Here is a 56,466-nt window from a genome sequence, read left to right as displayed (position 1 = left end):
TGTCCGGTCGCTACCACCTGCCGGTCTTCGAGGTGGACGAGCGCTACACCAGCGTCGAAGCTGAAGGCCAAGGCGCGCACGATGTCGATGCCGCTGCCGCCGCCCTGATCCTGGAACAGTTTTTTAGAGAACACCCATGAGTGAACTGCTGCTCGATGCCGAGGCCTTGTACCTCGAACTCAAACGCGGTGTGCAGCGCCTGCTGACACCGGAGACCGCCCTGGTGGGCATCTGGAGTGGCGGCGCCTGGCTGGCCGAGCGGCTGGCGGCGGACCTGAACGTCGCGGCCGGCACCATCTCCAGTGCGCTGCACCGCGACGACTTCGGCTCGCGGGGCCTGGCCAAGGCCGACCACACGACGCTGCCCTTCGACGTCAACGGCCGCGACATCCTGCTCATCGACGACGTGCTCTACACCGGCCGCACGACGCGCGCCGTCATCAACGAGCTGTTCGACTTCGGTCGCCCGGCCAGCGTGCAACTCGCGGTGCTGGTGGACCGTGGCGGTCGCCAGTTGCCCATCGAGCCGGCGTTCTCGGCGGCGCGCGTGACGCTGGCCGCAGACCAGCATCTGCGCCTGGCTCGCACCGACGATGGCCGATTCGCATTCGAGGTGAAGTGATGCTCAGCAAACGCAACCCTCAACTCAACAAGCACGGCGAGCTGATCCACCTGCTGTCCATCGAAGGACTGCCGCGCGCGGTCATCGATCAGATCCTGGACACGGCCGGCAGCTTCCTGTCCGTCAACGACCGCGAGGTCAAGAAGGTGCCGCTGCTGCGCGGCAAGTCGGTGTTCAACCTGTTCTTCGAGAACAGCACGCGCACGCGCACCACCTTCGAGATCGCCGCCAAGCGCCTCTCGGCCGACGTCATCAACCTCGACATCGCACGCAGCTCCACCGCCAAGGGCGAGACGCTGCTGGACACGGTGGCCAACCTCAGCGCCATGCACGCCGACATGTTCGTCGTGCGCCACAGCGAGAGCGGCGCGCCGCACCTCATCGCCCAGCACTGCGCGCCGCATGTGCACGTGGTGAACGCCGGCGACGGCCGCCACGCGCACCCGACGCAGGGGCTGCTGGACATGTACACGATCCGGCACTTCAAGGGCGACTTCCGCAACCTGACGGTGGCCATCGTCGGCGACATCGTGCACTCGCGCGTGGCCCGCTCCGACATCCACGCGCTGAACATCCTGGGCGTGCCGGAGATCCGCGCCGTCGGACCTAAGACGCTGGTGCCTGGCGACCTGCGCGACATGGGCGTGCGCGTCTGCCACGACATGGCCGAGGGCGTGAAGGGCGCCGACGTGGTCATCATGCTGCGCCTGCAGAACGAGCGCATGAACGGCGGCATGCTGCCCAGCAGCGGCGAGTTCTTCAAGCACTTCGGCCTGACGCCGGACAAGCTGGCGCTGGCCAAGCCCGACGCCATCGTCATGCACCCGGGGCCCATCAACCGCGGCGTGGAAATCGCGTCCGAAGTGGCCGACGGCAAGAGCAGCGTGATCCTGCCCCAAGTGACATTCGGCATCGCTGTCCGAATGGCTGTCATGGCCATCCTCGCCGGGAACGAAGCATGAAGATCCTGATCAAAGGCGGCCGGCTGATCGACCCGGCATCCAACCTCGACCGCGTCTGCGACCTCGCCATCGCCAACGGCCGCATCGTGCACCTGGGTGACGTGGCCGACTTCGGCGCCGACCGCACCGTGGACGCCACCAGCCTCATCGTCGCGCCCGGCCTCGTGGACCTGTGCGCCCGCCTGCGCGAGCCCGGCCACGAGCATGAAGGCCTGCTGGAAAGCGAACTCGCGGCGGCCGCGGCCGGCGGCGTGACCAGCCTGGTCTGCCCGCCCGACACCGACCCGGTGCTGGACGAGCCCGGCCTAGTCGAGATGCTGAAGTTCCGCGCCCGCAAGCTGAGCCGCTGCCGGCTGTTCCCGCTGGGCGCGCTGACGCGCCAGCTCCAAGGCGCTGCGCTGACCGAGATGGCCGAGCTGACCGAGGCGGGCTGCATCGGCTTCTCGCAGGCCGAGGTGCCCATCAAGGACACGCTGGTGCTGAGCCGCGCGCTGCAGTACGCGGCCACCTATGGCTACACGGTGTGGTTGCGCCCGCTGGACGCCTACCTGGGCGGCGGCGTGGCCGCCAGCGGCGCGGTCGCGACGCGGCTGGGCCTGTCCGGCGTGCCGGTCAGCGCCGAGACGGTGGCCTTGCACACCATCTTCGAGCTGGTGCGCGCCACCGGCGCCCGCGTGCACCTGTGCCGCATCTCCAGCGCCGCGGGTGTGGCGCTGGTGCGCGCGGCCAAGCAGGAGGGCCTGCCGGTCACGGCCGATGTGTCCATCAACTCGCTGCACCTCAGCGACGTGGACATCGGCTACTTCGACTCCGCCATGCGCCTGACGCCGCCGCTGCGCCAGGGCCGCGACCGCGATGCGCTGCGCGCCGGCCTGGCCGACGGCACGCTGGACGCGCTGGTGTCCGACCACATGCCCGTCACCACCGACGAGAAGGCCGTGCCGTTCGCCGAGGCCACGCCGGGGGCGACAGGGCTGGAGCTGCTGCTCAGCTTGAGCCTGCGCTGGGCGCAGGACTCTGGCCTGCCGCTGCAGCGCGCGCTGGCCGTTGTCACCGCCGAGCCGGTGCGCGTGCTGGGCAGCGCGCTCGGTTCGCTGGCCGCCAGCGCCGGCCGCCTGGTCGAAGGTGGCGTCGCCGATGTCTGCGTGTTCGACGCCGGCGCCAGCTGGGCCGTCACGCCTGAGAAGCTCGCCAGCCAGGGCAAGCACACGCCGTTCGCGTTCGCGTCCAGCGGCTTCGAGCTGCCGGCGCGCGTGCGGACCACGCTGGTCGCGGGCCACATCGCCTACGAAGCCCCGGCCGCATGAGAGCCCTCTGGCGTCTGGCGCGCCTGACGCCCCACGTGCTGCACGGCCTGTGGATCGTGCGCACGCGCTTCGAGCGCATGACGGCCGAGCAGCGCCATGAACGCATCCAGTGGTGGTCGGCCAAGACGCTGCGCATCCTCGGCATCACGCTGACGGTGTCGGGCCAGGCCCGGTCCGGCGGCCATCTGCTGGTCGCCAACCATGTCTCCTGGCTGGACATCGCCGCCGTGCACGCCGTGTTGCCGCAGGCCCGCTTCGTGTCCAAGGCCGACGTGAAACACTGGCCGGTGGTCGGCGCGCTCGTCGTGGGCGCGGGCACGCTGTTCATCGAGCGCACCAGCAAGCGTGACGCGCTGCGTGTCGTGCACCAGACGGCCGAGGCGCTGACGAACGGCGACTGCGTGGCCGTCTTCCCGGAAGGCACGACCGGCGCCGGCCCCGAGCTGCTGCCCTTCCACGCCAACCTGCTGCAGGCCGCCATTGCCACCGAGGCGCCGGTGCTGCCCGTCGTCTTGCGCTGGCACGAGCCGGGTCAGCGCTTCAGCGCGGCGGCGCAATTCATAGGCAGCACGACCTTGGTGCAGAGCCTGTGGCGCATCGCGTCGGCACGAGGGCTGGGGCTGGATCTGCAGCTGCTGCCGGGCGTGGCCACGCACGGCCAGGACCGGCGCGCGCTCGGCGAGACGCTGCGCGGCGTCATCGGCACGCGGCTGGGCTGACGATTCACGCCCGGGCCTCCTGCAGTTTGGGGATGCGCCGCGCCTGAGCCTGCCGTTCACTGCGGGTCGACACGACCTCGGTGACGCGGATGCTCGCCAACTACCTCAATTTCGACCTGCGCCTGTTCGACCACGAACACCTGCCCGATGGCAGCGAACGGCTGCGCGTGCAGGTGGCGAACTCGCCCGTGGGCGAGCTGGGCGAAGCCGAGCCGGTGACGCTGCCGCCGGGCCTGCGCGCGCGGCTCGGGTCGCTGGAACGCCGCGAGCTGGACTGGCCGGCCATGGTGGCCTTTGGCCGCGACATTGGCGCGGCGCTGCTGCCGCCGGCGGCGCGCGGCTGCTTCCAGATGTCCATGGCCCGGCTGGCGCCCAGCCAGGGCCTGCGGCTGCGGCTGCGTTGCGAGTCTGTCGAGCTGGACGCCCTGCCATGGGAGATGGCCCACGTGCCCTTCGGCGCCGGTGCCGGCGCGGGCGCTTCCGACCGGCGCGACTTCCTGGTGCTGAACACGCGGCTGTCCGTCGTGCGCCGCGAGGTCTGCATGCAGTTGCTGAACCCGGCGCAGCGCGAGGGCCCGTCCCGCCGCCTGGTGGCGCTGATGTGCGAGCCGGCCGACCGGCGCGACCCGGCGCGGCCACTGGAGGTGGAGCGCGAGCTGGGCCAGCTGCGCGAGGCGCTGCATGAGGTCGAAGGCATCGAGCTGGCCCATTGCGGGCCCGGCACGCGCCAGGCGCTGGCCGACCTGCTGACGGCCGGCGCGGACGTCTTCCACTTCGCCGGCCATGGCGAGTTCCGCATCGACGCGCAGGGCGGCGGCCAGGCCTGCCTGCTGCTGCAGCATGCCGACGGCACGACCGACCGCTGGCCCACCGCCGAGATGGCGCTGCGCCTGGCCAACAAGGGCATACAGCTGGCCGTGCTGGGCGCCTGCCGCTCGGCCCAGCGCGACGGCCGCAGCGCCTGGGCCGGCATTGCGCCGTCGCTGGCGCGCGCCGGCATCCCGGCCGTCATCGGCATGCAGTACACGGTGTATGACGCCAGCGCGCTGGCCTTCTCGCGCCGGCTCTACTACAACTGGTCGCGCGGCGCCTCGCTGGACCAGGCCGTCGCCGAGGCCCGCATCGAGATCTGCGACGTGCAGGGCGACACCGGCCGCGACTTCGCCACGCCGGTGCTCTACCTGCGCGAGGACGGCCTGAAGGTGCGTGCCGAGGCGGTGCCGCCGCCGCTGGTGGCCGAGCGCGCGGTTGCTGCCGCGGCCACGCCGGACGGCCTGTCGCCGGTCGTCGCGCTGCTGGCCGAGCTGTACGACTACAAGCGCGTGCACGACGCGCTGCACTCGGTGCGCACGCGCGAGTTCAACCTCATCCTGCTGCGCCGCGCCGAGTTCCCCGGCGGCAGCACGGTGCGCGAGTTCACCAGCCTGGTCCGGGAGCTGCGCAAGCGGCTGCAAGACCTCAAGCGCGTTGCCGACGACCGCCGCTGCGACGAGGCGCTGATGGCCGCCATCGTCGAGGAGTTCGACGCCACGCTGGCGACGCTGGACGAGGCCGTCAATCAGCGCAGTGCCGACACGCTGGAGGACGCCATCGCGGCCTTCGAGAGCCTGCTGTCGACGCAGCCGGTGCGGGTGGACACGTGGATGAGTTCGCTGGCGCAGCGGCTGGAGATCGAGCGCATGGTGCAGTACCTGCGCGAGCTGCCGCTGAGCCGCCAGCTGACCGCCGCGGCCATCGACGAGCTGCACCAGCTGGGCGACCAGCTGCGCCGGCACGCGATGCTGCACAGCCAGTGCCAGGCGCTGGACAACTGCCTGGCGGTGGTGCGCAAGACGCCCGAGGCCGACCGCTTCCGCGAGCTGCGCCGCCAGCAGCGGCCGCTGACGGTGCAGCTGGGCAAGCTGCTGCCGCTGTGGAGCATTGCCGACGTGGACAAGCTGCGCGAGTCGGGTGAGCGCCTGGCGCAGTCGGTCGCGGCGCAGGACGAGGCCGGCGCGCGCGACGCTTTCGACGCGCTGTGCGACGACTTCGACTACGGCTTCTACACGGTGGATGCCGACTTCAAGCAGCTGTGCAACCGCATGATCGTGCAGGCCGAGGCGCAGCTGCCGGGCCGCCACGGGTGAGGCCATGAGCGACGAACGCCCCTACCAGACGCTGGCGGAGTTCCAGCAGGCCCACGAGGTGCTGCTGGAATGCTTCGACGCCGGGGAGGTGGCGCCGGCCAGCGCGGCGGACGACGAGGCGAAGGAACGCGGTTGCCTGATCGCCATGATGGAGCCGCTGCGCGAGTTCATGCGCCGCGCTACCGCAGGCGGCGCCTACCTGTACGAAAGCCGCGAGCGCCGCGCGGCGCAGGGCCTGCTCGACTACTGGGCCAGCCTTTGCTACAGCGCCAACCTGGACATGCCGCGCCCGCAGCTGGCCTCACACGACGCGGCGCTGATGCCGCAGCTGGACGAGACCGACTGCCCCTACGTCGGCCTGGAGGCCTTTGGCGAACGCAACGCGGCCAATTTCTTCGGCCGGGGCGAGCGCGTGCAGGCGCTGGTCCAGCGCCTGCAGACCGAGCGCCTGCTCGTCGTCACCGGCGCTTCGGGCAGCGGCAAGAGCTCGCTGGTGCTGGCCGGCCTGCTGCCCGCCTTGCGCAGCGGCGCGCTGGACGGCAGCGCCGGCTGGCGCTACCCGGCCGCGCTGGTGCCGGGTGCCATGCCGCTGCACAGCCTGGTCACCGCGCTGCTGCCCGAGGGCGGCAGCGACGCCGAGGTGCAGGCCTGGCTGACCCGCCTGCGTGAGCAGCCGGCCGCGCTGCGCGAGCTGGTGGGCGACACGCCGACGGTGCTGGTCGTGGACCAGTTCGAGGAGGTCATGACGCTGCGCAGCGCCGACCACGCGGCCGACTTCAATGCCTTCGTCGCCGCGCTGCAGTCCCTGGTCGATGGCGATGCACCGCCGCATCGCCTGGTGCTGACGATGCGCAACGACGTCGACACCCAGCTGGCGCGCGAATACCCCGACCTCAACCGCCGCTACGGCGCCGCGGCCTTCCCGCTGGTCTCCATGGACTCCGGCCAGCTGCGCGAGGCCATCGAGGGGCCGGCCCAGCGCGTGGGCCTGAAGTTCCAGGACGGCGTCGTGGACGAGCTGATCCGCAGCGTCGTCGGCGAGGACGCCGGCCTGCCGCTGCTGCAGTTCAGCCTGATGGCGCTGTGGGACCGCCGCCGTGGCAACCTGATTCCGCTGGACGCGCTGCATGCGGTGGGCAGCCCGCGCCGCGCGATGACGGTGGCCGCCGAGGCGCTGTATGCCGAGCTGAGCCCGGAGCAGCAGCAGACCACGGCCAACCTGTTCCTGGCGCTGTCGCGCCAGGGCGAGGGCGTCACCGTGTTCCGCAACCGCGTCAGCCGGCGTCGGCTGCACGAGGTGGGCGAGGCCAACGTGATCGACCGCGTCGTGCAGCGCTTCGAGCAGGCGCGGCTGCTGCGCGTCACGCGGCGCGAGCAGGCGGGCGACGACCTGGTGGAAGTGGCGCACGAGGCGCTGCTGCGCAACTGGGACCTGCTGCAAGCGCTGTTCAGCGAGCGTCGCGACGAACGCGAGCGACGCGCCTTCCTGCGCAAGCAGGCGCTGAAATGGCGCGAGGCGGGGTTCGACGCGGCCTTCCTGCTCGGCGGGCTGGCGCTGCGCCAGGCGGTCGACGAGATCTCCCAGGCCGGCATGAGCGAGGTGGAGCGCAACTACCTGGCCAAGAGCGTCGAGAACGAGCAGGCGCTGGAGCACCAGCGGGTTGAGGAGGCCGAGCGCCGCGTGAACCTGGCCGAGCAGGAGGCGCGCGCGGCGCAGCAGGTCAGCCGGTCGCGGCTGGCGCTGCTGGGGGCGGTCACCGCGGCGGCGCTGCTGCTGGTGGCGGCCGCCGGGCTGGCGTTGCTCGGGTCGGAGCGCGCCAAGCGCAAGGCCCAGGACGAGGCCCAGAAGCTGATCGCCGGCGCGGAGACCACGCAACGCGCGCTGATCAGCGAGGCCAACGAGCGCGTCCGCAAGGCGCAGTTCGACGCCGACCGCATCACCACCGAGGCCCAGGCCGATGCCGCCGCGGCAGCGGCGGCAGCGTCGGCCGCCCAGGCCGAACAGGCGCGCGCGACCACCCAGCTGCAGCGCTCGGAGTCGGTGCGGCTGATGGCCGAAGCCGAGGGCAGCGTCGACAACGATGCCGAGCTGGCGGTGTTCTACGCCAGCGAGGCCGTGCGGCGTGACCCCAAGCTGGTGCCGCGCGTGGCGCCGCTGGTCATCGAGGCCTTGCGCTATCGCCGCGCCGAACAGCGGCTGCGGCCGGAGCAGCCCGGCGCCGACAGCGTGCTGGCGCTGAACCCGCGCGGCGACCGGTTGCTGGTGGCGACCGAGCACCAGCTGTCCGAATGGGACCTCGACGCCGGCGGCCAGCCGCAGCGCAACCGCTCGTGGCCGCTGGCGGCCGGCAGCGTCCAACAGGTCCTCTACGTGGGCGATGGCGGTGACGTCGCGATCGCCGGCGGCGATGCCGTCTGGCTGTGGCGGCGCGAGGCCGCGCTGCGCGCGCTGGAACCCAAGTTTGCCGCGGCGCGCCTGACCGTCAGCGACGACGGGCGCTGGCTGGCCGCCGTGTCGCGCGATGGTCGCTCGCTGCAGGTCTGGAGCCTGGCGGACCGCAAGCCGCGGCTGGCCTACCAGCAGGACGGGCAGCCGCGCATGTCGGCCGCCATGTTCGACGCGACCCAGGCGCTGGTCGTCGCGCTGGTGCCCACGGCCGAGAAGCCGCAGCTGCAGGCGCTGCGTTTTGCGCCGGCCGCCGACGGCTTCGACCCGGTGCCCAAGACGCTGCTGGGCGGGACCTGCAACGGCTCGGAGGTGGTCTACGCCGCCGGCGGCATGCGCATGAGCGTGCTGACGTTGTCCAACCTGTGCGTGCAGGACGCGGCCACGCTGGCGGGGGGCGGTGACGTGGAAGCGCTGCGCCAGACGGCGGCCGTCGACGACGTGGTGGTGAGCCCGCGCGGGCGCTACGTCGTCAAGCTGCAGCGGGCCACCAACGAGGCCATCGTCGAGGAGCTGAACAGCGGCCGCACGCTGCGCCTGCAGGCGGCCTTCGACCTGTCGGAGAAGCCCAACTACGAGAACGTCATCTCCATCAGCGACACCGGCGAGCGGCTGGCCATCAAGGGGCAGGACGGCTCGGTGCGCGTCTACGGCCTGGGCGCGACGACGCGCGAACTGGCCGGCCGCAACGGCGTGCTGTGGGTCAGCGACGACGACCGCTGGTTCATCACCCGCGGCGCGGTGGCCTCGTCCAAGGGCTATGAGCTGCGCGAGACGACCAGTGGGCGGGTCGTGCGGCAGTTTGCGTCGCCGGTGTCGCAGGAGCTGCGCGCCTTCTCCATCAGCCGCGATGGGCGCTGGCTGCAGGCGCAGTCACGCTGCGACCGGCGCGGTGGTGCCGCGGTGCGAGCCCGGCCGGAGCCGGACGCCGATGCGGACACGCTGGGCACGCAGGTGCTGGTGTACGACCTGCGCCAAGGCCAGGCGGCACCGGCGGCTTCGCCCTGCGTGGGCCGCATGACCAGCGTCGATGGCTTGTACCTGCTCCATGAAGACGGTGGCCAGGCGGTCTACGCGGCCGCCGCGCAGCGCGTGGTGCTGCGGCTGGCAGACCCACCCGAGAAGGCCGAGCCGGTGCGGCCCGGCATGCGGGCGCCGGGCATCGGCATCGTGCTGGGCGAGGGCGGGCGCTTCATGGCGCGCCGGGTGGCCGACGGCCAGGCCACCGTGGAGGTCTATCGCGTGGTGGGCGATGCGGCCCAGCTTGAACGCAGCTGGCAGTTCCCGGCGCCGCGCGGTTGGGCGGTCAGCTTGCTGGGCCGTGGCCGCGCGCTGCTGGTCACGCCGGCGACGGGGGCGGCCGGCGAACTCTGGGATCTGCGCGCCGCCGACGCGCCCCGCGTGTCGGTGCCGGCCGGCACCGTGGCGGTGGGGGCGGCCGGCAGCGTGCTGGCCGTGCGAGCCTCGGCGCGCACGGCCTGGGAGCTGCGCGACGTCACGACCGGCAGCCCGCGCGGCAGCCTGCCGGGCTGGATGCGCATCGATGCCAGCAACAGCTACGCCTATGGCTTCAACGAAGGGCGCTGGCAGGTGCGCCGGCTGGATGCGCCGGACCGCGTGCTGCTGGAAGGCGAGGGCCAGCCGGACCGCTGGGAATTCGACCGGCAGGGGCAGTCGTTGGCGCTGAGCTTCTCCGACAGCGACCGGCTGCGCGTCTACCGGCTGGCCGACGGCGCGCTGCGGCTGGAAAGCCGCTTCTACGACCTGCGCACGGCCAAGCTGACCGGCGGTGGCGGCTATCTGCTGACCGACGACGGCCGGCTGGTACCGGCCGATGGCGCGGCGCTGCTGGAATCGGCCCGCCTGGCGGTTGCCGCACGCTTTGGCAATGCGGAGCGCTGCCAGCTGCTGATGGACGAGGCGGCCTGCCGCCAGGCCAAGGCGCGCGGGCGCGCCCTCAGCCCCGCTTCCACTTCGCCGTGATCTTCACGGAGCCGTTGGCCTCGCCCTTGGTCAGGCAGGGGATGCCGGCCTCGCCCTTGAAGCCCAGGTTCAGCTCGATGCTCCATTCCTCGGGCTGAGCCTGCTCCAGCGCCTCGCGCACGGGCTTGGTGATGCTGCCCAGCAGCCCGCGCAGGTCGCCGCCGATGTCGCGCACGCGGTCCGCCACGGCGCCGCGCTCGACCAGGCCGGGGCGGCCGCCCGGCGCGCCCGGCGCTGCCGGCAGCACCTCGTCGTCGACCTCCACCCACAGCGTCACGCCATCGATGATTACGGCACGAGAGGACATGGCTTTCTCCCTGACTGAACGGTGCGCGCAGTGTGCGACGCCGGCGGGCGAGCGTCCAGCGGGTCAGGGGTTCAGCCAGGCCAGCCCGGCCGAGGTGTCGCCGTGTGGCCGATATTCGAGGCCGATGGCACCTGGCCAGCGGCGTTCGTTCAGCAGATCGAACTCGGCTGCGTACTCGTCGGCCACCGGCTCATGTCTGCCGTCGACACCGGCGACCTGCACATGGCCCAGCCGGCCCAGGTCCAGCGCCCGCGTCAGGTGGCTCAGCGATTCGCCTTCAGCGACGCGGCAGTGGTACAGGTCCAGCTGCAGTTGCACGCGCGGGCTGTCCAGCGCGGCCAGCAGGGCCAGCGCCTGCGCCTGGCGGTGCAGGAAGTAGCCCGGCATGTCGCGGCGGTTGATGGGCTCCACGACCAGCGGCAGCGTCGTCTGCTCGGCCGCCCAGCGCAGATTGGCCAGCCAGGTGTCGCGGGCGGCGGGCGAGTCCTCGGCCAGCCCCGACAACAGGTGCAGCCGCGCCGCGCCCAGGCGCGCGGCCAGGTCCAGCCCGCGCAGCGTGGTGTCGCGGAACTCGGCCTCGCGGCCCGGCAGCGCCGCGAAGCCGCGTTCGCCAGCGGCCCAGTCGCCCGCCGGCGCGTTGATCAGCACGACGCGCAGGCCCGTCAGCGTCGCCTGCAACGCGGCGTGGTCGTGCAGGTGCGGCTGCTGCAGTTCGACGGCCGTGAAGCCATCGGCCCGCGCGGCGGCGATGCGGTCCAGGTAGGTGCGCTCCGGGTACAGCCAGTCGAGGTTGGCCGCGAAGCGAGGCGCGATCACCTGGCCTCCGCCACCAGTGCCGGGTTCAGCCGCGGATCGTTGTACATCTTGAACTGGCGATAGACCTTGAAGTAGGCCCGGCCGGCCTGGGCGTCGGCCAGCAGCTCGTCGTAGCAGCTGCCGAGGTCGGTACGCTGTTGCAGCAGGCGCTGCAGCCGCTCGCCGCAGGCCTGGCGGTGCGCGTCGTCGACATCCGTGCGCAAGGTCTGCTCGCGCATCGCGGCGACCTTCAGGCCCAGGATGGAGATGCGGTCCAGCATGGAGCCGGCTGTCTCGCTGTTCAGCCGCGCGCCCGGCGCTACCGTCGAGCGGGGCAGGGCGCTGGCGAGCGTGGCCGGGTCGACCAGGCCCAGCGCGCTCAGCAGGAACTCGTCGATGCGTTCGATGGCGTCGTTGCGGGCCTGGTTGTGGCGGTCGATGGCGCGCTTGTTGGCGACGATCTCGGCGTCCGGCGCCTGCGTGCGGCGGGCCAGGTCTTCCTGCGCCCACAGGCTGCGGTTGTGGAAGTGGTTGACGGCGACCCAGCCGCGCACGTCGTCGGCCTCGACCGGCACGGGCGGGGTAGACAGGGCCGCGTCGTGCGCGGCGATCACTTCGGCCGAGGAGGGCAGGGTCGTCATGGGCAGGCGGACGGTTGGGCTCGGGTCAGAATCCGCGCCACTGTGATTGAGCCGCAAATGATAGAAGCCCGCCCGCCCTCGAAACCGCTGATCGTGCGCCTGCGCAACTTCGTCGGCGACACGGTGCTGAGCCTGCCGGCGCTGCGGCTGCTGGAGCGCCACGGCTACCGGCTGGAGCTGGTGGGCAAGGGCTGGGCGCGCGGGCTGCTGGAGGCCGAGGGCTGGCCGGTGCATGTGCGGCCCGCAGGCCTGCGTGAGCGCATCGCGCAATTGCGTGAGCTGCGGCGCCGCTTTCTTGCCGAGGACCCGGGATTCGACCAGCGCTCGAACGCGCTGCTCTTTCCCTATGCCTTCTCGGCCGCGCTGGATGCGCGCCTGGGCGGGCTGAAGGCCGAAGGCCATGCCGGCGACGGGCGCAGCTGGCTGATGCGGCGCGGCCTGCCGCGACGCGAAGGCCGGCACACGCTGGTCGAGTACTGGGAGCTGGCCTGCGACTTCCTGGGCGTGCAGGAGGCGCCGCCGACCGACATCGGCATGCAGGTCAGCGAGGCGCAGCGCGAGCAGGCGCGGGTGCTGCTGGCGGCGCAAGGCGTCGTGCCCGGGCGCTTCGTGCTGATCTGCCCGTTCGCGAACGGTCGCGTGGAGTTCCTGGACCGCAGCTGGCCGGCCTTCCCGGACTTCGTGCGCCGCCTGCACGCAGCCGGCCGCCAGGTCGTCATCGTGCCGGGCCCGGCCGAGGTGGACGGCGCGAAGCAGCTCTATCCCGATGCGATCCCGCTCAACGGCGTGGGCTTGGGCGTCTACAACGCGCTGCTGCAGCTGGCCGGCATCGTGGTGGCCAACGACACCGGGCCGGCCCACATGGCCGCTGGCGTCGGCGCACGGCTGCTGAGCATCTGGGGCCCCGTGGACCCCGCGCGCTGGGCGCCCTGGGGGGCGACCGTGACGCTGATGCGACGCCCGCCCGGCTGGGCCAGCGTCGACGAGGTCCAGTCAGCCGTGGATCAGGCCTTGCCCTGATTGGCGACGGCAGCGGCCGCCTTGGCCGCGGCTTCGGCGTCGCCGAGGTAGTAGCTCTTGATGGGCTTCAGGTCAGCATCCAGCTCGTAGACCAGCGGAATGCCGTTGGGGATGTTGACGCCCACGATGGCGTCGTCGGCGATGCCGTCCAGGTACTTGACCAGCGCGCGGATGCTGTTGCCGTGCGCGGCGATCAGCACGCGCTCGCCACCCTTGATGGCGGGGGCGACGGTCTCGTTCCAGAACGGCAGCACGCGGGCGACCGTGTCCTTCAGGCATTCGGTCAGCGGGATGTCCTCGGCGTCCAGGCCGCGGTAGCGGCGGTCACCGCGCTCGCTGCGCGCGTCGGTCGCGTCCAGCGCCGGCGGCGGCGTGTCGTAGCTGCGGCGCCAGACCAGCACCTGCTCGTCGCCGTACTGCTTGGCCGTCTCGGCCTTGTTCAGGCCTTGCAGCGCGCCGTAGTGGCGCTCGTTCAGGCGCCAGGCGTGGCGCACCGGCAGCCAGGTGCGGTCCATCTGGTCCAGGCAGTGCCACAGCGTCCAGACGGCGCGCTTGAGCACGGACGTGTAGGCGATGTCGAAGTCGTAGCCGGCTTCCTTCAGCAGGCGTCCGGCGGTCTTGGCCTGTTCCACGCCGGTGGGCGTGAGGTCCACGTCGGTCCAGCCGGTGAAGCGGTTTTCCAGGTTCCAGGTCGATTCGCCGTGGCGGATGAGGACGAGCTTGTACATGGGCTACAGACGCAGAAGAAGGTGGGAAGCAGGGGATTATCCGCGGCCGGCGATAATCGGCGGCTTCGTTGAATCACACGGGATGCTTGTTTGAACTTCCTGATCGAGAACTGGTTTCTGGTCGTCGCCGCCTTGCTCTCCGGCGGCCTGTTGCTGTGGCCCATGCTGGTCTCCGGCGCGCAAGGCGCGGGCGTCAGCCCTGCGGAGGCGGTGCAGTTGGTCAACCGCGAGAAGGGTGTGCTGATCGATGTCAGTGAGCCCGAGGAGTTCGCCAAGGGCCATGTCGTCGGCGCGCGCAACATCCCTTTCGGCCAGATCGAGAGCCACAAGTCGCTGCCCTCCAACAAGGCCCTGCCGCTGGTGGTGGTGTGCCCGACGGGCGCACGCGCCGGCCGCGCCGCGGGCGTGCTGCGCAAGCTGGGCTACGAGAAAGCCCAGCCGCTGGTGGGCGGCCTGAAGGCCTGGCGCGACGCCAACCTGCCGGTGGAAAAGGCCGCGTAAGGAGTTTGGTGATGGCTTCCGTGAAGATGTACACGACCCTGGTCTGCCCGTTCTGTGTGCGCGCCAAGATGCTGCTCAAGCAGCGTGGCGTCGAGCAGATCGAGGAGATCCGCGTGGACCTCAACCCCACCGAGCGCGACGCGATGATGAGCAAGACCGGCCGCCGCACGGTGCCGCAGATCTTCATCGGCGACACCCATGTCGGGGGGTGCGACGACCTGATCGCCCTCGATCAGCGGGGCGGTCTGCTGCCCTTGCTCCAGGCGGCGTGATTTCAAGCCCGGGCAAGCCCCGGGCGGTTTGTCACGGGGCCTCGCCCATAATCCAGCTACCGCCCGCAGCGCGCCGCTTGCGGGCTTTTGTTTGACGCTCCGTTCGAAAGAAGAGTCCCATGGCCGACGAGATCCAAGCTGCCGCCGAAGGCACCCCCGTGTTCCAGATCCAGCGCATGTACCTGAAGGATCTGTCGCTGGAGCAGCCCAACGCGCCGCACATCCTGCTGGAGCAGCAGCAGCCGCAGGTCGACATCAACCTGACGCTGTCGGCCGAGAACGTCACCGACGGCATCTTCGAAGTCTGCGTGACGGCCACCGTCAACACCAAGGTCGGCGACAAGACGCTGTTCCTGGTCGAGGCCAAGCAAGCCGGCATCTTCGAGATCCGCAACGTGCCGCAAGACCAGGTCGAAGGCATCCTGGGCATCGTCTGCCCGCAGATGGTCTACCCCTACCTGCGCGCCATCGTGTCCGACGTCTGCACCCGCGCCGGCTTCCCGCCCGTGCTGCTGACGGAAGTGAACTTCCAGGCCATGTTCGAAGCCCAGCAGGCGCAGCGCGCCGCGCAAGGCGGCCAGGCAGTGAACTGAGCGGTTCGCTGTTGCGACGACGCCCCGCCCAGCGGGGCGTTTTTATTGGTGGACACTTCTGCGCATGATGAAGATCAGCGTTCTTGGCGCCGGTGCCTGGGGCACGGCGCTGGCCATCCAGGCCGCCGATGCCGGCCACGCGGTGAGCCTGTGGGGCCGCGATGCCGTGGCCATTGATCAGATGCGGGCAAGCCGCCGCAACGCAGCCTATCTGCCCGACAGCGAACTGCCCGCCGCGCTGGCGCTGACGGCTGACTGCGACGAGGCCATCGCGCACGCGACCAACGGCCTGACCATCGTCGCGACGCCCATGTCCGGCCTGCGCGAGACGCTGGCCGCGCTGCCGTCGGCGCACCGGGTGCTGTGGCTGTGCAAGGGCTTCGAGGCCGGCAGCGGCCGGCTGGGCCATGAGATCGCGCGTGAGCTGCAGCCCGGCATGCGCGTGGGCGTGCTGTCCGGCCCCAGCTTCGCGCAGGAGGTGGCCGCCGGGCGGCCAACCGCGCTGGTGGCGGCCAGCGAGGACGCCGCGCTTGCGCAGGCGGCCGTCGAGGCCTTCCACGGCGAGCGACTGCGCGTCTACACGTCCAACGACCCGGTGGGCGTCGAGGTCGGCGGCGCAGTGAAGAACGTCATGGCGATCGCGGTCGGCGTCTGTGACGGGCTCTCGGCCGCCGCACCCGACGCGCCGGGCCTGAATGCGCGCGCGGCGCTGATCACCCGCGGCCTGGCCGAGATGCTGCGCCTGGGCGTGGCGTTAGGCGCCAAGGTTGAGACCTTCATGGGCTTGTCGGGCCTGGGCGACCTGGTGCTGACGGCCACCGGCGACCTGTCGCGCAACCGGCGCGTCGGCCTGATGCTGGCCGAGGGCCTGGCGCTGCCGCAGATCCTGGCCCGGCTGGGCCATGTGGCCGAGGGCGTCTACAGCGCGCCGACGGTGCTGGCGCGGGCCCGCGAGGCCGGTGTCGAGATGCCCATCACCGAAGCCATGGTGGACTTGCTGGAAGGCCGTCTGCGCGTGGGCGAAGCGGTCGAGCGCCTGATGGGGCGTGAAGCCCGGCCCGAATAGACGGCTCAGCCGCCGCCAGCGTAGCCGTTCTGCCGCCAGGCCTCGAACACGGCCACGGCCACGCTGTTGCTGAGGTTGAGGCTGCGCTGGCCCTCGCGCATCGGCAGCCGCACGCGCTGATCGAGCGGGAAGCCGTCGCGCAGCGTGGGCGGCAGGCCAGCCGTCTCGCTGCCGAACACGAAGTAATCGCCCGGCTGCCAGGCGACGTCGCTGAACGGCCGGCTGCCGCGTGTCGTGAACGCGAAAAGGCGCGTCGGGTCGGGCGACTCGGCGGCGACGAAGGCGGCCCAGTCGGCATGGCGCTGCACGCGGGCGTACTCGTGATAGTCCAGCCCGGCGCGTTGCAGCAGCCGGTCCTCCATCGAAAAACCCAGCGGCTCGATGAGGTGCAGGCTGCAGCCGGTGTTGGCCGCGAGCCGGATCACGTTGCCCGTGTTGGGTGGAATCTCCGGGTGGACGAGGACGATGTGAAACATGGGGCGGGAGTATCCCCGCGGCGTTCATTCATCGCCCGGTTCAGGGGTGCGTGAGATGACCCAGGCCTGCACGCTCATGACGCCCGCCTGCAGCAGCACATGGGCCAGTTCATAGAGTGTGGCGCCGCTGGTCATCACGTCATCCAGCAGCGCCACGCTGGTGCCGCGCAGCCGCGCCGCGCGCAGCGGCTCGACGGCGAAGACGCCGCGCACGTTGGCCGCGCGCGCCTGCAGCTTCAGGCTGGCCTGGCGCTCGTTGTGGCGCACGCGCAGCAGCAGTTCGGGCTCGCAGCGCAAGCCGCGCCGCCGCGCGAGCGCCTTGGCCAGCTCATGCGACTGGTTGTAGCCGCGCTCGCGCAGCCGCTCGGTGGACAGCGGCACGGGCAGCAGCCAATCGGGCTCCACGACCTCGGCCGCGCTGAGCGCAGAGTTCAGCCGCTCCAGCAGGCTTTCGCGCAGTTCCAGCGCTTGGTGGTATTTGAAGTGCTGCAGCAGGCCGTCCCACGGGAAGTGGTAGTCCAGCGCGGCGACCGTGCGGTCCAGCGGCGGCGGCTCGCGCAGGCAGCGCCCGCACTGCGGCCGCGGCCGGCCCAGCAACGCCAGCGGCAGCCGCGCGGCACAGGTCCAGCAGCGCGGCTGGGGGCGGGCGTACAAGGCCAGGCAGTCGGCGCAGATGGTCTGGTGGCTCCAGGCGCGGCAGACAGCACATTGGCCGGCGCAGCGCATCAGCACCTTCTCGATCAATGCGGGCTTGGCGGCCGCCAACGGGCGCCCGGGCATCGGCTCAATATACTGACCGGCCCATGAGCGAGCCGTCAGCTACCCCTACTTCAAACAAGGGGCCGCGGCCTCAGGACCTGGATGCGGCCGCGCTGCGCCATCAGGCCCGGCGGCTGGCGAAAGCCGGGCAGCCGCCCTGGCTGCATGCCGAGGTCGCGCGCCGCATGGCCGAGCGCCTGCCCTTCATCAAGCTTCAGCCAGCCCGCGTGCTGGACACGTCGGCAGCGCTGGGCGCGAGCGCCGAGCTGCTGCGCCTGGCCTACCCGAACGCCGAGATGCTGTGGCACGAAGCCGACCCGCTGCTGGCCGCGCGCGCCGCCCAGGACCGCGCGCTGAACTGGTGGCGCAAGCTGCGCGGTGCTTCCATGGGCCGGGTCGACCTGTTGCCGGTCCGCCCCGAGGTCGAGCTGCTGTGGTCCAACATGGCCTTGCACGCCAGCGCCGACCTGCCGGCGCTGCTCGCTGCCTGGCAGGTCAGCATCGCCGTGGGCGGCTTCGTCATGTTCTCCTGCCTGGGGCCGGACAGCTTTGTCGAGCTGCGCCCGCTGTACGCGCGCAATGGCTGGGGCCGGCCGGCGCCGGACTGGTGGGACATGCACGACATCGGCGATCTGGTGCTGAAGGCCGGCTTCGCCGATCCGGTCATGGACCAGGAGCGTCTGCGCCTGACCTGGGCCAGCCAGGAAACCCTGCTGGCCGACCTGCGCGCGCTGGGTGGCAATGTCGCCCCGACACGCTTTGCCGGCTTGCGCGGGCGCGGCTGGCAGCGCCGCCTGCTGGCCGAGCTGGACACGCTGCGCGACGCTGAAGGGAGGCTGGTGCTGACGGTGGAACTGGTCTTCGGCCACGCCTTCAAGGCCGCACCGCGGGTGAGCATGGCGGCCGAGACGCGGGTGTCGGTGGACGCGATGCGGGATTCGCTTCGTGCCGGCCGCAAGGTCTAGGGCCGGTTTTCCCTAGGGCGCCCAAGCCCGGACGCAGGGCAGCCCTGGGCTAAAATCCCGCGCCGCATAGAGGTTTGGTAGCAAAACCCGGCCCGACTCTCGGATCTTGCGGCCTCCCGGCAGATTGCAAGAGCCGCTCTTCAAAGAACCAAGTGACAACCATGACGATGATGAACGCACGAGTGCATAGCGCCCGACGCGCTTGGGGCCAGTGGGCCACGGCAGCGGCGGCTCTGGCAGCAGGCCCGGCCCTTGCGGTGAACGACCTCAAGGGCGGCCCCGGCGTCAATCAGCTCAATCTGCACGAGCCGGTCACGCGCATCGCGCACGACCAGATGTGGCTGCACAACTTCGTGATGATCGTCTGCGTCGTCATCTTCGTCGCCGTGTTCGGCGTCATGTTCTATTCGATCTTCAAGCACCGCAAATCCAAGGGCGCGGTGTCGGCCAACTTCCACGAGAGCGTGGCCGTCGAGATCGCCTGGACCATCATTCCCTTCCTGATCGTCATCGGCATGGCGCTGCCGGCCACCAAGGTGGTCGTCGCCATGAAGGACACGACGAACGCCGACGTGACCATCAAGGCCACCGGCTACCAGTGGAAGTGGGGCTACGACTACCTGAAGGGCGAAGGCGAGGGCATCGGCTTCCTTGCGACGCTGGACACCGCTCAGCGCGAGTCGTCTGACTCCGGCAAGCCCGAGCCGGTCGACAACTACCTGCTGAAGGTCGACAACCCGCTGGTCGTGCCCGTGGACAAGAAGATCCGCATCATCACGACGGCCAACGACGTCATCCACGCCTGGATGGTGCCGGCCTTCGGCGTCAAGCAGGATGCCATCCCCGGCTTCGTGCGCGACACCTGGTTCAAGGCCGAGAAGCTCGGCGACTTCTACGGCCAGTGCGCCGAGCTGTGCGGCAAGGAGCACGCCTACATGCCCATCCACGTGAAGGTCGTGTCCGCCGAGGACTACACCAAATGGGTGGATGGCAAGAAGAAGGAAATCGCCGCCAAGGCCGATGACCCGAGCAAGGTCTGGGAGCAGGCCGCCCTGATCGCCCGTGGCGAGAAGGTCTATGCCGCCAACTGCGCGGTCTGCCACAAGGCGGACGGCAGCGGCGCCGGTCCGATCAAGGCGCTGGACAAGTCACCCGTCGTGCTGGCCGAGAGCCATCTGGAGCAGATCCAGGTGCTGCTGAACGGCCGCATGGACAAGGGCATGCCGGCGTGGAAGCAGCTGAGCGACACGGAGATCGCCGCGGTGATCACGTACACGAAGAACAGCTGGTCCAACAAGACGGGCCAGACGGTGCAGCCGGCCGAAGTGCTGACCGCCCGCAAGTAATCCGAACGCCGAATCAGAGGAAATCACATGAGTGCAGTGCTCCCCCCCCACGGCGTTCACGGCGGCCATGACGGCCATGCCCACGACCACCACGACGATCATCACGACCACCATGCACCGAGCGGCTGGCGCCGCTGGGTGTTCGCGACCAACCACAAGGACATCGGCACGCTGTACCTGCTGTTCTCGTTCGCGATGCTGATGGTGGGCGGCATCCTGGCGCTATGCATCCGCGCCGAGCTGTTCCAACCGGGTCTGCAGTTCTTCAACCCCGAGCTCTTCAACCAGTTCACGACCATGCACGGTCTGATCATGGTGTTCGGCGCGATCATGCCGGCCTTCGTCGGCTTCGCGAACTGGATGATCCCGCTGCAGATCGGCGCGGGCGACATGGCCTTCGCGCGGATGAACAACTTCAGCTTCTGGCTGCTGATCCCCGCGGCCATCATGCTGGTGGGCAGCTTCTTCATGCCCGGCGGCGCCCCCGCCGCGGGCTGGACGCTTTACGCGCCGCTGACGCTGCAGATGGGCCCGTCCATGGACGCCGGCATTTTCGCGATGCACATCATGGGCGCCTCGTCCATCATGGGCTCCATCAACATCATCGTCACCATCCTCAACATGCGCGCCCCCGGCATGACGCTGATGAAGATGCCGATGTTCGCGTGGACCTGGCTGATCACGGCCTACCTGCTGATCGCGGTCATGCCCGTGCTGGCCGGCGCCATCACGATGACGCTGACCGACCGCCACTTCGGCACCGCCTTCTTCAACCCCGCAGGCGGCGGCGACCCGGTGATGTACCAGCACATCTTCTGGTTCTTCGGCCACCCCGAGGTCTACATCATGATCTTGCCGGCCTTCGGCATCGTCAGCCAGATCGTGCCGGCCTTCGCCCGCAAGCGCCTGTTCGGCTACGCGTCCATGGTGTACGCGACGGCCTCCATCGCCATCCTGTCCTTCATCGTCTGGGCCCACCACATGTTCGCCACCGGCATGCCGGTGACGGGCCAGCTGTTCTTCATGTACGCGACCATGCTGATCGCGGTGCCCACGGGCGTGAAGATCTTCAACTGGCTGGCGACGATGTGGCGCGGCTCGATGACCTTCGAGACGCCGATGCTGTTCGCCGTCGGCTTCATCTTCGTGTTCACGATGGGCGGCTTCACGGGCCTGATCCTGGCGATGGCGCCGGTGGACATCCAGCTGCAGGACACCTACTACGTCGTGGCCCACTTCCACTACGTGCTGGTGGCCGGCTCGCTGTACGCGCTGTTCGCCGGCGTCTATTACTGGGGCCCGAAGTGGACCGGCGTCATGTACTCCGAGACGCGCGGCAAGATCCACTTCTGGGGCTCGCTGATCGCCTTCAACGTGACCTTCTTCCCGATGCACTTCCTGGGTTTGGCCGGCATGCCACGTCGCTATGCCGACTACCCGATGCAGTTCGCCGACTTCAACGCCATCGCCTCGGTGGGCGCGTTCTGGTTCGGCCTGATGCAGGTCTACTTCTTCCTGTTCATCGTCGTGCCGATGATGCGCGGCAAGGGCGCGAAGGCCCCGCAGAAGCCGTGGGAAGCCGCTGAAGGCCTGGAGTGGGAAGTGCCGTCGCCGGCGCCGTTCCACACCTTCGAGGAGCCGCCCAAGCTGGACGCCTCGGCCACCAAGATCATCGGCTGATGGCCATGACGCCCGAACAGCGCAAGGCCAACCGCCGGCTGGGCTTGATCCTGCTGTCGATTGCGCTGGTTTTCGGCATCGGCTTCGTCACGAAGATGGTGTTGCTCGCCCACTGACATGCGTCTTCTCGCCGTCCTGCATCGCGACAACCGCCAGCTCGTCATGAAGCTGACGGTGGTCGTCGCACTGATGTTCGGCTTCGGCTATGCGCTGGTGCCGCTCTACAAGGCGATCTGCAACGCGCTCGGCATCAACGTGCTGTCGCTGGCGGAGCGCCAGACGGCGCTGGGCGACAAGGGGCTCGCCAACGGTAATGGCCAGGTCGACTACAGCCGCGAGATCACGGTCGAGTTCGACACCAATGCGCGCGGGCCCTGGGACTTCAAGCCGGCGGTGCGCCACCTGACGGTGCACCCGGGCGAGTTGACCCAGGTGATGTACGAGTTCCGCAACTCGCAGGACCGCACGATGGCCGCGCAGGCCATCCCGAGCTATGCGCCCATGCAGGCGAGCGCGCATTTCAACAAGCTGGAATGCTTCTGCTTCAACGAGTACACGTTGAAGCCGGGCGAGAGCAAGCAGTGGCCGGTCGTGTTCGTCATCGATCCCAAGCTGCCCAAGGATGTGAAGACCATCACCCTGTCCTACACCTTCTTCGAGGTGGCGGGCAAGGGGGGTGTGAAGCTGGGCCAGGCTCCGAAGGGAGCCGCGCTGTGAGCAAGCCGGGCCAGGACCTGAAGGACGCCGTGGGCCGCAAGGCCTCGTTGCGCCAGACGATCTCGGCCGTGGCCTGGAGTTTTTTCGGCGTGCGCCGGGGCAGGGATCATGAGCAGGACATGGCCAAGCTCAACCCGGTGCATGTGGTGATTGCGGGCGTGCTTGGCGCGGCCGTGTTCGTATTGATGCTGGTGCTGCTGGTCCGCTGGGTCATCGGCAGTGGCGTGGCCGCGGCCTGACGGCGCGGTCGCAACAAGGTTCAGAACGAGGAGAACAACATGTCGGCAACGACTACCCCGGGCAAGACCCCGTACTACTTCGTCCCGGCGCCCTCGCGGCATCCGGTGCTGGCCGCCACCGGCCTGTTCTTCGTCATCCTGGGCGCCGGCCAATGGGTCAACGGCCACGGCTGGGGCATGTACTCGCTGTTCGGTGGGCTGGCGCTGTGGGCCTTCGTGCTGCAGCAATGGTTCCGCCAGGCCATCGGCGAGAGCGAGGGCGGCCTGTACAGCGATCGCATCGACGTCTCCTTCCGCTGGAGCATGGGCTGGTTCATCTTCTCGGAGGTGATGTTCTTCGCCGCCTTCTTCGGTGCGCTGTACTGGGCCCGCGTGCAATCGGTGCCCGAACTCGGCAGCCTGGAGAACGCGCTGCTGTGGCCCGACTTCAAGGCCATCTGGCCCAGCACGGCCCCAGGCTTCACCGCCGCACCGGGCGGCACCGTCGAGGCCTTCAGCACGATGGGCCCCTGGCCCATCCCGACGATCAACACCGCGCTGCTGCTCACCTCGGGCGTGACGCTGACGATTGCGCACCACGCGCTGATCGCCGGCCAACGCGGCAAGACCATCGCCTGGATGTGGATCACCGTGCTGCTGGGCGCCACCTTCCTGGGCTTCCAGGCCTACGAATACCACCACGCCTACACCGAGCTCAACCTCAAGCTCACGTCCGGCGTGTTCGGCTCCACCTTCTTCCTGCTGACCGGCTTCCACGGCTTCCACGTCTGCGTGGGCGCGCTGATGCTGCTGTTCATCACCATCCGCCTGATGAAGGGCCACTTCACGCCCGAGCGCCACTTCGGCTTCGAGGGCGCAGCCTGGTACTGGCACTTCGTCGACGTCGTCTGGCTGGGCCTGTACGTCGTCGTCTACTGGATGTAAGTCGGCAGGCACCAAAGAACGAAGCGCCGCGAAAGCGGCGCTTTTTTGTTGGCGGCCTTCACTGCCGCACGGGCAACCCGGTCGGCTCTATCCAGCCCATGAACCAGCAGAACAGGATGAAGGCGAACAGCGCCACCGACACACCGACGCGCACCGCCAGCGCGCGTGCCATGTTGGGGCTGCGCCTGTCGCCGCTGCCTTTGCGGAGCATGAAGAAGCCGGCCGCTGCCAGCGCGCCGAGGATGCCGATGAAGGCCAGCAGGATCACGAATTTCATGGTGGTGGATTATCCGCGCGGGGTGCCGGCATGCTGAGCCGCCGCGGCTGGCTGGTGCTGGCACTGGCGCTGCTGGGCGCAGCGCTGACGGCGCGGCTTGGTTTCTGGCAGCTCGACCGCGCCGCGCAGAAGCTTGGCCTGCAGGCGGCCATCGAGGCCGAGGCCCAGCGGCCGGCCCTGGGCAATGCCGAGCTGGGCGACGGGCAGTTGCACCGCCGCGTCACGCTGCGCGGCACCTGGGTGTCCGGGCGCACCGTCTGGCTGGACAACCGCCCGATGGATGGCCGCGTCGGCTTCTTCGTCGTCACGCCGCTGCTGCTGACCGGCCGCGACGAGGCGGTGCTCGTGCAACGCGGCTGGGCACCGCGCAGCCAGGCCGACCGCAACCAGCTCCCGCCGCTGACCACGCCCGCGGGCGAAATCGAGGTCAGCGGCCGCCTCGCTGCTTCGCCTTCGCGGCTTTATGAGCTGGGCGAGGGTTCGGCAGGCGCGATCCGGCAAAATCTCGATGCTGCGGCCTTCGCCGCCGAGTCCGGCCTCAAGCTGCTGCCGCTGACCGTCGTGCAGACCGCCGACAGCGCCGCGGGCGCCGAGGACGGGTTGCTGCGCCACTGGGCGGCGCCGGAACTCGGCCTTCACAAACACTATGGCTACGCCTTTCAATGGTTCGCGCTCTGCGCGCTGATCCTGGTCCTCTATGTCTGGTTCCAACTCATCCGCCCCCGGCTCCGCCGCCAGCAGCCCTGAGCCGTTGAGCTTCGCGGTGCACAGCCTGCCCGACCCGCGGGTGGCGCCGCAGCAGCGCGCGGGCCGCTGGAAGATGCTGCTGGTGCTGGCCATGTGCGCCGCGCCGGTCGTGGCGTCGTATTTCACCTTCTACGTCGTCAAACCCAGCGGCTCGGCCTACGGCGAGCTGATCGCGCCCGCCGTCGACATGCCCGCCGACCTGCCGCTGACCGATCTGCAGGGCCGCCCGGTGGCGCCAGCCTCGCTGCGCGGCCAGTGGCTGCTGACCGTCGTCCACGGCTCCGACTGCCCCGCCTCCTGCGAGCGCCAGCTGTTCGTGCAGCGCCAGTTGCGCGAGATGCTGGGCAAGGAGCGCCCGCGCGTCGACAAGCTCTGGCTCATCCCCGACACCGGCACGCCGCGCGCCGAGGTGCTCGCCGCGGTGAGCCAGAAGGGCGCCGAGGTCACCGTGCTGCGCGTGCCGGCCGAGCGTCTGCAGGCCTGGCTGAAGCCGGCCGAAGGCCAGACGCTGTCCGGGCATTTCTACGTCATCGACCCGATGAACCGCTGGATGGAGCGCGCACCGGCCGAGCCTGAGCCCAAGAAGCTCAAGGCCGACCTCGACAAGCTGCTGCGCGCCAGTGCGAGCTGGGATACCGCAGGACGATGATGGAAAGCCTGCTTCCTCTTGGTCAGGTCGCCGCCATCGGTGGCGCCGTGGCCCTGGGCCCGCTGATCTGGTGGCGCCAGCGCTCGCGCGCGAGCACACGGGCCGGCCGCCTGCGCGCGCTGACGCTGCTGACGCTGTTCCTGACCTTCGACCTGATCGTCTTCGGCGCTTTCACGCGCCTGACGGACTCGGGCCTGGGCTGCCCCGACTGGCCCGGCTGCTACAGCGCCGCCAGCCCGGTCGGTGCACATGAGCACATCGAGGCCGCTCAGGCGGCGATGCCCACCGGCCCGGTCACACACGGCAAGGCCTGGATTGAGATGGTGCACCGCTACCTCGCCAGCGGCGTGGGCCTGCTCATCCTGGTCCTGGCGGCGCTGAGCTGGCGGCTGAAGCGCCAGCACGGCGAAGCGTCGCCGTCGCCCTGGTGGCCGACGCTGTCCCTGGTGTGGGTCTGTGTCGTAGGTGCCTTTGGCCGCCTGACGGTGACGATGAAACTCTTCCCCGCCATCGTGACGCTGCATCTGCTGCTGGCCCTTGGCCTGTTGATGCTGCTGGCCTGGCAGCGCGAGGCCTATGAGCCGCGTCCGCTGGCGGTGCCGTCCGCGCTGCGCCGCGCCGTCCTCGCCGTGCTCGTGCTGACGCTGTGCCAGGTGGCCCTGGGTGGGTGGGTCAGCACGAACTACGCGGTGCTGGCCTGCGACGAGTTCCCCACCTGCCACGGCGGCCAGTGGTGGCCGCATCTGGACTTCGCGCAGGGCTTCCAGTTCTGGCGCGAGCTGGGCCAGCGTGCCGACGGCGGGTTCCTCAGCTTCGAGGCGCTGGCCGCCATCCACATGGCCCATCGCATCGGCGCGGCCATCGTCTTCACGGCCATCCTCGCGCTGGCCTGGGCGCTGCGCCGCCCCGCACCGGCCTGGACCCGCTGGCTGCTCGCCGCCGCCGGCTGGCAGCTCGCATCCGGGCTGTCAAACGTCGTGCTGGACTGGCCCATCGCCGCCGCTCTGGCCCACACCGCAGGCGCCGCCATGCTGCTGGCCCTGCTCACCACCTTGCTCGCGCGCGTCAATCGCGCCCGCCCCTGACCATGGCCTCCACGTCCACCGCCAGTGCCTTCGTGCACAGCCCGCGCTGGCAGCAGTTTTATCAGCTGACCAAGCCCCGCGTCGTCCAGCTCATCGTCTTCTGCGCGGCCATTGGCATGGCGTTGGCCGTGCCCGGCCTGCCCAGCGGCGAGCAGGCCTTGACCATGCTGGCCGCCATCGCCGGCATCTGGCTGGTGGCTGGCGCGGCCGCCGCCTTCAACTGCCTCATCGAGGACGGCATCGACGCGCGCATGAAGCGCACCGCCTGGCGCGCCACGGCCAAGGGCGAGCTCAGCCGCACGCAGACGCTGACCTTCTCGGCGCTGCTGTGCGCGGCGGGCATGGCGCTGCTGGGCTTCTACGTCAACGTGCTGACGATGTGGCTGACCTTCGCCACCTTCATCGGCTACGCGGTCATCTACACCGTCATCCTCAAGCCCATGACGCCGCAGAACATCGTCATCGGCGGCGCGTCGGGCGCGATGCCACCGGTGCTGGGCTGGGCCGCGCTGCGCGGCGACCTCGGCCCCGAGCCCTGGCTGCTGTGTCTCATCATCTTCCTGTGGACGCCGCCGCATTTCTGGGCGCTGGCGCTGTACCGCGCCGAGGACTACGCCCGCGCCGGCCTGCCCATGCTGCCGGTCACGCACGGCAACGACTACACGCGGCTGCAGATCCTGCTCTACACCTGGGTGCTGTTCGCGGCCACGCTGCTGCCCTTCCTGACCGGCATGAGCGGCTGGTTCTACCTGGTCTGCGCCGTCGCACTGGGCCTGGGTTTCTGCGGCTATGCCTTTAGGCTGTGGCGCTCGTATTCGGAGATGCTCGCGCGGCGGACCTTCTGGTTCTCCATCTGGCATCTGTCGCTGCTGTTCGCGGCCCTGTTGATCGACCACTACATCGCATGAGCACTCGTCGCTTTGCCCTGGCCGCGCTTGCTGCGCTGGCCCTCGCCGGCTGCCAGAAGGCCGGGCCCGACAAGCCGGCCTTCAAGGGCATAGAGCTGACCGGTGCCGAGTACGCACGGACGCTGAACCTGACCGACCAGGACGGCCGCGCCCGCTCGCTGGCCGACTTCAAGGGCAAGGTGCTGGTGGTCTTCTTCGGCTACACGCAATGCCCCGACGTCTGCCCGACGACGATGGCCGAGGTGGCCGAGGTCAAGCGGTCGCTGGGCGCCGACGGCGACAAGGTGCAAGGCGTCTTCGTCACCATCGACCCCGAGCGCGACACGGCGGCGTTGCTGAAGCCCTACCTCGCCAGCTTCGACCCCAGCTTCGTGGGCCTGCGTGGCAGCGAGGAGCAGACCAAGGCCGCAGCCAAGGAGTTCAAGGTCTTCTACGCCAAGGTGCCGGGCAAGACACCCGAGACCTACACGATGGACCACACGGCTGCGAGCTTCATCTTCGACACCGAGGGTCGCGTGCGTGTCTACGCCCGCTACGGCTCGGGCGCCCAGCCGCTGGCGGACGACATCAAGCTGCTGCTGGCCGAAGCCAGGAAATGAAAAAGGCCCCGAGAGGGGCCTTTTGCTTGGGGGCGACCGGGGCTCAAGCCGTCTCGGTCAGCGCCTTTTTCATCTTCTTCATCGCCGCGACCTCGATCTGGCGGATGCGCTCGGCCGACACGCCGTACTCGGCGGCCAGCTCGTGCAGCGTCATGCCGCCGGACGAGTCGTCGTTCACCTTCAGCCAGCGCTCCTCGACGATGCGGCGGCTGCGCGGGTCCAGCACGTCCAGCGCGCGGCTGATGCCGTTGCCCGCCAGTTCATCGCGGGTGCGGGCCTCGATGACGCGGGTGGGCTCCTGGCTGTCGTCGGCCAGGTAGGCGATGGGCGCGAAGCTCTCGCCTTCGTCGTCGGTCTGCGGCTCCAGCGCCACGTCGCCGCCCGACATGCGCGTCTCCATCTCCAGCACTTCCTCGCGCTTCACGTTCAGCGTGCTGGCGACATGGGCCAGTTCCGCTTCGGTCAGCGTGTTGCGGTGCGTGGCGGCGTCAGGCTGGCCGGCCTTGAGCTGGTGCTTCATTGAGCGCAGGTTGAAGAACAGCTTGCGCTGGGCCTTGGTCGTCGCGACCTTGACCATGCGCCAGTTCTTCAGGATGTACTCGTGGATTTCGGCCTTGATCCAGTGCATGGCGTAGCTGACCAGGCGCACGCCCTGGTCCGGGTCGAAGCGCTTGACGGCCTTCATCAGGCCGACATTGCCTTCCTGGATCAGGTCGCCCTGGGGCAGGCCATAGCCCATGTACTGGCGCGAGATGGCCACCACCAGGCGCAGGTGCGACAGCACCAAGCGACCGGCGCCTTCCAGGTCACCCTTGTCGCGCAGGCTGCGCGCGGCCGAGCTCTCTTCCTCGGCGGTCAGCAGCGGCAGGCGGTTGACGGCGGAGATGTAGGCGTCCAGATTGCCCAGCGAGGGCACCAGGGCCCAGGGGTCGCGGACGGCAATGGCAGAAGAGGCAGACATCGTCTTGAATCCTTGCTAAACCGCCGCGTGGAATGCGGCGGTGAACAGGATATTAGCACTCTGCTTTGTTGAGTGCTAAGAACGAGGTGTCAGTCGGTGAAATGCAATGTTGCTGCGGCTGAAACAGTTGGTGGCCGCTAACTTGACCATGCCGGCGCCTGGCGTGGCACCGGCCTTCGGCGCGCGTCGACGAACAGGCTGCAGAGGCCTGCTCCCGGCGCAGCCTCAGTCAACCAGGCCGAAATCCGGGCTTTTGATCATCGCCTCGATGTCCAGCAGGATCAGCATGCGGTCGCCCAGCTTGCCCAGGCCGGTGATGAAGCGGGCGTCCAGCGCCGCCGGCACTTCGGGGCGGGGCTTGATCTCGTCGGCGCTCAGTTCCAGCACATCGGACACCGAGTCGACGACGATGCCGACGATGCGGCCGGCCACGTTCAGCACGATAACGACCGTGAAGGCGTTGTACTCGCCGGCCTGGCCCAGGCGCAGCCGCAGGTCCAGGATGGGCACGATGACGCCGCGCAGGTTGACGACGCCCTTGACGAAGCTGGGCGCATTGGCGACGCGGGTGGGCGCCTCGTAGGAGCGGATTTCCTGCACGCGCAGGATGTCCAGGCCGTATTCCTCCTCGGCGATGCGAAAGGTCAGGAACTGGCGGCCGGCGGCACGGCCCAAGGTCTGCACGGCCTGGGCGCCGCTGGTGGGAACGAGATCGGTGGAGCTCATCGGGCGCTGCACGGGGGGAGGAGGAAGGCCCTCATTCTGCCCGCTCCGCCCCGGCAGGCGGTGCCAACAATTCGTCGACCAGGGCGAGCAGCTCACGCACGTCCAGCGGCTTGGTCAGATAGTGCCCGGCGCCGGCCACCTGCGCCGCGGCGATCTGCTCGGGCTGGGCGTTGGCCGACACGACGATGACCGGCGGCGCCGTGATGCCCAGTTCGCGCAGCCGGCTCAGCAGCGTCAGGCCATCGCCGTCGGGCAGTTGCCAGTCCAGCAGCAGCAGGGCCGGCGGACGCGTCTGCAGCGCGCGCAACCCGGCCTCGACGGTGGGCGCGACCTCCAGCTCCAGCCCGGGCCGCTGCTCCAGGATGCCGCGCATGACCTCCGCGTTCAGCAGGTTGTCCTCGACGTAGAGCAGGCGCCGGTGCGGGCCGCTGCGCGGCGTGGCGGGCTCGTCGGCGCCGGCCTCGGCGGCCGTCGGTGTGGCCGCGCCGGCGCTGGGCAGCCTCAGCACGAAGCAGGCGCCGGGGCCCGCCTGGCTTTCGGCGCGCAGGCTGCCGCCCATCATCTCGGCCAGGCGGCGGCTGATGACCAGGCCGATGCCCGTGCCCGGCAGACCGCTGCGCTCGCGACCCAGGCGGTTGAAGGGCTGGAAGAGGGCGGCGCGCTGCTCGTCGGTCAGGCCCAGGCCGGTATCGCGCACGGCCACCTCGACCCAGCCCGGCTCGGGGCTGCTCGCCTCGATGCTGACGCTGCCGGCGGCGCGGTTGTACTTGACGGCATTGCTGAGCAGGTTGGTCAGCACCTGGGTGACCCGGGTCGGGTCGCCGATGACGCGCAGCGCGCCGGGGTCCAGGCGCTGGCTGACGGCCAGGCCGCGTTCGGCCGCCTGTTGCTGCACCAGGGCCAGCGCGCGGGACAGCAGCGGCGGCAGTTCCAGCACGCTCGGCTCCAGGCGCAGCGAGCCCGCCTCGATGCGCGACAGGTCCAGCGTGTCGTTGATCATCTCCAGCAGGTGCCAGCCGGCTTGCGAGATCTGCTGCGCGCGGCTGCGCTGGGCGGGCGGCAGCGGTTCGCTCGCGTCCATCTGCATCAGCTGCGTGAAGCCGAGGATGGCGTTCATCGGCGTGCGCAGCTCATGGCTCATGCGCGACAGGAACTCGTTCTTGGCCTGGTTGGCCGCCTCGGCCGCCTCGCGGGCGCGGTCCAGTTCCTCGATGCGCAGCTGGTCGGTGATGTCCTCGACGACGCCCACCAGCCGGTGCGGCCGGCCGTCGGCGCCGCGCAGCAGGCTGACCAGCACGCGAGCGTGGGCGATGCTGCCGTCCTGGCGCACATAGCGCTTCAGGCGGCGGTAGAACGGGATCTCGCCGCGCATCATGCGGCGCGCCAGGCGGATGTCCTCGCGGCGGTCGTCCTCGTGCGTCACGTCGATGGAGCGCCGGCCGATCAGCGCCTCGGCCGGGTAGCCGACCAGGCTGCAGAACTGCGCGTTGACCTCCTGGAAGCCGCCGTTCAGGTCGGTGAAGGCGATGCCGATGGGTGCGGCGTCGAAGATGCTGTGAAAGCGCTGCTCGCTCTGGGTGAGCGCGCGCTCGCCCTGGGCGCGGTTGGCGATCTCGCGCTCCAGCGCGGCGGTGCGTTCGCTGACCAGCGCCTCGACATGCTGGGTGCGCCCGGACATCAGCAGCAGCAGCGCGCCGACCATGGCCGTGGCCAGCAGGCCTACCAGCGCAAAGGCCCAGCTGCGGCCGGGCGCCTGCACCATGCCGGGCAGGTCGTAGACGCGCACCTCCCAGTGCCGGCCACCGAACTCGAGCGGCAGCTTGACCAGCGGCAGCGTCGCGTCGTCGCCGCGCTGCACCGCCTCGCAGCCGCGCCGCCCGCCCAGCCGCGGGTAGGCGGCGCCCGGCTCCAGGTCGACGAGGCAGGCGCCGAGGTGCTCGGGCCAGTGCGCGGCCAGCCGCGACAGCAGCAGGTCGGGCCGCAGCGTGGCGAAGACGACGCCGTCCAGTGCCTGTTCACTGGGCTCCGCCTGGCCGCGGTACAGCGGCTGGTAGATGACCACGCCGACGGCGACTTCCTTGTCCTGCGACAGCTGGAAGCCCGCCGACGCGACCGGCCGGCCCAACGCGGCCGCCTTCTCGATGGCCGCGCGTGCGCTGGGGATGGTGCGCACGTTGACGCCCAAGGCACCGGCGTTGCGTGACAGCGGCTCGATGAGGCGGATGGCCATCATGTCTTCGTCCGGCGGCACGTTCAGATCGCCGGCGCGCTGGCGGTCGCGCGCCTGGTAGCCGCCGGCGAAGCCATCGGAAGCGGCCGCGGCATTGAAGCGCGCGATGTCGGCGCGCGCGACGCGCAGCGTCAGGCCCAGCGCGATCAGCGGGCTGTCCTCGGTCAGGAAGCCGGACGTGGCATTGGCAAACTCCTCGCGCGTCGGCCGCGGCTTGACCTTGATGAGGCCGTGCACGGCCTCCAGCGCCAGCAGCGGCTCGCGCAGCCGGCCGGCCAGGTCCTGGGCCGCGCTGCTGGCGTCGCGCGTGAAGTCGGCGCGGTTGCGCTGGCGGTCCCATTCCATCGTCACGGCCACGCCCAGCCCCACGAGCAGCGTCGTCAGCAGCATGGGCAGGCCGACGCTGAAGCGCCGCGTGGCCCAGGCCGAGCGCGGGTGGCCGATCAGCGCCAGCGTGATGGGCGTGGCGATCAGCACGCCCATCAGGTCGCCGGTCCACCAGACCGTCCAGACCAGGCCCATCTGCGCCGACGTGATGACGCCCGCAGCCTTCAGCAGCAGCGTGGCGCAGCTCGGGCTGATCAGGCCCGCGAGCGCAGCCGCGCCGAGGTAGCCCGCCACCTCGCGCGGCGAGGCCAGCACCAGCGGATGGCCGCACCAGCGCCGCATCAGCAGCGTGCCGGCGGCGGCCTGCGCGGCGGCGCCGCAGCCGATGCCAAATGCCAGGGGCAGCACGTCGCCACCCATGGCGATCATGGTCGTGGCCTGCACGACGAAGGAGCCCAGCGCCACGGCCGGCAGGTAGCGCAGCCCCAGCACCAGCAGCACCGCCAGGCCCCAGCCAGCGGCCGGGTAGATGGGCGCCACCTGGTAGGGCGGCAGCACCATCAGCAGGCCCAGGCGGCCCAGCAGGTAGTAGACGAGCGTGATGCCCGCCGACAGCAGCAGGTAGCGGCCGGTCGCGCGGGCGCTCGGGGGCGTCATTCCGCCTGGGCCTCCCGCAGTGTCTGCACGACAGGCCGCTGCAGCACGCCGCGCAGGCTCCACCAGCCCGCGCTCCAGGCCAGCAGCGCGCCGCAGACCGCGCTGACCAGGGGCACCCAGGGCTTGATCTGCCAGTCGAACTCGAAGACATAGCGCGCCAGCAGCGCCGCCAGCACCAGCGCCACGGCGCCGGCCAGGAAGCCGGCCAGCGCGCCCACGCCCAGCAACTCGGCGCGCTGCACCTGCGCCAGCAGCGAGGAGGGGGCGCCCAGGGCCCGCATCAAGCCGAACTCGCGCGTGCGCGCCTCGCGTGTGCTGCCGACCGCGGCGAGCAGCACGACCAGGCCGGTCGCCAGTGTGAAGCCGAACAGGAACTGCACCGCCTGGATGACCTGGTCCAGCACGCCCTGCACCTGGTTGAGCTGGGCCGACACGTCGATGACGGTCAGGTTGGGGAACTGCTTGGCCAGCTCGCGGTCCAGCTTGCTGTTCGCTGGCGTGCGGTAGGCGGCGATCTGTGTGGCCGGCAGCTCCGGCAGCTCGGCGGCCTCGAACAGCACGAAGAAGTTGACGCGCATGGACGACCAGTCCACCTTGCGCAGGCTGGTGATGCGGCCCTGCACGGGCTGGCCGGCGATGTCAAAGGCCAGCTGGTCGCCCAGCTTCAGGCCCAGCGTCTGCGCCAGGCCTTCCTCGACGCTCATGCCCATCTCGCCCGCTGGCGCCGCACCCCAGCGGCCGCCGACGATCTGGTTGTGCGCGGGCATGTCGGCCGTGTGGCTGAGGTTGAACTCGCGTTCGGCCAGGCGCTGGGCGCGGTCCTCGGCAAAACGCTTGCCCAGCACGGCCTCGCCGTTGATGGTGGTCAGCCGGCCGCGGATCATGGGTGACCAGTCGAAGCGCGTCACGCCGGCGTCCGTCAGCATCTTGCGGAAGGCTTCGCCCTGGTCGGGCTGGATGTTGATGACGAAGCGGTCCGGCGCGGCCGCCGGCGTGGCGCGGCGCCAGCTGTCGATGAGGTCCGTGCGCAGCAGCACCAGCAGCGCCAGCGCCAGCAGGCCCACGGCCAGGGAGGCCACTTGCATGACGGCGAAACCCGGCCGCGCGGCGACCTGGCGCGTGGCCAGCAGCAGCCAGCGCGGCACGCCGGCGCCGCTGACGTTGGTGGGCACCACGCGGCGCAGCAGCTTGACGGCCGCGAACGCGAGCCCCGCAAACACCAGCACCGCGCCGGCAAAGCCCGCCGCGGCGATGGCGCCCAGCACCATGTCACCCGCCAGCACCACGAGGATGGCCGCGAGGCCCGCGACGCCCGCGCCCAGCACGAGCAGCGAGCCGGCCTTGGGCGCGCCCAGGTCGCGCCGGATCACGCGCAGCGGCGGCACGGCCGCCAGCTGCAGCACCGGCGGCAGGCCGAAGCCCAGCAGCAGCGACAGGCCCAGGCCCAGGCCCAGCAGCGCCGGCCAGATGCTGGGCGCGGGCAGCGTCACGTTGATGAGGCCCGCCAGCAGCGACACGAACACCTGGTGCAGCGCCAGGCCGATCAGCACGCCGGCCAGGCTGGCCGCCAGGCCCGCCATCAGGAACTCCAGCCCGTAGGCCCAGGCGATACGCCGCTGCGGCTGGCCCAGCACGCGCAGCATCGCGCAGGCGTCCAGGTGCCGCGCCGCGAAGTCGCGCGCCGCCAGCGCCACGGCGACGGCAGCCAGCAGTGCCGACAGCATGGCCACCAGGCGCAGGAAGCGAGCGGCGCGGTCCAGCGTCTGGCGCATCTCGGGCCGGCCGGATTCCAGCGACTCCAGCCGCACGCCGCGCAGCTTGTCCTTCTCGACGAGTTGCTCGGCGCCGGCCACGAAGCGCCGCACCGCGTCCGGCGCGGCACCGGCGCCCGGCACCAGCGCCAGGCGGTAGGTGATGCGGCTGGCCGGCTGCACCAGGCGGGTCGCGGCCAGGTCGCCTTCGGACAACATGACGCGCGGCGCGAAGTTCATGAAGCCGGCGCCGCGGTCGGGCTCGGTGTCGATGATGGCGGCCAGCTTGAGCTGGCTGTCGCCCAGCAGCAGCATGTCGCCCAGCTTGAGGCCCAGACCGTCGGCGACGGCGGGATCGACCCAGACCTCGCCCGGCGCCGGCGCGCCCGCGCGGCCGGGCAGGGCGTGGCGCAGCGCAATGCTGCCCCGCAGCGGATAGCCGCTGCCGACGGCCTTCACGGCGACGAGGCGGCTCTCGCCGCCCTGGGCCTCGTTGGCGCGCGCCATGCTCGGGAACGTGGCGCTGCGCACGGCCGTGAGCTTCTGCGCGGCGGCGAGGTCGACGAGGGGCTGAGGCGTGGGCTGATCGCTGGCGACGACGGCGTCGCCGCCCAGCAGCTTGGCCGCGTCGCGGCGCAGGCCCGCGTCGAGCCGGTCGGACAGGAAGGCGACGGCGCACAGCGCCGCGACGGCCAGCGCGACGGCCAGCATCAGCAGGCGCAACTCGCCGGCCCGCCAGTCCCGCAGCAGCTGGCGCCACGCAATCGACAGGGTGGCGGGCGGACGCGATGCGGCAGGGGACGACATGCGCGCGACTTTAGCCGCGCGCAGCCTCAGTGCCGGTCGTCTGTCGCGGCCACTGTGGCAAGTGCCGCTTCGCGCCAGGCGGGCTCGACGGCGGTGGCGCGCTGCAGGCCGCGCTGGGCCGCCGCGCGGGCGCCGGCGCGGTCACCCGCGTCCAGGCGCAAGCGCGCGAGATTGATCCACGCCACGGCGCTGTCATGCTGCTGCGCCACGGCCTCGAAAGCGTCGCGTGCGCCGGCCGCGTCGCCCGCCGCGTTCAGCGTGTTGCCCAGTCCGATGCCCGCCAGCGGGTTGCCGGGCCAGCGCGCAAGCAGCGTGCGGTAGGCCACCGCCGCGCGGGCCGGTGGCGCGACGCGCTCGAAGCCCACGGCGGCGTCCAGCGCGTCGGCCTCGGTGGCGCTGGCCGGCAGCTGCTCCGGCGGCAGCACGGCGATGGCCCAGCGGCCGCCGCGCGCCCAGGTGTATTCGAAGGTGCGCAGCGCCAGCGTCTCGCGCTGCGTCGTACCGCTGCGCAGCACCAGCTCGCGCGCGGCCAGGTCGTAGCCGACGACGACGGCGTAGTGCCAGCGGGGCGCGAAGTCCAGGCCCAGGTTCTGCAGCACGACGACGGCATGGCCCGCCGCGACCTCGCGCAACAGCGCCGCCAGCTCCCGGGGCAGCCGCGTCGCGACTGCGCCCTGGCGGCGGGCGCCACCCAGCATCTCCAACTGCAGGCTGCCGGCGCGCGACGGCAGGAAGACGGCATCGGCCAGCCGGTCGGGGTCGGCAGGCAGGCCGATGTCGGCCAGCACGGTCGCCAGCGCGGCCGGGCCGCAGTGGTCGCGTGTCTGCGGGAAGAAGGGCACCTCGGCGCGTTCGGCCCGCGCCGGCAGATCGGCGGGTGGCTGGGCCAGCAGCGCGGCCGTCTGCGGCGGCGTGAAGAAGGCCGCGCAGCCGCTCAGTGCCAGCGCGGCGAGGGCGCTGGCGAGCCGCGCGATCAACGCACGGAGCGCGTGAACGGGAACACCTTGGTCAGGCCCAGGATGTCGGTCACCAGCAGGATGATGAAGATGGTGAACAGCACACCGAGCACATCGCTGCTGCCGGCGGGCGCCTGGTCGATCTGGGCGAGCATCTGCTGGGCCTCGGCGTCGGTCAGCGCGTCGACGCGCGCGCGCATCTCGTCGGTGGACACGCCACGGGCCTGCAGCATCGCGGCCAGGTCGGCGCGGTCCAGCGTGGCTTGCAGCCGCGCGTGGGCCTCGCTGCGCGGCGCAGCCTGCAAGGCCGCGGCCGCCTGCTCGGTGCTGATCAGCGCGGTGGGCGCCGCCTGCGCCATGCCGCTGAAGACCACGGAAGCAATCAGGAAGGACGTGAGGATGCGCCGTGCGTTGTTCATGTGGGTCTCCAGGGACGTGGCGGTTGTGGAACGGGCCGGCATGCTAGGCCGAGGCATGCGCGCCCCGGTTGCGCCGCTGCCATGTCGCGGCCTTGTCCTACAGCGACGTGTTGCGCGCCGGAACCACGCCATAATCCGGCCGCATTGCGGGCGTCGTTCAATGGTAGGACCTGAGCTTCCCAAGCTCATGACGTGGGTTCGATCCCCATCGCCCGCTCCAGACTCAGACGGCCCGTACCTCAGGTACGGGCCGTTGTTCTTTCAGCTGCGTTCCTTCAGCTGTCAACCCAGCTCACGCGCCCCCGGCCCGCCGCCTTGGCCAGGTACAGCGCCCGGTCAGCCGCCTCCACCAGGCCTTGCGGCTGCGTGCCCGCCGACACGCCCAGGCTGATGGTCACGCAGCCGTCGACGCCCGGGTGCGCCAGCGCCAGCGCGCGCACCGTGTCCTCCATCAACTGCGCGACGCCGATGGCGCCGGCCAAGTCGGTGTCCGGCAGCAGGCAAACGAACTCCTCGCCGCCGTAGCGGGCCAGCAGGTCGGTGGGCCGGCGCAGGCAGGCGCGCAGCGCGGCGGCCACGCGCCGCAGGCAGTCATCGCCGGCCAGGTGGCCCAGCGCGTCGTTGTAGCGCTTGAAGTGGTCGACGTCGGCCAGCACGACGGCCAGCGGCGAGCGCGTGCGCTGGGCGCGGCGCGCCTCGGCGAGGAAGCGTTCGTCGAAGTGGCGGCGGTTGTGCACGCCGGTCAGGCCGTCGATGAAGGCCAGTTCACGCAGCAGGTCGGCCTGGGCCTTCAGCGTCAGCTGGGTGCGCACGCGGGCGCGCACGACGGTGGGGTTGAAGGGTTTGGTGATGAAGTCGGCCGCGCCGGCGTCCAGCCCGCGAGTCTCATCGTCGGGGTGGTCCTGCGAGGTGACGAAGATGACGGCGATGCTGCGCAGCAGCGGGTCGGCCTTCAGCTCGGCGCACAGCTCGTGGCCGTCCATGCCGGGCATCTGCACGTCCAGCAGCACCAGGTCGGGCTGGCGTTCGCGGCACAGCTGCAGCGCGCGCGCGCCGTCGGTGGCCATCAGCACCTGGCAGTCTGCCGCGAAGACGCGGTGCAGCGCCTGGATGTTGACGGGCTGGTCGTCGACGATGAGCAGGCGCGGGCGCCGGCCGGGCGGCGTGTGGCCGGGCAGCAGCGGCGTGCGCTCGGGCAGCGAGATCTGCATCATGGCCGGGGCTCCAGCGTGGCGCGCACGCGCCGGCACAGCGTCAGCGCGGTGCCGAAGTCGAGCGAGGTCATGGCCGCGTCCAGCGCGGTGGTGGTATCTGCATCCGCTTGGGCCCGCAGCCGCGGGCGCAGCGCCTGGTGGACATCCAGCGCGTCGAGGTCGGCGCCGTCGAGCAGCTGGGCCAGCGTGTCCAGGCTTTCGGCGAGGCTGTCGGTAGGCGCCGCGCCATCACGGTCGGCATGCAGCGCGTGCAAGGCCTGGCGGGCCGACAGGTCGGCGGCGAAGCGGTCCAGCGCGGCCAGGTCGGCCTGGCGGCGTTCGAGGAAGCGGTCGCGCCAGTCGTCGTCCGGCGCGGCGGCGTGCTCGCCCTCGGCGGCCAGCGCCGCGAGCTGCTCGGCGCCCAGCATCGCGGCCAGGCCACGAAAGCCGTGCAGGCCGCGCGTGGCGGCGTGGCCGCCTTCGGCCAGTGCCAGTGCCAGTTTGCGGTCCTGCTCGTGCAGCGCGGCCAGCGTGCGCTCGAAGAGTTCGACGCGGCCGGACATGCGCGCCAGCGCCTCGGCCAGTGCGATGCCGGCGCGGCCGGCATCCGCCAGCAGCGCGGGCGGCAGCCCGTTGGGGGCAGTCGCCTTGTCCTGCGCGGGCGCGGCACCGCAGCGGCGGCGCAGCACGGCCACGAGGGTGTCAGGGTCGAAGGGCTTGCCGATGTGCTCGTCCATGCCGGCGTCCAGGCAGGCCTGGCGCTCGGTCTGCATGGCGCCGGCGGTCATCGCGATGACGGGCAGCGTGAGACCCAGCTGGCGGCGCATCAGCCGGGTCGCCGTCGTGCCGTCCATGACGGGCATCTGCACGTCCATCAGCACGGCGTCGAAGCCGGGGCGGCCACGCGTGTTGGCCAGCAGCGTCAGCGCCTGCTGGCCATCACCCGCCAACGTAACGACGGCGCCTTCGAGTTCCAGCAGCTCGCGCGTGACCTGCTGGTTGCCGGGGTTGTCCTCGACGACCAGCAGCTGCAGGCCGGCTAGGCGCTGCGGCGCCGGCTCGGGCAGGGTGTCGTCGGCGCAGCGCGCCTGGATGGCGGCGCCGACGGCCTGGCTCAGCATCGTCGCGGTGACGGGCTTGACGAGGAAGCCGTCCAGCAGCGCCTGCTCGGCGGCGCTGCGCTGGGCCAGGCGTTCGCGGTCGTGGCTGGTGACCATCAGGATCAGCGGCTCGGGCCCCAGCTGCTGACGCAGTCGCACGGCGGTCTGCCAACCGTCCATGCCGGGCATGACCCAGTCCAGCAGCACGACCTCGGGCGGCAGCTCTTCCACCAGCGCCAGTGCCGCCGCACCGCTGGCGGCAAGCCTGACCTGCCAGCCCAGTGACTCGGCCAGCGCGCCCAGTGTGCGGCGCGCCTCGGCGTGGTCGTCGATGACCAGGGCCTGCAGCGTCTGGCGCGGCGCGGGCGCCGGCACGTCAGCCTGCAGCGGGAAGCTGAGCGTGAAGCTGAAGCGGCTGCCCGTGCCGGGCGTGCTGTCGACATGGATGTCACCGCCCATCAGACGCACGAGGCGGCGGCTGATGGCCAGGCCCAGGCCGGTGCCGCCAAAGCGCCGCGCCGTCGAGGCCTCGGCCTGGATGAAGCCGGAGAAGATGCGCTCCTGCTGCTCGGGCGGGATGCCGATGCCGGTGTCGCGCACCGAGAAGACCAGCGTGACGCTGCTGGCGCTTTGCGCCACACGGTGGATGCCCAGCACGACCTCGCCGGCGGCCGTGAATTTGATGGCGTTGCCGGCCAGGTTGACCAGCACCTGCTGCAGGCGCAGCGCGTCGGCCACGATGACGGGCGGCAGGTCGGGGTCGAGGTCGAAAAGCAGCTCCAGGTCGTGCTTGACGACGTTGGCCGCCAGGATGACGGACAGGTCGCGCAGTAGCTCCTCCAGCCGCGTGGGGTGCGGGTCTAGGCCCAGGTGGCCGGCCTCGATCTTGGAGAAGTCGAGGATGTCGTTCAGCAGGCCCAGCAGGCCGCGCGCGGCGCCCTCGCTCTTGACGGCATAGTCGCGCTGGCGGGCGTCCAGCGGCGTCTTCTGCAGCAGGCGCAGCATGCCCAGCACGGCGTTCATCGGCGTGCGGATCTCGTGGCTCATGTTGGCCAGGAAGCGCGTCTTGGCCTGCGACGCGCGCTCGGCGGCCAGGCGGGCCTGGGCCTGCGGTGTCAGGTCCAGGCAGGTCAGCACCAGGCCGCCGTCGGGCAGCGGGGCGGTGCGTGCCTCGATGAGGCGGTCGCCGGTGCGGTAGGTCTCCAGGCGGTTGGCCTGCTGGTCACGGCCCAGTGCCAGCGCGGCCTCCACCGTGGCGCGGGCCGCTTCGCCCTGGCCGTAATCGCCGCGCGCGGCGAAGAAGCTGACGAGATCGTCGAAGCGCAGCGGCGGCTCCTCGAACAGCGAGGCCGGCACGTTGAGCAGGCGTTCGAACTCGGCGTTGTGGACCAGCAGGCGGCGCTCGGCGTCGAAGACGGCCAGGCCGCAGGGCAGGTTGGCCATGACCTCGCGTATCAGCGGGCTTGGCGCAGGCTTGGGCCGGTGCTCGGCACTCGCGCCACTGTGCATGTCCCACGCCGCCATCGCTCCCCCGACCCGCTGGCGCCCCGACCTGGGGTGCCGGACGTCACGAGTCTAGGACCGGCCCGCCGGACAGCCGTGCCGGGGTCGCTGCAAGAAGCGACAGGTTTGCCCTAGGCCGCCGGTTCTGTGGCGCTACTCGCGCACGATGCGGCCGGGCGTCGCCTGGTTGACTGCCTGCGGGTTCTCGCGCAGCAGCCCGATGAGGGCGTCGATGTCAGTGCCCAGCACGGCGCGGTCGCGGCCGTGCTTGAACCCCGCCGCTTCGTCACCGCCCTCGGACAGGAAGTTGTTGACGACGACGCGGTAGTCCCGCGTGCGGTTCAGCGGCTGGCCGTCGATGAGGATCTCGCCCAGTTGGGGCGCGCCGTCGGCGCCCGCGCGCCAGCGGTAGCGCAGCGTGGAGGAGGGCTGCAGCATGCGCGGCGAGGCACCGGCCTTGGGCAACTGGCGCTGCAGGATGTCGAACAGCTGCTGGCCGGTCAGTGTCAGTGCCACGAGTTCGTTGCCGAAGGGCTGGATGGCGAGCAGGTCGCTCATCGTGGTGGGCTTGCCGGCCTCCACGACCAGCTCGGCACGGATGCCGCCCGGGTTCATGAAGGCCAGGTCGGCCGGCGCCTGCTTGCGTGCAAAGGCGAGCTGGCTGTCGGCGATCAGGTTGCCCAGCGCCGCGTCGCCATGCGGCTCCTTGGGAAAGCGTGTCGCACCCCGCGGCAGGGTGGCCACCGGCTTGGTGCGCGCAGCTTCTGTCAGCGCAGCGGCGCGCGCCACGAGGTCGGCCAGCGCGGCGTTGGGCGCGTAGACGGACTGCAGCACGGGATGGTTGACGGCCTGGGCGTCCAGCACGCGGCCGCTGGCGTCGAGCTTGAGGCGGCTTTCGGTGATCCAGCCGCCGTAGCTGCCGGCCTGCACGACGAGGCGGCCGTTGATCTTGCAGGTGTAGGCCTGGTGGGTGTGGCCGCCGATGATGATGGCGTAGGCCGGGTCCAGCCGCTTGGCGATGTCTTGCACGCGGCCGGTCAGCGTCGGGCAGGCGTAGCTGGGGTCGTTGGCGCCCGCGCCCTGGGCCTGCACGCCGCCCTCGTGCATGACGGCGACGAGCACGTTGGCCCCCTCGGCCTTGAGCTGGGGCACCAGCGCGTTCAGCGTGTCGGCCTCGTCGGCGAAGCGTATGCCCTTGATGGCGCGCGCGACGATGACGAGGGGCGTCTCCAGCGTGGCGACGCCTGCGATCGCCACCTTCAAACTGCCGGCCGGCTTGATGACATGGGTGGGCAGCAGCGGCTTGCCGGTGGCGGCGTCCAGCACGTTGGCGCCGAGGTAGGAGAAGCCGGGGCCCTTGTAGCCCGGCCACAGGCAGCCGCCGGCGCCGCATTCGCCGCGCGCCTGGCGCAGCAGCTCGGGCAGCCCGGCATCCAGCTCGTGGTTGCCCAAGGCGCTGGCTGAAATGCCCAGTTCGGACATGGCGGCCAGCGTCGGCTCGTCGCGCAGCAGGTTGGAGATCAGCGGCGAGGCGCCGATCAGGTCGCCGCCGGCGACGACCAGTGCGTCCGGGTGTTTGGCGCGCAGCTCGGTGAGGGCCGTGGCCAGGTGGGCCACGCCACCGGCCGGCTGGGCTTTGACCTCGCCGGTGGCGGGGTCGGGCAGGCGCGGCATCAGCGGCGTCGGCTTGGCGGGCTGGATGTTGCCGTGGAAGTCGTTGATGGACAGCAGCGCCAGCTCGGTCGTCCTGGGGGGCTGCTGGGTGGCGCAACCGGCAAGAACGACGGCGATGAGGGTGGCCAGTGCCGGGGTGCCGGCGAGGCGGAAGGGGGTGTGCAAGGCCATGTTCTCAAGTGCTCGGGCTGGGGCGGCGATCTTAGAAGTGCGTTTGTTGCGGGAGTTTGTAGTGATTTCACGACAGCCCATGACGACGCTTGCGATGTTTACAAAGACGTTTGAATGCACAACATTGGTGCAAAACGGCGCGCCAACTTGCGCTTTACCTGCGGCAGCGCCGGTAAAACGGGCCGATAAACGCTGGCTGTCGCGGCGCCACGACGCACTGTGACAGTGCCTTCCTCCCGGGCGGAATGCCTAAAACGGGCCACTTCTGACTTACCCGTAAAGTTCTGTCACAGAAAGTCATGACAATTCCGCCACCGTTGCGGCCCCGTCCTTTTTGGGCACTGGCGCGCGCAACCACGTGAGCGTCCCGCATGACGTTTTCGTGACCGTTTTCGACACATCAGCCGCGCAGCTGCCGCGCACAACAGGAGTGATTGGGATGAGCAACAGGTTTGGGTCCGCGTTCCCGCTATCGGCGCTGTGCGCCGCCGTGGCCATCGTGGCCGCCGCGCCGGCTATGGCGCAGAACACGACGGCCGCCATTGGCGGCCGGGTGACAACTGCAGCCGGTGCGCCCGTGGCGGGCGCCACGGTGACCATCCTGCACAAGGATTCCGGCTCGGCCAACACCCTGGTGACCGACGGTGAAGGCCGCTACAGCGCGCGCGGCCTGCGCGTCGGCGGCCCGTACTCCGTCACCGCCGTCAAGGGCGCCGACAAGAGCAGCCAGGACGACATCTACCTGCAACTGGCCGAAAGCCTGAACTTCGACATCCGCCTGGGCGGTCAGACGCTGGAAGCGGTCGTTGTGACCGGCAGCGCGACTTCCGCCAACAGCAAGTTCAACAGCTCCAACGCTGGCGCCGGCACCAACCTGGGCCGCCAGGAACTGGATGCCTACGCCTCCATCGCCCGCAACCTGCAGGATTACGCCCGCCAGGACCCGCGCCTGTCGCAGACCGACAAGGAGCGCGGCGAGATCTCGGCCGGCGGCCAGAACTCGCGCTACAACTCGATCACCGTCGACGGCGTCAAGATCAACGACACCTTCGGCCTGGAGTCCAACAACCTCCCGACGATCAAGCAGCCGATCTCCATCGACGCGATCCAGTCGGTGCAGGTCAACATCTCGAACTACGACGTCACGCAGCAGGGCTACACCGGCGCCAACATCAACGCCGTCACCAAGTCGGGCACGAACGAGGTCAAGGGCAGCGTCTACTACGTCTATCGCGACGACGAAATGAGCGGCCGCCGCTTCAACCGTGTCACCGGCCAGCAGTTCGACTTCCTGCCCTACACGGAAAAGACCACCGGCGTGACTCTGGGCGGCCCGATCATCAAGGACAAGCTCTTTTTCTTCGCCAGCTACGAGGAAATGAAGAGCAACCGTGCCCAGCCCGAGTTCGGCCCGGTCGGCAGCCCGCTGACCAATGTGGCGATCTCGCAGGCCACCATCGATGCCGTCGCCAACATCGCCAAGACCAAGTACGGCATGGACATCGGCACGCCCAACGGCCCGGCCCCGGTCACCGTCAAGGACACGCTGCTCAAGGTCGACTGGAACATCAACGAGAACCATCGCGCCAACATCCGCTACACCAAGACGGACCAGGCCGAGACCAACTTCGGCACCTACAGCGCCACCGGCCTGAACCTGACGTCGTGGTGGTGGAACCAGAAGAAGACCATCGAGACCGTCGTCGGTCAGTGGTTCGCAGACTGGACCCCCAACTTTTCGACCGAGCTGAAGCTGTCCAACCGCGATTACCACGCCGAGCCGGTCAACAACAGCAAGCTGCCGGCCATCGGCCTGTCGTTCCAGGGCGCGGCTCCCGCCGGTTCGCCCGCCGGCATCAACACCGGTACGCGCTTCCTGAACTTCGGCACGGAACTCAGCCGCCAGTTCAACATCCTCGACACCAAGACTGTGGACGGCTACTTCGGTGCCAACTGGGTCGTGGGTGACCACGAGATCAAGGCCGGTGCCGACTACAGCAACAACAAGGTCTACAACGCGTTCTTCCAGAACGTCAACGGCAACTACACGTTCGGCTGTATCAACACCACGGCGGCAACCGCTGCTGCTGATCGCTACACAACCCCGGGTCTCACTGGCAACGTGACATGCGCCAACTTGAGCGGCGCCCTCGTGGAAGCCGCCGTGCTGGAGAACTTCACACGCGGTCGCTTCAGCGGCTACCAGGTTCAGACGCCGCTGACCGGCAAGACGCTGGACGATGGCATCGCCAAGTGGTCCATGGCCAACACCGGCCTGTTCCTGCAGGACGCCTGGACGGTCAGCAGCAACCTGACGTTGGGCGCTGGCGTCCGCTATGACCGCACTTCGGTGCCGGATTCCCCTGCGCAGAACACGGCCGTGCTCGCCGCGCCCATTGCCGGCAGCGTCACAGGGAACCTCGTGGATCGGGCCAAGGGGGGCTTCGGCCTGAACAACGCCATCACAGCGGATGGCAAGGACCTGGCTCAGCCACGCGTCTGGTTCAACTACGTGCTGGACGGCAAGGCCAACCAGAAGAAGCAGGTCCGCGGCGGCTTCGGCCTGTTCCAGGGCGCTGCGGCCAACGTTTGGATGTCCAACCCGTTCTCCAACACGGGCCTGGCGACGGGCTTCGTGGGCTGCGGCAATACTGGCTTCTCGGCCTGCCAACTGGGCGTGAACACCAAGGATGGCAGCTTCAATCCGGATCCGAGCAAGCAACCGACCACCGGTTTCGGTGGCTCGGCCGTCAACGTCGACCTGATCGACCCGTCGCTGAGCCAGCCTTCGGTCTGGAAGTTCAACCTGGCATTCGATGCTGAGCTGCCGATGAACTTGGTGGCGGGTGCCGAATGGGTGCACACCAAGGTCAAGGACGGTATCTACTACCAGCATCTGAACCTGGGTGCGCCGACGGCGACCGGCAAGGATGGCCGCGAGCTGTTCTACACGCCGGCCGGCTACAACCCGCTGTGCTGGAGTGCCACGGGCAGCAGCGTGACCAACGGCGTGCCGTGCGCGACGTCGGCCACCAGCTCGGGCTTCCGTAATCGCGCGCTGTCCAACGCCGCCTACAACAACGTGCTGCTCGCCACCGGTACCGACAAGGGCGGTGGTGACTCCATCACCTTCACGCTGGGCAGCAGCAAGCCGGTGATGGGCCTGAACTGGCAGGTGGCCTACACCCGCACGTCGGCCACCGAAGTGAGCCCGCTGACCTCGTCGGTGTCCAACTCCAACTTCAACGCCCGCTCGGTGTTCAACCCGAACGAGAACGTCGATGCGAACTCGGCCTACCTGGTGAAGGATCGCTTCAACGCGTCCCTGAACTGGTCGCAGGCCCTGATCGGCAAGTACAAGACGACGGTCGGCGTGTTCTATGAAGGCCGCAAGGGCAAGCCCTACAGCTGGACCTACCGCAACGACTTGAACGGCGACGGCGTCTCGGGCAACGACTTGATGTACGTGCCGACGGGCTTCGGTTCGGGTGAAGTGGTCTTCCTGGGCGACACCGCCACGAACAAGTCCAACGAGACCCTGTTCTGGAGCATCGTGGACGCCAACAAGGCCCTGCGTGATGCCAAGGGTGGCGTGGTCAAGCGCAACAGCGCGTTCTCGCCCTTTACCAACAGCTTCGACGTGCGCGTGAGCCAGGAAATCCCGGGCTTCTCGGCCAAGCACAAGGGCGTGTTGACGCTGGACATCCTGAACTTCGGCAACCTGCTGAACAACCGTTGGGGCCGCATCAACGAGATCGCCTTCGCCTCGGCCGGTGGTCAGCGTCGCACCTTCGTCAACTACGTCGGCCTCGACGCGAACGGCAAGTACATCTACCAGGTCAACCCGGTGGTGGACGACTACACGCAGCGCCAGGTCAAGGGCGAGTCGCAGTGGGCCGCTCAGATCACGGCTCGCTACGAGTTCTAAAAAGAGCAAAACGCCAGGGCCGCCTCATCGGCCTTGGCAAAGCAAAAGGGCCCCACAAGGGCCCTTTTTTTGTTGCCGTTGATGGCCGGATAGCCCCGACCTCTGCAACCGTCCGAAATCGCCGACGCAATTCAGGACGCGTCGCTGGCCACAGCCTCGCCAGCCGCTAGGACACGGCAGGTTGGCGGCCGACACTGCGACGTCTCAGACCTGCCAGTGCGCCAACGCCGAGCAGCAGCAATGCGGCCGATGCAGGCTCTGGCACCGCCGCGGCGTTGAGGCCGGTGAAGGTGTAGGTGAACTGCTTGCCGGCCGCGCCGTAGTCGGCGTACTGGTCGGTGTCCAGCGTCAGCGAGAAGGAAAATGCACCGGGCGGCAGGCCGGCCTTCGCGTGCAGCGACAGTGCAGCCAGGCCACCACCGCCGGCCAGTTGCACGCCGTCGACAAAGCCCACCAAGTCAAACAGAGCCGGGTTGGTCAGCGTGTAGCCGCGCAAGGTCAGGGACGTCAGGCTGGCCGTCGAGGCCGACTGCGTGGTGGTGTTGAAGACGTTGAACGCAAAGCTGTCCCCCGGCGCCAGGCTGCCCAGATCATGGCTGCCGCCGATGCCGTAGGTGCTGGCCAGAACCGGTGTCACGCCGGCATCCGGGTAGGCCTCGTTGACGACCCGGCAGGCGGAGCCGGCGCCATAGGAGTTGGTGCCGGTCGGACAGGCCGCTGCCATCGCACTCCCGAGGCCTGACGCGAACCTGCCCGGTGGCGCCGCCAGGGGCGCCTTCTGGCCGATGGTATCGACGTAGTAGCCCGGCGCCGCCAGCTTGGGCGCGGTGGCGCCCACGGTATCGACGTAGCTGCCCAGCGGTGCCAGCTTGGCTGCCGCGGCCCCGGTCGTGTCGACATAGCTGCCCAATGGCGCCAGCTTGGCGCTGCTCGCGCCGACCGTGTCGACATAGCGGCCCAGGGGTGCCAGCTTCGCGGCCGCCGCGCCCGTGGTGTCGACATATTTGCCGAGCGGCGCCAGCTTCGCCGCGGACGCGCCGGTCGTGTCGACGTAGCTTCCCAGCGGTGCCAGCTTGGCTGCTGCGGCCCCGAGCGTGTCCACGTAGCTGCCCAGCGGCGCCAGCTTCGCGGCACTGGCGCCGACGGTGTCGACGTAGCGGCCCAGGGGTGCGAGCTTGGCCGCCGATGCGCCCGTCGTGTCAACGTAGCGGCCCAGCGGCGCGAGTTTCGCGGCCGAGGCCCCGACGGTGTCGACGTACCTGCCCAGCGGCGCGAGCTTGGCGGCGGTCGCGGCGGCGGTGTCCACGTAGCTTCCCAGCGGTGCCAGCGTCGCCGAGGTGGCCCCCGTGGTGCTGACATAGCTGCCTACGGGCGCGGCGGTCTGGCTTGTCGCGCCTGACTGGGCGACGAAATAGCCTGCGGTGGCCAGGTTGCAGGGGGCCTTGCCGGTGGAGCTCCAGCTGCCAGCACTGCAGGGCGGCTGCATGGGCGGCGGCGCGGTGTAGGCCACTGCGGTACTTGGCAAGGCGGCAAACGCGACCAGGGCCGGCAACCAGGCGCTCGGCCTGGGTGGCGGCGTCATGGGCAACGGCCGCGTTCTGTCGTCGGTGACGGTCATGCGAGGGCTTTCAGGGGTGGAACTGCATCCAGCCGTGCCTGGCCGAGGGGGACCTCAGGTGCGCGGTGCCGTGCTGGAAGGCATTTCCAAAGCCTGATTGCCGCAGTCTCCCAGGCGCAAGCGACGCCCGCGATCAACGCGAACCCGGCGTCGGGGCGTCGAATGAGGCTTTCGTCCTCTGCCTTGAGGAGGCCGGTTCCTGCGATGTGAGAACCAGCGCGTGAGCGCTGGCTGCGCCGATGGCGGCGACTACTTTTGGATGTCGCCCAGGCAGAGGTACTTCACTTCGACATAGTCCTCGATGCCCTGCCGGCCACCCTCGCGGCCCAGGCCCGATTGCTTGACGCCGCCGAACGGCACCTCCGCCGTCGAGATCAGCCCCGTGTTGACGCCCACCATGCCGTATTCCAGCGCCTCGCCGACGCGGAAGATGCGGCCGATGTCGCGGCTGTAGAAGTAGCTGGCCAGGCCGAACTCGGTCGAGTTGGCCAGCGTGATGGCATCGGCCTCGGTCTGGAACTTGAAGATGGGCGCCACCGGGCCGAAGGTCTCCTCGCGCGAGCACAGCATCTGCGGCGTGGCGTCGGCCAGCAGCGTGGGCTCGAAGAAGTGGCCGCCGGCGGTTGCCAGGCGCTTGCCGCCCGACAACAGTCGCGCGCCCAGCGCGATCGCGTCGGCCACGTGGGTCTCGACCTTCTGCAGCGCCGCCTCGTCGATCAGCGGGCCGACGTTGATGCCGGCCTCGAAGCCGTTGCCGGTCTTCAGCGCGGCGACCTTGGCGGCGAACTTGTCCAGGAAGGCGTCGTAGACGCCGGCCTGCACGTAGATGCGGTTGGCGCAGACGCAGGTCTGGCCGGCGTTGCGGTACTTGCTGGCGATGGCGCCTTCGACGGCCGAGTCCAGGTCGGCATCGTCGAAGACGATGAAGGGCGCATTGCCGCCCAGCTCCAGGCTGAGCTTCTTGATCGACGGCGCGCATTGCTTCATCAGGATGCGGCCGACCTCCGTGGAGCCCGTGAAGGACAGGTGGCGCACGACATCGCTCTCGCACAGCACCTTGCCCACCTCGATGGACTGTTCGGAGTCGGCCGTCAGCACGTTCAGCACGCCCGCCGGCATGCCGGCCTGTTGCGCCAGCTCGGCGGCCGCCAGCGCCGTCAGCGGCGTGGCCTCGGCCGGCTTGATGATGACCGTGCAGCCGGCGGCCAGCGCCGGGGCGACCTTGCGCGTGATCATCGCCAGCGGAAAGTTCCACGGCGTGATGGCCGCGCAGACGCCCACGGCCTGCTTGATGACCAGGTAGCGCTTGGTCGGGTCGGTGGTCGGGATGGTCTCGCCGTAGACGCGCTTGCCTTCCTCGGCAAACCAGTCGAGGAAGCTGGCGCCGTAGATGACCTCGCCGCGCGCCTCGGCCAGCGGCTTGCCTTGCTCGGCGGTCATCAGCCGGGCCAGATCGTCGGCATGCTTGACCAGCAGTTGCTGCCAGCGCACCAGCACGGCGGCGCGCTCCTTGGCCGGCTTGCTGCGCCAGGCGTTCAGCGCGTTGGCGGCGGCGGCGATGGCCGCTTCGGCCTCGGCGCGGCCCAGATTGGGCACCTGCGCCAGCTCGCGGCCGGTGGCCGGGTCGGTCACGGCGAAAGTTGCGGCGCCGCCGACCCATTCGCCGTTGATCAGGGCCTGGGTGCGCAGCAGGCCGGGGTTCTCGAGTGCGTCCAGCGGGGAATTGGCGTCCATCGGGGGTCTCTCCTGTCGTATTGAGAGTCACTCTACCCGGGCCGCGTAAAGCCCCCTCTCTACAATCGACCCTCTTTGTCACCGACCTTTTCTAGGGAAGCCGCTGAATGAAAGCCGCCGAGATCCGCCAGACCTTTCTGAAGTTCTTCGAGTCGAAAGGCCACCAGATCGTCGCGTCCAGCCCCGTCGTGCCGGGTGACGACCCGACGCTGCTGTTCACGAACGCCGGCATGAACCAGTTCAAGGATGTGTTCCTGGGCTTCGACAAGCGCTCGTACTCGCGCGCCACCACCAGCCAGAAATGCATCCGTGCCGGCGGCAAGCACAACGACCTGGACAACGTCGGCTACACCGCGCGCCACCACACCTTCTTCGAGATGCTGGGCAACTTCAGCTTCGGCGACTATTTCAAGAAGGACGCGATCAGCTATGCGTGGGAGCTGCTGACGGTCAACTTCGGCCTGCCCAAGGAAAAGCTCTGGGTCACCGTCTACAGCGAGGACGACGAGGCCTACGAGATCTGGAACAAGCAGGTGGGCGTGCCCGCCGAGCGCATCGTGCGCATCGGCGACAACAAGGGCGCGCGCTACATGTCCGACAACTTCTGGATGATGGGCGACACGGGCCCCTGCGGCCCCTGCACCGAGATCTTCTACGACCACGGCCCCGACGTGGCCGGCGGCCCGCCGGGCTCGGCCGAGCAGGACGGCGACCGCTACATCGAGATCTGGAACAACGTCTTCATGCAGTTCAACCGGACTGAAGACGGCGTGATGCATCCGCTGCCCAAGCCCAGCGTGGACACCGGCATGGGCCTGGAGCGCCTGGCCGCGGTCCTGCAGCATGTGCATTCCAACTACGAGATCGACACCTTCGTGAACCTGCTCGCCGCGGCCAAGAAGGCCGTGGACGAAGCCGGCGGTGGCGACTGCGATGCGACGAGCCCGTCGCTGAAGGTCATTGCCGACCACATCCGCGCCTGCTCGTTCACCATCGTCGACGGCGTCATCCCCGGCAACGCCGGCCGCGGCTATGTGCTGCGCCGCATCGCCCGCCGCGCCATCCGCCACGGCTACAAGCTGGGTGCGCGCACGCCGTTCTTCCACAAGCTGGTCGCAGCGCTCAGCGCCGAGATGGGCGAGGCCTACCCCGAGCTGCGCCAGGCCCAGGCCCGCGTGACCGACGTGCTGAAGCAGGAAGAAGAGCGCTTCTTCCAGACCATCGCCACCGGCATGGAAATCCTCGAAGCCGCGCTGGCCAAGGGCGGCAACGTCGACGGCGACACGGCCTTCAAGCTGCACGACACCTATGGCTTCCCGGTCGACCTGACCGCCGACGTCTGCCGCGAGCGCGGCGTGGCGGTGGACGAGGCGCGCTTCAACGAGCTGCTGGAGGAGCAGAAGAACCGCGCCCGCGCCGCCGGCAAGTTCAAGATGGCGCAAGGCCTGGCCTACAGCGGTGTGGCGACCGAGTTCCACGGCTACGAACACCTGGTCTGCGAGCACAGCAAAGTCACGGCCATCTACGTCGACGGTGCGCAGGTGAACGAAGCCCAGGCCGGCGACGATGCCGTCATCGTGCTGGACCACACGCCCTTCTACGCCGAGAGCGGCGGCCAGGCGGGCGACGCCGGCGAGCTGCGCAACGGCACGACGCGCGTGGTCGTCGCGGACACCATCAAGATCCAGGCCGACGTGTTCGGTCATCACGGCCAGGTCGTCGAAGGCTCGGTCAAGGTCGGCGACCAGTTCGCCGCCCGCGTCGATGCCGAACGCCGCGCCAAGACCGTGCGCAATCACAGCGCCACCCACCTGATGCACAAGGCCTTGCGCGAGGTGCTGGGTGCCCACGTGCAGCAGAAGGGCTCGCTGGTGAACGCCGAGCGCACGCGCTTCGACTTCGCACACAACGCGCCGATGACGGCCGAAGAGATCCGCGAGGTGGAGTCCTTGGTGAACGCCGAGATCCTGGCCAACGCGGGCGCGCAGGCCCAGGTCATGGCGCTGGATGACGCGCAGAAGTCGGGCGCGATGATGCTGTTCGGCGAGAAGTACGGCGACAACGTGCGCGTGCTGTCCATCGGCTCGTCCAAGGAGCTGTGCGGCGGCACGCACGTGAAGGCCACCGGCGACATCGGCCTCTTCAAGATCGTGGCCGAGTCCGGCGTCGCGGCCGGCATCCGCCGCGTCGAGGCCGTCACCGGCGACAACGCGCTGGCCTATCTGCAGTCGCTCGAAACGACCGTGCAGGGCGCGGCGATGACGCTCAAGACGTCGCCGCACGAGCTGGGCGCCCGCCTGCACGCCGTGCTGGACCAGATCAAGTCGCTGGAAAAAGAACTCGCCGCGGCCAAGAGCAAGCTCGCGTCCGCCCAGGGCGACGAGCTGATGGCGCAGGCCGTCGACGTCAAGGGCATCAAGGTGCTGGCCGCCAGGCTCGAAGGCGCCGACGCCAAGACGCTGCGCGAGACCATGGACAAGCTCAAGGACAAGCTGAAGACCGCTGCCATCGTGCTGGCCGCGGTGGATGGCGACAAGGTCCAGATCGCTGCCGGCGTGACGGCCGACAGCACGGCCAAGGTCAAGGCTGGCGAGCTGGTCAACTTCGTCGCGCAGCAGGTCGGCGGCAAGGGCGGCGGCAAGCCCGACATGGCCATGGCGGGCGGCACGCAGCCGGCGGGTGTGCCCGCGGCGCTGAGCAGCGTCGCGGCCTGGGTGGCCGAGCGCGTCTGACGCGGTCCAGCCGCCGATGAAACAAGGCCCGCGACAGCGGGCCTTTTTCTTTAGAAGGTTTCCCAGTCGCCTTCGGCGGCGGCTGGTGCCGGTGCTGGCGCCGGCCGGGGTTGGGCTGCGGGCGCCGGGCTGGCCTTGGCGGCAGCGACTGGCTTGGCAGCCGGCTTCATGGCCGGGGCAGGGCGGGGCGTCACGGCGGCTTTGGGGGCGGGTGCCGGCCTGGGTGCGCTCACCGCCGGGGCAGCCTTCGGTGCGGCCGGCCGCGATGCCGGGGCACGATGCGGCTCGCTGCCCGCCACGCGGAACACGGCCACGGCCTCGACCAGGCGCTGCGCCTGCTCCTTCAGGCTCTCGGCGGCAGCGGCGGACTCTTCCACGAGTGCCGCGTTCTGCTGCGTCATCTGGTCCAGCTGAACGACCGATGTGTTGACGGATGCGATGCCTTCGCTCTGCTCGGTGGCGGCCGAGCTGATCTCGCCAATGATGTCCTGCACGCGCTGCACGCTGGAGACGATCTCGCCCATGGTCGTGCCGGCCGTCTGCACCAGGCGGGCGCCGTTCTCCACGCGCTCCACGCTGTTGCCGATCAGCGCCTTGATCTCCTTGGCGGCTTCCGCGCTGCGGCCCGCCAGGCTGCGCACCTCACCCGCGACCACGGCGAAGCCGCGGCCCTGTTCGCCGGCGCGGGCTGCTTCCACGGCCGCGTTCAGCGCCAGGATGTTGGTCTGGAAGGCGATGCCGTCGATGGTGCCGATGATGTCGGAGATCTTCTTGCTGGCGACGTTGATCTCGTCCATCGTCGTGACGACCTGGCCCACGACCTCGCCGCCGCGCGTCGCCGCAGACACGGCGGACTGCACGAGCTGGTTGGCCGTGCGGGCCGAATCAGCCGTCTGGCGCACGGTGCCAGTCAGCTCGCTCATGGACGACGCGGCGTTCTGCAGGTTGCTGGCCGTCTGTTCGGTGCGCTGGCTGAGGTCCAGGTTGCCGGTCGCAATCTCGGTGCTGGCCGTGCCGATGCTGTCGACCGAATTGCGCACGGTGCCGATGGTGGACGCCAGCCGCTGGCGCATGCGCTCGGTGTCCTGGATCAGCGAGCCGATCTCGTCGTTGCGGCTGCTGCTGACGGACTGGCTCAGGTCGCCCTCGGCGATCGCGCCCACCGCGGTCTGCAGCGAGGCCAGCGGCTGTGCGACCCAGCGGCGCATCATCCACATCAGGCCAAAGCCCAGGCCCAAAGTCGTCAGGGCCAGCGCGCCCCAGAAGAACCACAGTGTCGAGCGTCCCGCTGCTTGCGACTCGCTGCGCGACACCTGGGCGATGACCCAGTAGCCGGTCTTTTCGCTCTTGCGGGCTACGGCGAAGTTGTCGCTGAGGCCATTGCCCAGCACATCGGGCACGTCGTCCAGCACGACGGCGTTCGCGGTCTGCTCGGCCAGCACCTTCTCGAAGCCCGGTGCGACGCTGGACAGCAGCTTGCCCTTGGCCGTCTGGTGGGCGGCCAGCAAGGCCTTGGTCGGGTCCTTGGGCACCGCGACGATGTAGGTGCCGCCGTGCTCGAAGAACTTGGCGCTGGTGGCCATGCGGTCCATGGCCAGCTCAAAGGCGTCGAGGTCGTAGCCCACGAACAGAATGCCGATGACCTTGCCGGCGTCGCTCTTGATGGGCTCGTAGTGCGTCATGTAGGCGCGGCCGAACAGCAGCGCGCGGCCGGTGTAAGCCTTGCCGGTCTTGACGGCTGCATAAGGCGCACCCTGCTTGTCCAGCAGCGTGCCCATGGCGCGCTCGCCCTTCTCATTCTTCAGCGACGTCGTGATGCGCTCGAAGTCCTCGCCCTTGGCCGCAAAGACCGTGGCCACGCCGCCGTTGACGGCCGCGAACTTGTCGACCTGCGTGAAGTTGCCGTTCAGCTTGGGGCCCCAGTCACGCAGCTCGCCGGTGGCCTCGTCCAGCGAGAAGCTGGGGCCGAACTCCTGGCGGAAGGAGCCGAAGCTGCGCTGGGTCTGCTTGGCTGCGACGTCGTCCATGGCCTGCATGGCATCCACCAGGGACGCGGCCTTGTCGCCAACCCAGGTCTGCACCTGCTCGTTGGCCGAGCGCTTCAGCAAGGTGCCGACCACGAGGCTGACGCCGAGCAGCACCGCCGCGACGGCGACGGCGCCCGTCAGGGAAACCTGGCGGGCGATGGAGTTGACGGACTGGCTCATGCGAATCTCCAAGGGCTTGGCGGGCAATGCTCCGCACACCCCGCGTCGTTGCGGGGGCGCGTGAAGAGGTCAGGAAACGGTGTTCAGGCGGCGATGGCCGCTTCCATCAGGCCCATCTCGGCGCTGCTCATCAGCCCCTCGATGTCCATCAGGATCAGCATGCGTTCGCCGACCGAACCAATGCCGGTGATGAAGCTGGTGTCCACCGAGGCCGAGCTGAGCTCAGGCGCCGGCTTGATCGCGTCGCGGCTCAGCTCCAGCACGTCGGAGACCGAGTCGACGACGGCGCCGACCACGCGGTTCTTCACGTTCAGCACGATGACGACGGTGAAGCTGTTGTACTCGGCGCTGGGGCAGCCCAGTTTCAGGCGCAGGTCGACGATGGGGACGATGACGCCGCGCAGGTTGACGACACCCTTGATGAAGTCCGGCGCATTGGCGATGCGGGTGGGCGCCTCGTAGGAACGGATCTCCTGAACCTTCAGGATGTCGATGCCGTATTCCTCGGAACCGAGACGAAACGTCAGGTACTCGCCGCTCTTGGGACCGTGGGACTTGGCGCTGACGGCACCTTGCTGGCGCAGGGCGGGGACGTTGCTGGCTTCCATGCGGACCTCTTCAGTTGTGTGATGGTTTCAGTGGCGCGAACGGCGCACGAGGCTGCCGACGTCCAGGATCAAGGCCACGCGACCGTCACCCATGATGGTGGCGCCGGACACGTCATTGACCTTGCGGTAGTTGGCTTCGAGGTTCTTCACGACGACTTGCTGCTGGCCCAGCAGCTCATCCACCAGCAGCGCGACGCGGCCGCCTTCGGCCTCAACGACCACCATGATGGAGCTGACGTGCTCGAAGTCGAAGCGCGGCACGTCGAACACCTTCTCCAGCTCGATAACCGGCATGTACTCGTCACGCACCTCGACCACGCGGCCGGAGCCGGCGACGGTCTTGATGGTGTCGGACTGCACCTGGAAGGACTCGACCACGCTGGACAGCGGCAGGATGTAGCACTCGTCACCCACGCCCACGCTCATGCCGTCCATGATGGCCAGCGTCAGCGGCAGCCGCACGGACACCTTCATGCCGTAGCCTTCGGCGGAGTCGATCTCGACCGTGCCGCCCAGCGACGTGATGTTCTTCTTGACCACGTCCATGCCGACACCTCGGCCGGACACGTCGGTGACCTGCTCGGCAGTGGAGAAGCCGGGCGCGAAGATCAGGTTCCAGCATTCGGCGTCGGTCATGCTGTCCGGCGCGTCGATGCCCTTCTCGCGGGCCTTCTTGATCAGCTTCTCGCGGTTCAGGCCGCGGCCGTCGTCGCGCACTTCGATGACGATGCTGCCGCCCTGGTGGGAGGCGACCAGCGTGATCGTGCCCTGCTCGGACTTGCCGCGCGCTTCGCGGTCCGCCGGCATCTCGATGCCGTGGTCGCAGCTGTTGCGCACCAGGTGGGTCAGCGGGTCGGTGATCTTCTCGACCAGGCTCTTGTCCAGCTCGGTGGCTTCACCTTGCGTGACCAGCTCGACCTTCTTGCCCAGCTTGGCGGCCAGGTCGCGCAGCATGCGCGGGAAGCGATTGAACACCGTCGACATCGGAATCATCCGGATCGACATGACCGACTCTTGCAGGTCGCGCGTGTTGCGCTCCAGGTCGGCCAGGCCCGAGGTCAGCTGCTGGTACAGCGCGGGGTCCAGCTCGCGGCTGTTCTGGGCCAGCATGGCCTGCGTGATGACGAGCTCGCCGACGAGGTTGATGAGCTGATCGACCTTCTCGATGGAGACGCGCAGCGTGGTCTGGTCCATGCCGCCGCCAGCGGGTTTGGCATCGGCCTTGACGGCCGGCGTGGCCGGGCGGGTTGGCACGATGGCCGCAGTGGGTGCGACCTCGACGGCGGCCGTGGCCGCGCTGGCGGCACCGGCCGGCACGCCGGGCGCGTCGTCGAAGAAGCCGTAGCCGGGGTCGGCGGACGGCGCCTCGGCCGGCGGTGCGCCGGGCGCGCCGTCGTAGAAGCCGAAGCCCGGGCCCAGCGGCGTCAGCTTGACCTGTTCGCGCGCGACGTGGAAGGTGAACAGGTCCAGCAGGTCGTTGTCGGTCGAGCTGGTCAGCACCTTGAAGCGGCGCATGCCGTCGGAACTCTGGCCGGCGTCCAGCGGTTCGATGTTGCCGAGGTCGGTGATTTCCTTGAACAGCTCGACGAGGTTGTCGGCCAGGCTCAAGTCGGTCAGCGGGCCGACCTGCAGTTCCAGCAGGCGCGTGCCGGGCTTGGCGGCGGCAGCGGGGGCTGCGGCGGCCGGAGCTGCGGCGGTTGCGGCC

Annotated in this window: 47 protein-coding genes and 1 tRNA gene (1 of these 48 only partly in view); 27 read left to right on the top strand and 21 right to left on the bottom strand. The window is 69.8% G+C overall.

Going from position 1 to position 56,466, the window contains the following annotated elements; genetic code table 11:
- The 7 genes from ruvX to AC1D29_RS25975 form a co-directional block, all read left to right on the top strand.
- A protein-coding gene (gene ruvX / locus AC1D29_RS26005; RefSeq protein ID WP_477903273.1) for a Holliday junction resolvase RuvX crosses the window boundary here: on the top strand, positions 1–140 show its end. 259 nt of this gene lie to the left of the window's left edge; 140 of the gene's 399 nt are visible here — the last part of the coding sequence; its start codon lies beyond the left edge, outside the window; it ends in the stop codon at positions 138–140.
- Positions 137–622 (top strand): bifunctional pyr operon transcriptional regulator/uracil phosphoribosyltransferase PyrR, encoded by a 486-nt coding sequence (pyrR, locus tag AC1D29_RS26000; RefSeq protein ID WP_477902993.1) that lies wholly within the window; start codon positions 137–139, stop codon positions 620–622. The genes ruvX and pyrR overlap by 4 nt, the downstream gene beginning before the upstream one ends.
- Entirely contained in the window at positions 622–1,584 is a 963-nt protein-coding gene (locus AC1D29_RS25995; RefSeq protein ID WP_477902991.1) for an aspartate carbamoyltransferase catalytic subunit, read from the top strand. Before pyrR ends, AC1D29_RS25995 begins: the two co-directional genes overlap by 1 nt.
- A complete protein-coding gene (locus AC1D29_RS25990) occupies positions 1,581–2,891 on the top strand; it encodes a dihydroorotase (protein WP_477902989.1) in 1,311 nt (436 codons plus the stop codon). The genes AC1D29_RS25995 and AC1D29_RS25990 overlap by 4 nt, the downstream gene beginning before the upstream one ends.
- A complete protein-coding gene (locus tag AC1D29_RS25985) occupies positions 2,888–3,610 on the top strand; it encodes a lysophospholipid acyltransferase family protein (RefSeq protein ID WP_477902987.1) in 723 nt (240 codons plus the stop codon). The genes AC1D29_RS25990 and AC1D29_RS25985 overlap by 4 nt, the downstream gene beginning before the upstream one ends.
- An 89-nt stretch (positions 3,611–3,699) precedes the next feature.
- Positions 3,700–5,736, top strand: a complete 2,037-nt coding sequence (locus tag AC1D29_RS25980) for a CHAT domain-containing protein (protein WP_477902985.1) — start codon at positions 3,700–3,702, stop codon at positions 5,734–5,736.
- Between the two features lie 4 nt (positions 5,737–5,740).
- On the top strand, positions 5,741–10,165 hold the full coding sequence (locus tag AC1D29_RS25975; RefSeq protein ID WP_477902983.1) for an nSTAND1 domain-containing NTPase: 4,425 nt from the start codon (positions 5,741–5,743) through the stop codon (positions 10,163–10,165).
- Here the strand turns inward: AC1D29_RS25975 and AC1D29_RS25970 are convergent.
- The 3 genes from AC1D29_RS25970 to AC1D29_RS25960 all read right to left on the bottom strand — a co-directional run bounded on the left by AC1D29_RS25970 (position 10,140) and on the right by AC1D29_RS25960 (position 11,908).
- A complete protein-coding gene (locus tag AC1D29_RS25970) occupies positions 10,140–10,472 on the bottom strand; it encodes a CU044_2847 family protein (RefSeq protein ID WP_477902981.1) in 333 nt (110 codons plus the stop codon). The two genes, AC1D29_RS25975 and AC1D29_RS25970, sit on opposite strands and share 26 nt — an antisense overlap.
- Positions 10,473–10,535: 63 nt before the next feature.
- A complete protein-coding gene (locus AC1D29_RS25965; protein ID WP_477902979.1) occupies positions 10,536–11,288 on the bottom strand; it encodes a hydroxypyruvate isomerase family protein in 753 nt (250 codons plus the stop codon).
- Positions 11,285–11,908, bottom strand: coding sequence for a DUF4254 domain-containing protein (locus AC1D29_RS25960; protein ID WP_477902976.1), 624 nt, complete (start codon positions 11,906–11,908; stop codon positions 11,285–11,287). Before AC1D29_RS25960 ends, AC1D29_RS25965 begins: the two co-directional genes overlap by 4 nt.
- A gap of 57 nt (positions 11,909–11,965) precedes the next feature.
- On the opposite strand from AC1D29_RS25960, the gene AC1D29_RS25955 reads away from it, so the two are divergent.
- Positions 11,966–12,928 carry a glycosyltransferase family 9 protein gene (locus tag AC1D29_RS25955; protein WP_477902974.1) on the top strand — a complete coding sequence of 321 codons (963 nt, stop codon included), beginning with the start codon at positions 11,966–11,968 and terminating at the stop codon, positions 12,926–12,928.
- On the opposite strand, the gene gpmA is transcribed toward AC1D29_RS25955, so the two are convergent.
- Positions 12,913–13,656 (bottom strand): 2,3-diphosphoglycerate-dependent phosphoglycerate mutase, encoded by a 744-nt coding sequence (gene gpmA, locus AC1D29_RS25950; protein ID WP_477902972.1) that lies wholly within the window; start codon positions 13,654–13,656, stop codon positions 12,913–12,915. The genes AC1D29_RS25955 and gpmA overlap by 16 nt on opposite strands.
- A 90-nt stretch (positions 13,657–13,746) precedes the next feature.
- Between gpmA and AC1D29_RS25945 the strand changes: the two genes are divergently transcribed.
- The 4 genes from AC1D29_RS25945 to AC1D29_RS25930 all read left to right on the top strand — a co-directional run bounded on the left by AC1D29_RS25945 (position 13,747) and on the right by AC1D29_RS25930 (position 16,088).
- Positions 13,747–14,157 (top strand): rhodanese-like domain-containing protein, encoded by a 411-nt coding sequence (locus AC1D29_RS25945; protein WP_477902970.1) that lies wholly within the window; start codon positions 13,747–13,749, stop codon positions 14,155–14,157.
- Between the two features lie 11 nt (positions 14,158–14,168).
- The gene (grxC, locus tag AC1D29_RS25940) at positions 14,169–14,429 is read left to right on the top strand and encodes a glutaredoxin 3 (RefSeq protein ID WP_477902968.1); all 261 of its coding nucleotides are present in this window, start codon (positions 14,169–14,171) and stop codon (positions 14,427–14,429) included.
- Between the two features lie 119 nt (positions 14,430–14,548).
- The gene (gene secB, locus AC1D29_RS25935; protein ID WP_477902966.1) at positions 14,549–15,022 is read left to right on the top strand and encodes a protein-export chaperone SecB; all 474 of its coding nucleotides are present in this window, start codon (positions 14,549–14,551) and stop codon (positions 15,020–15,022) included.
- 67 nt (positions 15,023–15,089) lie between these two features.
- On the top strand, positions 15,090–16,088 hold the full coding sequence (locus AC1D29_RS25930) for an NAD(P)H-dependent glycerol-3-phosphate dehydrogenase (protein WP_477903271.1): 999 nt from the start codon (positions 15,090–15,092) through the stop codon (positions 16,086–16,088).
- 5 nt (positions 16,089–16,093) lie between these two features.
- On the opposite strand, the gene trmL is transcribed toward AC1D29_RS25930, so the two are convergent.
- Together trmL and AC1D29_RS25920 are read right to left on the bottom strand one after the other, a co-directional pair.
- Complete coding sequence (gene trmL / locus AC1D29_RS25925; protein ID WP_477902964.1) at positions 16,094–16,564, bottom strand: tRNA (uridine(34)/cytosine(34)/5-carboxymethylaminomethyluridine(34)-2'-O)-methyltransferase TrmL; 471 nt, start codon at positions 16,562–16,564, stop codon at positions 16,094–16,096.
- Positions 16,565–16,588: 24 nt separating this feature from the next.
- Positions 16,589–17,344, bottom strand: coding sequence for a ComF family protein (locus tag AC1D29_RS25920; RefSeq protein ID WP_477902962.1), 756 nt, complete (start codon positions 17,342–17,344; stop codon positions 16,589–16,591).
- A 23-nt stretch (positions 17,345–17,367) separates the two neighbouring features.
- Here AC1D29_RS25920 and AC1D29_RS25915 point away from each other — a divergent pair, with 23 nt between their 5' ends.
- From AC1D29_RS25915 to AC1D29_RS25885, 7 genes are all read left to right on the top strand, one after another.
- On the top strand, positions 17,368–18,288 hold the full coding sequence (locus tag AC1D29_RS25915; protein ID WP_477902960.1) for a class I SAM-dependent methyltransferase: 921 nt from the start codon (positions 17,368–17,370) through the stop codon (positions 18,286–18,288).
- Positions 18,289–18,458: 170 nt separating this feature from the next.
- Positions 18,459–19,634: a cytochrome c oxidase subunit II gene (gene coxB / locus AC1D29_RS25910; protein WP_477903269.1), complete on the top strand. Its 1,176-nt coding sequence runs from the start codon at positions 18,459–18,461 to the stop codon at positions 19,632–19,634.
- Between the two features lie 27 nt (positions 19,635–19,661).
- Positions 19,662–21,314, top strand: a complete 1,653-nt coding sequence (gene ctaD / locus AC1D29_RS25905; protein ID WP_477902958.1) for a cytochrome c oxidase subunit I — start codon at positions 19,662–19,664, stop codon at positions 21,312–21,314.
- Entirely contained in the window at positions 21,314–21,430 is a 117-nt protein-coding gene (locus AC1D29_RS25900) for a cytochrome oxidase small assembly protein (protein WP_369820572.1), read from the top strand. The genes ctaD and AC1D29_RS25900 overlap by 1 nt, the downstream gene beginning before the upstream one ends.
- A gap of 1 nt (position 21,431) precedes the next feature.
- Positions 21,432–22,031: a cytochrome c oxidase assembly protein gene (locus AC1D29_RS25895; RefSeq protein WP_477902955.1), complete on the top strand. Its 600-nt coding sequence runs from the start codon at positions 21,432–21,434 to the stop codon at positions 22,029–22,031.
- Entirely contained in the window at positions 22,028–22,270 is a 243-nt protein-coding gene (locus AC1D29_RS25890; RefSeq protein WP_477902953.1) for a DUF2970 domain-containing protein, read from the top strand. The genes AC1D29_RS25895 and AC1D29_RS25890 overlap by 4 nt, the downstream gene beginning before the upstream one ends.
- A gap of 39 nt (positions 22,271–22,309) precedes the next feature.
- Positions 22,310–23,194, top strand: a complete 885-nt coding sequence (locus AC1D29_RS25885) for a cytochrome c oxidase subunit 3 (RefSeq protein WP_477902951.1) — start codon at positions 22,310–22,312, stop codon at positions 23,192–23,194.
- Positions 23,195–23,252: 58 nt separating this feature from the next.
- On the opposite strand, the gene AC1D29_RS25880 is transcribed toward AC1D29_RS25885, so the two are convergent.
- Positions 23,253–23,471 carry a DUF2909 domain-containing protein gene (locus AC1D29_RS25880; RefSeq protein WP_477902949.1) on the bottom strand — a complete coding sequence of 73 codons (219 nt, stop codon included), beginning with the start codon at positions 23,469–23,471 and terminating at the stop codon, positions 23,253–23,255.
- Positions 23,472–23,501: 30 nt separating this feature from the next.
- Here AC1D29_RS25880 and AC1D29_RS25875 point away from each other — a divergent pair, with 30 nt between their 5' ends.
- Genes AC1D29_RS25875 through AC1D29_RS25855 form a run of 5 tightly spaced genes read left to right on the top strand, consistent with a single transcriptional unit; the run spans position 23,502 to position 27,459 of the window.
- Positions 23,502–24,218: an SURF1 family protein gene (locus AC1D29_RS25875; RefSeq protein ID WP_477902947.1), complete on the top strand. Its 717-nt coding sequence runs from the start codon at positions 23,502–23,504 to the stop codon at positions 24,216–24,218.
- 4 nt (positions 24,219–24,222) lie between these two features.
- Positions 24,223–24,867 (top strand): SCO family protein, encoded by a 645-nt coding sequence (locus tag AC1D29_RS25870; protein ID WP_477902945.1) that lies wholly within the window; start codon positions 24,223–24,225, stop codon positions 24,865–24,867.
- Complete coding sequence (locus AC1D29_RS25865) at positions 24,867–25,952, top strand: COX15/CtaA family protein (protein WP_477902943.1); 1,086 nt, start codon at positions 24,867–24,869, stop codon at positions 25,950–25,952. Before AC1D29_RS25870 ends, AC1D29_RS25865 begins: the two co-directional genes overlap by 1 nt.
- Positions 25,953–25,954: 2 nt before the next feature.
- Positions 25,955–26,860, top strand: coding sequence for a heme o synthase (gene cyoE, locus AC1D29_RS25860; RefSeq protein WP_477902941.1), 906 nt, complete (start codon positions 25,955–25,957; stop codon positions 26,858–26,860).
- On the top strand, positions 26,857–27,459 hold the full coding sequence (locus AC1D29_RS25855) for an SCO family protein (RefSeq protein WP_477902939.1): 603 nt from the start codon (positions 26,857–26,859) through the stop codon (positions 27,457–27,459). Before cyoE ends, AC1D29_RS25855 begins: the two co-directional genes overlap by 4 nt.
- A gap of 43 nt (positions 27,460–27,502) precedes the next feature.
- Here AC1D29_RS25855 and rpoH read toward each other — a convergent pair whose 3' ends face one another.
- The 6 genes from rpoH to AC1D29_RS25825 form a co-directional block, all read right to left on the bottom strand.
- Positions 27,503–28,420 (bottom strand): RNA polymerase sigma factor RpoH, encoded by a 918-nt coding sequence (gene rpoH, locus AC1D29_RS25850; protein ID WP_477902937.1) that lies wholly within the window; start codon positions 28,418–28,420, stop codon positions 27,503–27,505.
- 225 nt (positions 28,421–28,645) lie between these two features.
- Positions 28,646–29,146 carry a chemotaxis protein CheW gene (locus AC1D29_RS25845; RefSeq protein WP_477902935.1) on the bottom strand — a complete coding sequence of 167 codons (501 nt, stop codon included), beginning with the start codon at positions 29,144–29,146 and terminating at the stop codon, positions 28,646–28,648.
- Positions 29,147–29,177: 31 nt separating this feature from the next.
- The gene (locus AC1D29_RS25840) at positions 29,178–32,360 is read right to left on the bottom strand and encodes a CHASE domain-containing protein (RefSeq protein ID WP_477902933.1); all 3,183 of its coding nucleotides are present in this window, start codon (positions 32,358–32,360) and stop codon (positions 29,178–29,180) included.
- On the bottom strand, positions 32,357–34,918 hold the full coding sequence (locus tag AC1D29_RS25835; protein WP_477902931.1) for an ABC transporter permease: 2,562 nt from the start codon (positions 34,916–34,918) through the stop codon (positions 32,357–32,359). The genes AC1D29_RS25840 and AC1D29_RS25835 overlap by 4 nt, the downstream gene beginning before the upstream one ends.
- 26 nt (positions 34,919–34,944) lie before the next feature.
- Positions 34,945–35,895: a PA2778 family cysteine peptidase gene (locus AC1D29_RS25830; protein WP_477902929.1), complete on the bottom strand. Its 951-nt coding sequence runs from the start codon at positions 35,893–35,895 to the stop codon at positions 34,945–34,947.
- Complete coding sequence (locus AC1D29_RS25825) at positions 35,892–36,293, bottom strand: PA2779 family protein (RefSeq protein WP_477902927.1); 402 nt, start codon at positions 36,291–36,293, stop codon at positions 35,892–35,894. Before AC1D29_RS25825 ends, AC1D29_RS25830 begins: the two co-directional genes overlap by 4 nt.
- A gap of 146 nt (positions 36,294–36,439) precedes the next feature.
- Between AC1D29_RS25825 and AC1D29_RS25820 the strand changes: the two genes are divergently transcribed.
- Positions 36,440–36,513 (top strand) — tRNA-Gly (locus tag AC1D29_RS25820).
- A gap of 55 nt (positions 36,514–36,568) precedes the next feature.
- Here AC1D29_RS25820 and AC1D29_RS25815 read toward each other — a convergent pair.
- The 3 genes from AC1D29_RS25815 to AC1D29_RS25805 all read right to left on the bottom strand — a co-directional run bounded on the left by AC1D29_RS25815 (position 36,569) and on the right by AC1D29_RS25805 (position 41,934).
- Positions 36,569–37,507, bottom strand: coding sequence for a diguanylate cyclase (locus tag AC1D29_RS25815; protein ID WP_477902925.1), 939 nt, complete (start codon positions 37,505–37,507; stop codon positions 36,569–36,571).
- Positions 37,504–40,029 (bottom strand): response regulator, encoded by a 2,526-nt coding sequence (locus AC1D29_RS25810; RefSeq protein WP_477902923.1) that lies wholly within the window; start codon positions 40,027–40,029, stop codon positions 37,504–37,506. The genes AC1D29_RS25815 and AC1D29_RS25810 overlap by 4 nt, the downstream gene beginning before the upstream one ends.
- 213 nt (positions 40,030–40,242) lie before the next feature.
- Positions 40,243–41,934, bottom strand: coding sequence for a bifunctional metallophosphatase/5'-nucleotidase (locus tag AC1D29_RS25805; protein WP_477902921.1), 1,692 nt, complete (start codon positions 41,932–41,934; stop codon positions 40,243–40,245).
- Positions 41,935–42,373: 439 nt separating this feature from the next.
- Between AC1D29_RS25805 and AC1D29_RS25800 the strand changes: the two genes are divergently transcribed.
- Positions 42,374–45,862 carry a TonB-dependent receptor gene (locus tag AC1D29_RS25800; protein ID WP_477902919.1) on the top strand — a complete coding sequence of 1,163 codons (3,489 nt, stop codon included), beginning with the start codon at positions 42,374–42,376 and terminating at the stop codon, positions 45,860–45,862.
- Between the two features lie 166 nt (positions 45,863–46,028).
- On the opposite strand, the gene AC1D29_RS25795 is transcribed toward AC1D29_RS25800, so the two are convergent.
- Both AC1D29_RS25795 and AC1D29_RS25790 read right to left on the bottom strand, forming a co-directional pair.
- Positions 46,029–47,480, bottom strand: a complete 1,452-nt coding sequence (locus tag AC1D29_RS25795; protein ID WP_477902917.1) for a PEP-CTERM sorting domain-containing protein — start codon at positions 47,478–47,480, stop codon at positions 46,029–46,031.
- A 249-nt stretch (positions 47,481–47,729) separates the two neighbouring features.
- A complete protein-coding gene (locus AC1D29_RS25790; RefSeq protein ID WP_477902915.1) occupies positions 47,730–49,214 on the bottom strand; it encodes an NAD-dependent succinate-semialdehyde dehydrogenase in 1,485 nt (494 codons plus the stop codon).
- 107 nt (positions 49,215–49,321) lie between these two features.
- On the opposite strand from AC1D29_RS25790, the gene alaS reads away from it, so the two are divergent.
- Positions 49,322–51,946, top strand: coding sequence for an alanine--tRNA ligase (gene alaS, locus AC1D29_RS25785; protein ID WP_477902913.1), 2,625 nt, complete (start codon positions 49,322–49,324; stop codon positions 51,944–51,946).
- A gap of 50 nt (positions 51,947–51,996) precedes the next feature.
- On the opposite strand, the gene AC1D29_RS25780 is transcribed toward alaS, so the two are convergent.
- The 3 genes from AC1D29_RS25780 to AC1D29_RS25770 all read right to left on the bottom strand — a co-directional run.
- Positions 51,997–54,153 (bottom strand): methyl-accepting chemotaxis protein, encoded by a 2,157-nt coding sequence (locus tag AC1D29_RS25780; protein ID WP_477902911.1) that lies wholly within the window; start codon positions 54,151–54,153, stop codon positions 51,997–51,999.
- Positions 54,154–54,236: 83 nt separating this feature from the next.
- Positions 54,237–54,761, bottom strand: coding sequence for a chemotaxis protein CheW (locus AC1D29_RS25775; RefSeq protein WP_477902909.1), 525 nt, complete (start codon positions 54,759–54,761; stop codon positions 54,237–54,239).
- Between the two features lie 27 nt (positions 54,762–54,788).
- A partial coding sequence (locus tag AC1D29_RS25770; RefSeq protein WP_477902907.1) for a chemotaxis protein CheA occupies positions 54,789–56,466 on the bottom strand: 1,678 nt, incomplete at its 5' end.

It is taken from the genome of Roseateles sp. P1_C6 (assembly GCF_056406315.1).
Note: the sequence above shows the minus strand (reverse complement) of the source record. Positions and strands in the feature narration are given on the sequence as shown.

Excerpts from the sequence above, each read along its gene's own strand:
- pyrR (WP_477902993.1), top strand. The coding sequence starts at position 137 with ATGAGTGAACTGCTGCTCGATGCCGAGGCCTTGTACCTCGAACTCAAA.
- AC1D29_RS25995 (WP_477902991.1), top strand. The coding sequence starts at position 622 with ATGCTCAGCAAACGCAACCCTCAACTCAACAAGCACGGCGAGCTGATC.
- AC1D29_RS25990 (WP_477902989.1), top strand. The coding sequence starts at position 1,581 with ATGAAGATCCTGATCAAAGGCGGCCGGCTGATCGACCCGGCATCCAAC.
- AC1D29_RS25985 (WP_477902987.1), top strand. The coding sequence starts at position 2,888 with ATGAGAGCCCTCTGGCGTCTGGCGCGCCTGACGCCCCACGTGCTGCAC.
- AC1D29_RS25980 (WP_477902985.1), top strand. The coding sequence starts at position 3,700 with ATGCTCGCCAACTACCTCAATTTCGACCTGCGCCTGTTCGACCACGAA.
- AC1D29_RS25975 (WP_477902983.1), top strand. The coding sequence starts at position 5,741 with ATGAGCGACGAACGCCCCTACCAGACGCTGGCGGAGTTCCAGCAGGCC.
- AC1D29_RS25970 (WP_477902981.1), bottom strand. The coding sequence starts at position 10,472 with ATGTCCTCTCGTGCCGTAATCATCGATGGCGTGACGCTGTGGGTGGAG.
- AC1D29_RS25960 (WP_477902976.1), bottom strand. The coding sequence starts at position 11,908 with ATGACGACCCTGCCCTCCTCGGCCGAAGTGATCGCCGCGCACGACGCG.
- AC1D29_RS25955 (WP_477902974.1), top strand. The coding sequence starts at position 11,966 with ATGATAGAAGCCCGCCCGCCCTCGAAACCGCTGATCGTGCGCCTGCGC.
- gpmA (WP_477902972.1), bottom strand. The coding sequence starts at position 13,656 with ATGTACAAGCTCGTCCTCATCCGCCACGGCGAATCGACCTGGAACCTG.
- grxC (WP_477902968.1), top strand. The coding sequence starts at position 14,169 with ATGGCTTCCGTGAAGATGTACACGACCCTGGTCTGCCCGTTCTGTGTG.
- secB (WP_477902966.1), top strand. The coding sequence starts at position 14,549 with ATGGCCGACGAGATCCAAGCTGCCGCCGAAGGCACCCCCGTGTTCCAG.
- AC1D29_RS25930 (WP_477903271.1), top strand. The coding sequence starts at position 15,090 with ATGAAGATCAGCGTTCTTGGCGCCGGTGCCTGGGGCACGGCGCTGGCC.
- trmL (WP_477902964.1), bottom strand. The coding sequence starts at position 16,564 with ATGTTTCACATCGTCCTCGTCCACCCGGAGATTCCACCCAACACGGGC.
- AC1D29_RS25920 (WP_477902962.1), bottom strand. The coding sequence starts at position 17,344 with ATGCCCGGGCGCCCGTTGGCGGCCGCCAAGCCCGCATTGATCGAGAAG.
- AC1D29_RS25915 (WP_477902960.1), top strand. The coding sequence starts at position 17,368 with ATGAGCGAGCCGTCAGCTACCCCTACTTCAAACAAGGGGCCGCGGCCT.
- coxB (WP_477903269.1), top strand. The coding sequence starts at position 18,459 with ATGAACGCACGAGTGCATAGCGCCCGACGCGCTTGGGGCCAGTGGGCC.
- ctaD (WP_477902958.1), top strand. The coding sequence starts at position 19,662 with ATGAGTGCAGTGCTCCCCCCCCACGGCGTTCACGGCGGCCATGACGGC.
- AC1D29_RS25900 (WP_369820572.1), top strand. The coding sequence starts at position 21,314 with ATGGCCATGACGCCCGAACAGCGCAAGGCCAACCGCCGGCTGGGCTTG.
- AC1D29_RS25895 (WP_477902955.1), top strand. The coding sequence starts at position 21,432 with ATGCGTCTTCTCGCCGTCCTGCATCGCGACAACCGCCAGCTCGTCATG.
- AC1D29_RS25885 (WP_477902951.1), top strand. The coding sequence starts at position 22,310 with ATGTCGGCAACGACTACCCCGGGCAAGACCCCGTACTACTTCGTCCCG.
- AC1D29_RS25880 (WP_477902949.1), bottom strand. The coding sequence starts at position 23,471 with ATGAAATTCGTGATCCTGCTGGCCTTCATCGGCATCCTCGGCGCGCTG.
- AC1D29_RS25875 (WP_477902947.1), top strand. The coding sequence starts at position 23,502 with ATGCTGAGCCGCCGCGGCTGGCTGGTGCTGGCACTGGCGCTGCTGGGC.
- AC1D29_RS25865 (WP_477902943.1), top strand. The coding sequence starts at position 24,867 with ATGGAAAGCCTGCTTCCTCTTGGTCAGGTCGCCGCCATCGGTGGCGCC.
- cyoE (WP_477902941.1), top strand. The coding sequence starts at position 25,955 with ATGGCCTCCACGTCCACCGCCAGTGCCTTCGTGCACAGCCCGCGCTGG.
- AC1D29_RS25855 (WP_477902939.1), top strand. The coding sequence starts at position 26,857 with ATGAGCACTCGTCGCTTTGCCCTGGCCGCGCTTGCTGCGCTGGCCCTC.
- rpoH (WP_477902937.1), bottom strand. The coding sequence starts at position 28,420 with ATGTCTGCCTCTTCTGCCATTGCCGTCCGCGACCCCTGGGCCCTGGTG.
- AC1D29_RS25845 (WP_477902935.1), bottom strand. The coding sequence starts at position 29,146 with ATGAGCTCCACCGATCTCGTTCCCACCAGCGGCGCCCAGGCCGTGCAG.
- AC1D29_RS25840 (WP_477902933.1), bottom strand. The coding sequence starts at position 32,360 with ATGACGCCCCCGAGCGCCCGCGCGACCGGCCGCTACCTGCTGCTGTCG.
- AC1D29_RS25835 (WP_477902931.1), bottom strand. The coding sequence starts at position 34,918 with ATGTCGTCCCCTGCCGCATCGCGTCCGCCCGCCACCCTGTCGATTGCG.
- AC1D29_RS25825 (WP_477902927.1), bottom strand. The coding sequence starts at position 36,293 with ATGAACAACGCACGGCGCATCCTCACGTCCTTCCTGATTGCTTCCGTG.
- AC1D29_RS25815 (WP_477902925.1), bottom strand. The coding sequence starts at position 37,507 with ATGATGCAGATCTCGCTGCCCGAGCGCACGCCGCTGCTGCCCGGCCAC.
- AC1D29_RS25810 (WP_477902923.1), bottom strand. The coding sequence starts at position 40,029 with ATGGCCAACCTGCCCTGCGGCCTGGCCGTCTTCGACGCCGAGCGCCGC.
- AC1D29_RS25805 (WP_477902921.1), bottom strand. The coding sequence starts at position 41,934 with ATGGCCTTGCACACCCCCTTCCGCCTCGCCGGCACCCCGGCACTGGCC.
- AC1D29_RS25800 (WP_477902919.1), top strand. The coding sequence starts at position 42,374 with ATGAGCAACAGGTTTGGGTCCGCGTTCCCGCTATCGGCGCTGTGCGCC.
- AC1D29_RS25795 (WP_477902917.1), bottom strand. The coding sequence starts at position 47,480 with ATGACCGTCACCGACGACAGAACGCGGCCGTTGCCCATGACGCCGCCA.
- AC1D29_RS25790 (WP_477902915.1), bottom strand. The coding sequence starts at position 49,214 with ATGGACGCCAATTCCCCGCTGGACGCACTCGAGAACCCCGGCCTGCTG.
- alaS (WP_477902913.1), top strand. The coding sequence starts at position 49,322 with ATGAAAGCCGCCGAGATCCGCCAGACCTTTCTGAAGTTCTTCGAGTCG.
- AC1D29_RS25780 (WP_477902911.1), bottom strand. The coding sequence starts at position 54,153 with ATGAGCCAGTCCGTCAACTCCATCGCCCGCCAGGTTTCCCTGACGGGC.
- AC1D29_RS25775 (WP_477902909.1), bottom strand. The coding sequence starts at position 54,761 with ATGGAAGCCAGCAACGTCCCCGCCCTGCGCCAGCAAGGTGCCGTCAGC.